This window comes from Pseudarthrobacter sp. SSS035 (assembly GCF_023273875.1).
Lineage (GTDB): Bacteria > Actinomycetota > Actinomycetes > Actinomycetales > Micrococcaceae > Arthrobacter.
Genome location: NZ_CP096882.1, coordinates 2171795 through 2227537, shown reverse-complemented (window position 1 = coordinate 2227537; position 55743 = coordinate 2171795). Strand labels below are relative to the sequence as shown.

At 66.5% G+C, this 55743-nt stretch carries 56 protein-coding genes, 1 tRNA gene, 1 pseudogene and 2 riboswitches (2 of these 60 only partly in view); of the genes and pseudogenes, 34 read left to right on the top strand and 24 right to left on the bottom strand.

The annotated features are described in order from the left end of the window. Positions 1-655, bottom strand: partial view of an efflux RND transporter permease subunit gene (locus MUN23_RS10220; RefSeq protein ID WP_248763690.1) — the beginning only. The gene continues 1589 nt to the left of window position 1, outside the view; only the first 655 of its 2244 coding nucleotides appear in the window; the start codon lies at positions 653-655; its stop codon lies off the left edge, out of view. A 187-nt stretch (positions 656-842) separates the two neighbouring features. Here MUN23_RS10220 and MUN23_RS10215 point away from each other — a divergent pair, with 187 nt between their 5' ends. From MUN23_RS10215 to MUN23_RS10190, 6 genes are all read left to right on the top strand, one after another. Continuing rightward, entirely contained in the window at positions 843-1358 is a 516-nt protein-coding gene (locus MUN23_RS10215; protein ID WP_058930885.1) for a MarR family winged helix-turn-helix transcriptional regulator, read from the top strand. 55 nt (positions 1359-1413) lie between these two features. Then, entirely contained in the window at positions 1414-2235 is an 822-nt protein-coding gene (locus MUN23_RS10210; protein ID WP_058930884.1) for a methyltransferase domain-containing protein, read from the top strand. Between the two features lie 133 nt (positions 2236-2368). Continuing rightward, complete coding sequence (locus tag MUN23_RS10205) at positions 2369-2992, top strand: LysE family transporter (RefSeq protein ID WP_248763686.1); 624 nt, start codon at positions 2369-2371, stop codon at positions 2990-2992. A gap of 99 nt (positions 2993-3091) precedes the next feature. Beyond that, the gene (locus tag MUN23_RS10200) at positions 3092-4102 is read left to right on the top strand and encodes a bile acid:sodium symporter family protein (protein ID WP_248763685.1); all 1011 of its coding nucleotides are present in this window, start codon (positions 3092-3094) and stop codon (positions 4100-4102) included. 123 nt (positions 4103-4225) lie between these two features. Beyond that, complete coding sequence (locus tag MUN23_RS10195; RefSeq protein WP_248763683.1) at positions 4226-4786, top strand: low molecular weight protein-tyrosine-phosphatase; 561 nt, start codon at positions 4226-4228, stop codon at positions 4784-4786. After that, a complete protein-coding gene (locus MUN23_RS10190; RefSeq protein ID WP_248763682.1) occupies positions 4783-6939 on the top strand; it encodes a chorismate-binding protein in 2157 nt (718 codons plus the stop codon). The genes MUN23_RS10195 and MUN23_RS10190 overlap by 4 nt, the downstream gene beginning before the upstream one ends. Positions 6940-6951: 12 nt before the next feature. Here MUN23_RS10190 and cls read toward each other — a convergent pair whose 3' ends face one another. Next, on the bottom strand, positions 6952-8391 hold the full coding sequence (gene cls / locus MUN23_RS10185) for a cardiolipin synthase (RefSeq protein ID WP_248764049.1): 1440 nt from the start codon (positions 8389-8391) through the stop codon (positions 6952-6954). A 128-nt stretch (positions 8392-8519) separates the two neighbouring features. Between cls and MUN23_RS10180 the strand changes: the two genes are divergently transcribed. The 5 genes from MUN23_RS10180 to MUN23_RS10160 all read left to right on the top strand — a co-directional run bounded on the left by MUN23_RS10180 (position 8520) and on the right by MUN23_RS10160 (position 12440). Then, complete coding sequence (locus tag MUN23_RS10180) at positions 8520-9461, top strand: aminodeoxychorismate lyase (protein ID WP_248763681.1); 942 nt, start codon at positions 8520-8522, stop codon at positions 9459-9461. An 85-nt stretch (positions 9462-9546) separates the two neighbouring features. Next, positions 9547-10014 (top strand): NUDIX domain-containing protein, encoded by a 468-nt coding sequence (locus MUN23_RS10175; protein ID WP_248763680.1) that lies wholly within the window; start codon positions 9547-9549, stop codon positions 10012-10014. Between the two features lie 84 nt (positions 10015-10098). Further along, entirely contained in the window at positions 10099-10563 is a 465-nt protein-coding gene (locus MUN23_RS10170; RefSeq protein ID WP_248763679.1) for a pyridoxamine 5'-phosphate oxidase family protein, read from the top strand. A gap of 13 nt (positions 10564-10576) precedes the next feature. Continuing rightward, on the top strand, positions 10577-11134 hold the full coding sequence (locus MUN23_RS10165) for a GNAT family N-acetyltransferase (protein ID WP_248763678.1): 558 nt from the start codon (positions 10577-10579) through the stop codon (positions 11132-11134). 106 nt (positions 11135-11240) lie between these two features. After that, positions 11241-12440 (top strand): acetyl-CoA C-acetyltransferase, encoded by a 1200-nt coding sequence (locus MUN23_RS10160; RefSeq protein WP_248763677.1) that lies wholly within the window; start codon positions 11241-11243, stop codon positions 12438-12440. 9 nt (positions 12441-12449) lie between these two features. On the opposite strand, the gene opgC is transcribed toward MUN23_RS10160, so the two are convergent. The 3 genes from opgC to MUN23_RS10150 form a co-directional block, all read right to left on the bottom strand. Further along, positions 12450-14396: an OpgC domain-containing protein gene (opgC, locus tag MUN23_RS10155; protein WP_371876014.1), complete on the bottom strand. Its 1947-nt coding sequence runs from the start codon at positions 14394-14396 to the stop codon at positions 12450-12452. A gap of 47 nt (positions 14397-14443) precedes the next feature. Beyond that, entirely contained in the window at positions 14444-14923 is a 480-nt protein-coding gene (locus MUN23_RS23635) for a hypothetical protein (RefSeq protein WP_371876013.1), read from the bottom strand. 92 nt (positions 14924-15015) lie between these two features. After that, positions 15016-15510, bottom strand: a complete 495-nt coding sequence (locus MUN23_RS10150; protein ID WP_248763676.1) for a hypothetical protein — start codon at positions 15508-15510, stop codon at positions 15016-15018. A 125-nt stretch (positions 15511-15635) separates the two neighbouring features. Next, a riboswitch (SAM riboswitch) is annotated at positions 15636-15751 on the top strand. A gap of 13 nt (positions 15752-15764) precedes the next feature. On the opposite strand from MUN23_RS10150, the gene MUN23_RS10145 reads away from it, so the two are divergent. The 4 genes from MUN23_RS10145 to MUN23_RS10130 all read left to right on the top strand — a co-directional run bounded on the left by MUN23_RS10145 (position 15765) and on the right by MUN23_RS10130 (position 18259). Further along, a complete protein-coding gene (locus tag MUN23_RS10145; RefSeq protein WP_056341324.1) occupies positions 15765-16022 on the top strand; it encodes a DUF1737 domain-containing protein in 258 nt (85 codons plus the stop codon). Then, entirely contained in the window at positions 16019-16432 is a 414-nt protein-coding gene (locus MUN23_RS10140; protein WP_248763674.1) for a rhodanese-like domain-containing protein, read from the top strand. The genes MUN23_RS10145 and MUN23_RS10140 overlap by 4 nt, the downstream gene beginning before the upstream one ends. Then, a complete protein-coding gene (locus MUN23_RS10135) occupies positions 16429-17637 on the top strand; it encodes an O-succinylhomoserine sulfhydrylase (RefSeq protein WP_248763673.1) in 1209 nt (402 codons plus the stop codon). Before MUN23_RS10140 ends, MUN23_RS10135 begins: the two co-directional genes overlap by 4 nt. A gap of 112 nt (positions 17638-17749) precedes the next feature. Then, the gene (locus tag MUN23_RS10130) at positions 17750-18259 is read left to right on the top strand and encodes an isoprenylcysteine carboxylmethyltransferase family protein (RefSeq protein WP_248763671.1); all 510 of its coding nucleotides are present in this window, start codon (positions 17750-17752) and stop codon (positions 18257-18259) included. Here MUN23_RS10130 and MUN23_RS10125 read toward each other — a convergent pair. After that, the gene (locus MUN23_RS10125) at positions 18171-18512 is read right to left on the bottom strand and encodes a DUF1905 domain-containing protein (RefSeq protein ID WP_248763669.1); all 342 of its coding nucleotides are present in this window, start codon (positions 18510-18512) and stop codon (positions 18171-18173) included. The genes MUN23_RS10130 and MUN23_RS10125 overlap by 89 nt on opposite strands. 84 nt (positions 18513-18596) lie before the next feature. Beyond that, on the bottom strand, positions 18597-19499 hold the full coding sequence (locus MUN23_RS10120) for a LysR family transcriptional regulator ArgP (RefSeq protein ID WP_248763668.1): 903 nt from the start codon (positions 19497-19499) through the stop codon (positions 18597-18599). Between the two features lie 69 nt (positions 19500-19568). On the opposite strand from MUN23_RS10120, the gene MUN23_RS10115 reads away from it, so the two are divergent. Beyond that, positions 19569-20192 carry a LysE/ArgO family amino acid transporter gene (locus tag MUN23_RS10115; protein ID WP_248763667.1) on the top strand — a complete coding sequence of 208 codons (624 nt, stop codon included), beginning with the start codon at positions 19569-19571 and terminating at the stop codon, positions 20190-20192. 170 nt (positions 20193-20362) lie between these two features. Then, positions 20363-21016: a hypothetical protein gene (locus tag MUN23_RS10110; RefSeq protein ID WP_248763666.1), complete on the top strand. Its 654-nt coding sequence runs from the start codon at positions 20363-20365 to the stop codon at positions 21014-21016. Between the two features lie 106 nt (positions 21017-21122). Here MUN23_RS10110 and MUN23_RS10105 read toward each other — a convergent pair whose 3' ends face one another. The 3 genes from MUN23_RS10105 to MUN23_RS10095 all read right to left on the bottom strand — a co-directional run bounded on the left by MUN23_RS10105 (position 21123) and on the right by MUN23_RS10095 (position 24796). Then, on the bottom strand, positions 21123-22349 hold the full coding sequence (locus MUN23_RS10105; RefSeq protein WP_248763665.1) for a glutamate--cysteine ligase: 1227 nt from the start codon (positions 22347-22349) through the stop codon (positions 21123-21125). Between the two features lie 64 nt (positions 22350-22413). Beyond that, positions 22414-23937, bottom strand: coding sequence for a UDP-N-acetylglucosamine 1-carboxyvinyltransferase (locus MUN23_RS10100; protein ID WP_248763664.1), 1524 nt, complete (start codon positions 23935-23937; stop codon positions 22414-22416). Between the two features lie 112 nt (positions 23938-24049). Next, entirely contained in the window at positions 24050-24796 is a 747-nt protein-coding gene (locus tag MUN23_RS10095) for a siderophore-interacting protein (protein ID WP_248763662.1), read from the bottom strand. A gap of 101 nt (positions 24797-24897) precedes the next feature. Between MUN23_RS10095 and MUN23_RS10090 the strand changes: the two genes are divergently transcribed. Then, on the top strand, positions 24898-27675 hold the full coding sequence (locus MUN23_RS10090) for a GNAT family N-acetyltransferase (RefSeq protein ID WP_248763660.1): 2778 nt from the start codon (positions 24898-24900) through the stop codon (positions 27673-27675). 74 nt (positions 27676-27749) lie between these two features. Here the strand turns inward: MUN23_RS10090 and MUN23_RS10085 are convergent, their stop codons facing one another. Genes MUN23_RS10085 through MUN23_RS10075 form a run of 3 tightly spaced genes read right to left on the bottom strand, consistent with a single transcriptional unit; the run spans position 27750 to position 30807 of the window. Beyond that, the gene (locus MUN23_RS10085; RefSeq protein WP_248763658.1) at positions 27750-28544 is read right to left on the bottom strand and encodes an energy-coupling factor transporter transmembrane protein EcfT; all 795 of its coding nucleotides are present in this window, start codon (positions 28542-28544) and stop codon (positions 27750-27752) included. Continuing rightward, positions 28541-30157, bottom strand: coding sequence for an ABC transporter ATP-binding protein (locus MUN23_RS10080; protein WP_248763657.1), 1617 nt, complete (start codon positions 30155-30157; stop codon positions 28541-28543). The genes MUN23_RS10085 and MUN23_RS10080 overlap by 4 nt, the downstream gene beginning before the upstream one ends. Beyond that, positions 30157-30807 (bottom strand): ECF transporter S component, encoded by a 651-nt coding sequence (locus MUN23_RS10075; protein WP_058930860.1) that lies wholly within the window; start codon positions 30805-30807, stop codon positions 30157-30159. The genes MUN23_RS10080 and MUN23_RS10075 overlap by 1 nt, the downstream gene beginning before the upstream one ends. 65 nt (positions 30808-30872) lie before the next feature. Next, positions 30873-31014: riboswitch (TPP riboswitch) on the bottom strand. A 56-nt stretch (positions 31015-31070) separates the two neighbouring features. Here MUN23_RS10075 and MUN23_RS10070 point away from each other — a divergent pair. Further along, positions 31071-31613: a heme-degrading domain-containing protein gene (locus tag MUN23_RS10070; RefSeq protein ID WP_248763656.1), complete on the top strand. Its 543-nt coding sequence runs from the start codon at positions 31071-31073 to the stop codon at positions 31611-31613. 41 nt (positions 31614-31654) lie between these two features. Continuing rightward, positions 31655-31918, top strand: coding sequence for a DUF4235 domain-containing protein (locus MUN23_RS10065; RefSeq protein WP_104063261.1), 264 nt, complete (start codon positions 31655-31657; stop codon positions 31916-31918). Between the two features lie 48 nt (positions 31919-31966). Here the strand turns inward: MUN23_RS10065 and mnhG are convergent, their stop codons facing one another. Genes mnhG through MUN23_RS10035 form a run of 6 tightly spaced genes read right to left on the bottom strand, consistent with a single transcriptional unit; the run spans position 31967 to position 38452 of the window. Beyond that, complete coding sequence (gene mnhG, locus MUN23_RS10060) at positions 31967-32389, bottom strand: monovalent cation/H(+) antiporter subunit G (protein ID WP_248763655.1); 423 nt, start codon at positions 32387-32389, stop codon at positions 31967-31969. Continuing rightward, positions 32379-32657 (bottom strand): monovalent cation/H+ antiporter complex subunit F, encoded by a 279-nt coding sequence (locus MUN23_RS10055; protein ID WP_058930856.1) that lies wholly within the window; start codon positions 32655-32657, stop codon positions 32379-32381. The genes mnhG and MUN23_RS10055 overlap by 11 nt, the downstream gene beginning before the upstream one ends. Next, complete coding sequence (locus MUN23_RS10050) at positions 32654-33199, bottom strand: Na+/H+ antiporter subunit E (protein WP_248763654.1); 546 nt, start codon at positions 33197-33199, stop codon at positions 32654-32656. The genes MUN23_RS10055 and MUN23_RS10050 overlap by 4 nt, the downstream gene beginning before the upstream one ends. After that, positions 33196-34803: a Na+/H+ antiporter subunit D gene (locus MUN23_RS10045; protein WP_248763653.1), complete on the bottom strand. Its 1608-nt coding sequence runs from the start codon at positions 34801-34803 to the stop codon at positions 33196-33198. The genes MUN23_RS10050 and MUN23_RS10045 overlap by 4 nt, the downstream gene beginning before the upstream one ends. Then, positions 34800-35393: a Na(+)/H(+) antiporter subunit C gene (locus tag MUN23_RS10040; protein ID WP_248763652.1), complete on the bottom strand. Its 594-nt coding sequence runs from the start codon at positions 35391-35393 to the stop codon at positions 34800-34802. Before MUN23_RS10040 ends, MUN23_RS10045 begins: the two co-directional genes overlap by 4 nt. Next, on the bottom strand, positions 35390-38452 hold the full coding sequence (locus tag MUN23_RS10035; protein ID WP_248763651.1) for a Na+/H+ antiporter subunit A: 3063 nt from the start codon (positions 38450-38452) through the stop codon (positions 35390-35392). Before MUN23_RS10035 ends, MUN23_RS10040 begins: the two co-directional genes overlap by 4 nt. Positions 38453-38645: 193 nt before the next feature. Here MUN23_RS10035 and MUN23_RS10030 point away from each other — a divergent pair, with 193 nt between their 5' ends. The 3 genes from MUN23_RS10030 (at position 38646) to MUN23_RS10020 (ending at position 41905) form a co-directional block, all read left to right on the top strand. After that, complete coding sequence (locus MUN23_RS10030) at positions 38646-40049, top strand: MFS transporter (RefSeq protein WP_248763650.1); 1404 nt, start codon at positions 38646-38648, stop codon at positions 40047-40049. 186 nt (positions 40050-40235) lie between these two features. Then, the gene (locus MUN23_RS10025; RefSeq protein ID WP_056341364.1) at positions 40236-40718 is read left to right on the top strand and encodes a cation:proton antiporter regulatory subunit; all 483 of its coding nucleotides are present in this window, start codon (positions 40236-40238) and stop codon (positions 40716-40718) included. Between the two features lie 5 nt (positions 40719-40723). Continuing rightward, on the top strand, positions 40724-41905 hold the full coding sequence (locus tag MUN23_RS10020) for a cation:proton antiporter (protein WP_248763648.1): 1182 nt from the start codon (positions 40724-40726) through the stop codon (positions 41903-41905). A 67-nt stretch (positions 41906-41972) separates the two neighbouring features. Here the strand turns inward: MUN23_RS10020 and MUN23_RS10015 are convergent, their stop codons facing one another. After that, positions 41973-42914 carry a hypothetical protein gene (locus MUN23_RS10015; protein WP_248763646.1) on the bottom strand — a complete coding sequence of 314 codons (942 nt, stop codon included), beginning with the start codon at positions 42912-42914 and terminating at the stop codon, positions 41973-41975. A 148-nt stretch (positions 42915-43062) separates the two neighbouring features. Continuing rightward, complete coding sequence (gene dcd / locus MUN23_RS10010) at positions 43063-43638, bottom strand: dCTP deaminase (RefSeq protein WP_058930848.1); 576 nt, start codon at positions 43636-43638, stop codon at positions 43063-43065. Between the two features lie 138 nt (positions 43639-43776). On the opposite strand from dcd, the gene MUN23_RS10005 reads away from it, so the two are divergent. Beyond that, positions 43777-45480 (top strand): CAP domain-containing protein, encoded by a 1704-nt coding sequence (locus tag MUN23_RS10005; RefSeq protein WP_371876012.1) that lies wholly within the window; start codon positions 43777-43779, stop codon positions 45478-45480. 34 nt (positions 45481-45514) lie between these two features. Here the strand turns inward: MUN23_RS10005 and MUN23_RS10000 are convergent, their stop codons facing one another. After that, on the bottom strand, positions 45515-45958 hold the full coding sequence (locus tag MUN23_RS10000) for an SRPBCC family protein (protein WP_248763644.1): 444 nt from the start codon (positions 45956-45958) through the stop codon (positions 45515-45517). Between the two features lie 252 nt (positions 45959-46210). On the opposite strand from MUN23_RS10000, the gene MUN23_RS09995 reads away from it, so the two are divergent. From MUN23_RS09995 to MUN23_RS09985, 3 genes are all read left to right on the top strand, one after another. Then, a tRNA-Gly gene (locus tag MUN23_RS09995) sits at positions 46211-46284 on the top strand. A 148-nt stretch (positions 46285-46432) separates the two neighbouring features. Then, entirely contained in the window at positions 46433-46570 is a 138-nt protein-coding gene (locus MUN23_RS09990; protein WP_167349828.1) for a hypothetical protein, read from the top strand. Continuing rightward, positions 46567-47721: a N(5)-(carboxyethyl)ornithine synthase gene (locus tag MUN23_RS09985; RefSeq protein WP_248763642.1), complete on the top strand. Its 1155-nt coding sequence runs from the start codon at positions 46567-46569 to the stop codon at positions 47719-47721. Before MUN23_RS09990 ends, MUN23_RS09985 begins: the two co-directional genes overlap by 4 nt. 69 nt (positions 47722-47790) lie before the next feature. Here the strand turns inward: MUN23_RS09985 and MUN23_RS09980 are convergent, their stop codons facing one another. Further along, the gene (locus tag MUN23_RS09980) at positions 47791-49179 is read right to left on the bottom strand and encodes an MFS transporter (protein WP_248763641.1); all 1389 of its coding nucleotides are present in this window, start codon (positions 49177-49179) and stop codon (positions 47791-47793) included. 161 nt (positions 49180-49340) lie between these two features. Here MUN23_RS09980 and MUN23_RS09975 point away from each other — a divergent pair, with 161 nt between their 5' ends. From MUN23_RS09975 to MUN23_RS09945, 7 genes and pseudogenes are all read left to right on the top strand, one after another. Beyond that, a complete protein-coding gene (locus tag MUN23_RS09975) occupies positions 49341-50195 on the top strand; it encodes a LysR substrate-binding domain-containing protein (protein WP_248763640.1) in 855 nt (284 codons plus the stop codon). Between the two features lie 156 nt (positions 50196-50351). Then, positions 50352-50666 (top strand): hypothetical protein, encoded by a 315-nt coding sequence (locus tag MUN23_RS09970; protein WP_248763639.1) that lies wholly within the window; start codon positions 50352-50354, stop codon positions 50664-50666. 170 nt (positions 50667-50836) lie between these two features. Next, positions 50837-51427, top strand: a complete 591-nt coding sequence (locus MUN23_RS09965) for an IS630 family transposase (RefSeq protein WP_248763638.1) — start codon at positions 50837-50839, stop codon at positions 51425-51427. A gap of 108 nt (positions 51428-51535) precedes the next feature. Beyond that, complete coding sequence (locus MUN23_RS09960; protein ID WP_248759916.1) at positions 51536-52732, top strand: tyrosine-type recombinase/integrase; 1197 nt, start codon at positions 51536-51538, stop codon at positions 52730-52732. Continuing rightward, the gene (locus MUN23_RS09955) at positions 52722-53699 is read left to right on the top strand and encodes a tyrosine-type recombinase/integrase (RefSeq protein ID WP_248759918.1); all 978 of its coding nucleotides are present in this window, start codon (positions 52722-52724) and stop codon (positions 53697-53699) included. Before MUN23_RS09960 ends, MUN23_RS09955 begins: the two co-directional genes overlap by 11 nt. A 1-nt stretch (position 53700) precedes the next feature. Further along, positions 53701-54699, top strand: coding sequence for a tyrosine-type recombinase/integrase (locus MUN23_RS09950; protein ID WP_248763637.1), 999 nt, complete (start codon positions 53701-53703; stop codon positions 54697-54699). A gap of 91 nt (positions 54700-54790) precedes the next feature. Further along, positions 54791-55348, top strand: a pseudogene (locus MUN23_RS09945) (IS630 family transposase); the annotation flags it as partial. Here MUN23_RS09945 and MUN23_RS09940 read toward each other — a convergent pair. After that, a protein-coding gene (locus MUN23_RS09940) for a bifunctional proline dehydrogenase/L-glutamate gamma-semialdehyde dehydrogenase (protein ID WP_248763636.1) crosses the window boundary here: on the bottom strand, positions 55345-55743 show its 3' portion. Its footprint extends 3099 nt past the window's final position; 399 of the gene's 3498 nt are visible here — the last part of the coding sequence; its start codon lies off the right edge, out of view; the stop codon is at positions 55345-55347. The pseudogene MUN23_RS09945 and the gene MUN23_RS09940 sit on opposite strands and share 4 nt — an antisense overlap.

Here is a 55743-nt window from a genome sequence, read left to right as displayed (position 1 = left end):
CCAGCAGGATGGCGGCGCAAAGCGCAAAAACCGAGGTGAGCAGGACGGCGATGGGGAGCAGGAGTGAACGGTAGACGATCAGCAGGATCAGGAAGACCGCGCCGAGCGCCACCAGCAGCAGGATGCCGTCAATGCCGGCGAAGGCGCTGACCAGGTCTGCCGTCAGTCCCGCGGGGCCGGTGACGAAGGCCTGCATGCCCGCGGGGACGGAATCCGCCAGGAAGTCCCGCAACTCCTGGACGGATTCCTTGAGCTGGTCGGAGGACCCGATCGGGGCAATGAACTGTACCGCTTTCCCGTCCTCGGACGGGATGGGGCCGATCACCGCGCTGCCCGGCTCCAGGCCCTCTAGCCCAGCCTTCAGGGATGCCAGATCGCCAAGCTCCGTGGGGCTGATGGCGGCGTCGTTTTCGATGACGATGACCGCCGGCACTTCGTCTGAATCGCGGAACTTTGCCTGCCAGTCCTGGGCCGCGGTGGCCTCGGCGCTCGCCGGCAAGAACGAGGCCTGGTCGTTCGAGGAGACCTCGTCGAGCCGGCCGAACGTGGGGCCGCCCACCCCGGCAATGGCCAGCCACGTGAGAACCAGCAGAACGGGAAGGAGCCAGCGCAGCCAGAACGGAACCCTCGCGCTGTGTAGGGGACTTGATTTCATGATTCCTGCTTCGCTCGGGTGGCCGCGGTACACTTGATTCCATCCTAGAGTATCTCCACCATGGAGATAAGTGCCCTGGGTTGGGTTTCCTGTTTGAAACTACCCAACGGGCGTCGCTGCAGTAATATCCGTCAGGGCACCAGACCAGATCTTGGGCACGCAGCAAGCGAACGGAGGCGGGACGACCATGACAGACGAAGCGTTCCAGCGCCCACCGGACTCCGCACCCTTCGCCCTGGTCCGCCTGCTTCAGGACTTCACGCTGGAGGCCAACCGCTACGTGGACACCGCCGGCGGCCGCAACGACATGCACCGCACGGACCTCAACGCGCTGGCGGTGATCATGCGGCACACTGCCAAGGGCCTGGTGGTCACGCCGGGCATCCTGCGCAAGGAACTCAACCTCAGCTCGCCGGCCACCACCGCCCTCATCGACCGGTTGGACAGTTCCGGGCACGTGGTCAGGGAGCGTCTCGGTCCGGACCGGCGGCAGGTCCAGCTCCGCATGACACCCAAGGCGTTCCGGGACGGCAGTGCCATGTTCATGCCGCTTTCGCGCCACATGGGCAACGCCATGGCGGACTTCTCCCCCGAAGAGCTGGAGCTTGTCAGCCGGTTTATGACCGCCATGGTGGATGCCACCGTCGCGGCCCGGCAGGAAGCGTCCGACGGCGGCCCCGCCTCCCCTACGCCGCCCAAGTAAGTAGCCGCGCGGAACGATCCGCTTGTTTTTCACTGCGGAGAGGTAGCGTTTCATTATGAGTACGCAGCAGCCTGACGACGACGATGTGTACACGCACGGCCACCACGAGTCGGTGGTCCGCGCCCACGCCTCCAGGACCGCGGAGAACTCCGCGGCTTTTGTCATTCCGCACCTCACGCCCGGGGTTTCAGTGCTCGACGTCGGCTGCGGCCCGGGGAGCATCACCTGCGATTTCGCCGGGCTGGTGTCGCCCGGAAAGGTCACCGGCCTGGACCGGTCGCCGGACATCATCGCCCAGGCGACGGCGCTTGCCGTCGAGCGCGGCGTGGCCAATGCGGAGTTCCTGGCCGGCAACATCTATGACCTCGACTTCGAGGACGAAACGTTCGACGTCGTCCATGCCCACCAAGTGCTCCAGCACCTGACGGACCCGGTGGAGGCGTTGCGCGAGATGCGCCGGGTGGCGAAGCCGGGCGGCATTGTGGCAGTGCGCGACGCCGACTTCCACGGCATGAGCTGGTACCCCGCCATCCCCGAACTGGACGAATGGATGGACCTGTACCAGCGGATCGCACGACGCAATGGGGCCGAGCCCGACGCCGGCCGCCGGCTCGTGTCCTGGGCCCAGTCCGCAGGCTTCAGCAACGTGGCACCCACCAGCAGCAACTGGCTGTATGCCACCGGGCAACAGCGGAGATGGCAGGCCCGGGTCTGGGGCGAACGCGTGCTGCATTCGGCCTTCGCGGAGCAGGCCCTTGAATACGGCTTCGCCAATCCAGCGGACCTGGCCCGGATTTCGGCAGGCTGGCACCGCTGGGGATCCACCGACGACGGCTGGTTCCTGATCCCGAACGGCGAGGTCATCGCCCGGGCGTGATGCGAGCCTGCCGTTGTCCACATATGGCAGCTGACCTGTTCCGGCGGCTGGAAGCGGCAAATAGCCTCGAACCAATCTTCACGCCTTTGAGCCCGTGACCACCCTGTGGTGAGGTCGGCACTAAACTTGCCAAGTGCAATTCTCCCTTTGGCTCGCCCTCGCGGGCGCCGGCGTCCTGATCAGTTTCACGCCCGGCGCCGGTGCCATCAACACCATGAGCAACTCACTCACGTCCGGATTCCGCCGCTCCATCTGGGGAATCCTGGGCCAGCAGGCAGCCCTGGTTGTCCACGTGGTGATCGTGGCGTTGGGGGTCGGCGTGCTGGTGGCGAGCTCCCCGGTGGCCTTCAATGTGATCCGTTACGCCGGAGCCGCCTACCTGGTCTACCTGGGCATCCGTCAGTTCCTGAGCAAACCGGAAGTGGACCAGGAACAGGCCGCCGCTCTCCGGAACGAGCCCGCCTGGTCGATGTTCCGGCGCGGCCTCTGGGTCAACCTGCTCAACCCGAAGGCCATCGTTTTCTTCCTCGCGTTTATGCCACAGTTCATCCGCCCGGAACAGCCGCTCCTGCCGCAGTATCTTGTGCTCACAGCCACCGTGGTGGTGATCGACATCGTGGTCATGTGGTTCTTCTTCGCCTTTGCCGCCAAATCCTTCCAGCGCTTCACGCACAACGCCCGCGGCCAGAAGATCCTGAGCCGGATCTTCGGGGTGCTCTTTGTGGCGGTAGGCATTCTCCTAGCGCTGATCCACTAGGCCGTCCACTAATCCGCCAACGCGCAGATGTCTGACATTTTTGCCCAGAGCATGGTCATGAAGTGGCCACCCCCCGGACATCAATGCCACGATCAATAAATGCTTGAGGCAACCAAATCCCCCAAAACGACAGAATCCGGCACTGATCACGCCCCGGTACCCACCAACGCGGCGCTGGCCGCCGAAGCGAAAATCGCGCGGCTTGCCGTCACGATCTTCCCGGCGCTGGTGGTCCTGGCAGGCGTCGCCGGCTTCCTTGTGCCGGCAACCTTCCAGCCCCTGGGACCCAGCGTCCCCTACCTGCTGGGCATCATCATGTTCTGCATGGGCCTGACCCTGACCCCGCCGGACTTTGCCTCCGTGGTGAAGCGCCCGTGGGCAGTGGTTCTGGGCATCGTGGCGCACTACGTGATCATGCCCGGTGCGGGCTGGCTGATTGCTGTGGGGCTCCAGCTTCCGCCGGAGCTGGCCGTAGGCCTGATCCTGGTGGGCTGCGCACCATCCGGCACAGCCTCGAACGTGATGGCTTTCCTGGCCAAGGGGGACGTGGCCCTGTCCGTAGCCGTCGCCTCGGTATCCACCCTGATCGCACCGGTGGTTACACCACTGCTCGTCCTGTTCCTGGCCGGATCCTTCCTGGAAATCGACGCCGGGAGCATGGTCCTGGACATCGTCAAGACGGTACTCCTGCCCGTCATCGCCGGGCTGCTGGCGCGGCTGTTCTTCAAGAACCTCATCGCCAAGCTGCTACCGGCGCTCCCCTGGGCATCCGCCGTCGTAATTTCCTTCATTGTCGCGATCGTTGTGGCGGGCAGCGCCTCCAAGATCGTGGCCGCGGGCGGCATTGTGTTCCTCGCAGTGGTCCTCCACAACGGCTTCGGCCTGGGCCTGGGCTACCTGGCCGGCAAACTGGGCCGGCTGGACGATAAAGCACGGAGGGCGCTCGCCTTCGAAGTGGGCATGCAGAACTCCGGCCTGGCCGCCACGCTGGCCACCGCGCATTTCACCCCGCTGGCCGCCCTGCCGTCCGCCGTTTTCTCACTCTGGCACAACATCTCCGGCGCGATCGTGGCAGCATGGCTGGCCCGGCGCCCGCTGCGGGACGCCTGACGAACATTGAAGGCGGCCGGACGGACACAATTTTGACTTATTCGGTCAGATTTCTTACGAATCTGTCACGCCACGTGAATGCCAGCTGGCCAAAAATGTCCCCGGTCCCGCATGCTTAGCCCCATGAACTCATCGTCGAGCCCATACCGCATCATCTCCGTCTGCACGGGAAATATCTGCCGGTCACCCATGGCCGAGATGATGCTGGGCGCGGCGTTCCAAGCCGAAGGCCTGGGCTCGGATGTGACAGTGGATTCGGCGGGAACCACCGGTTATGAGGCAGGGCGGCCCATCGATCCGCGCGCCGCCCGCCGGCTTGCCGCAACGCACCTGAGCTCAGATCACCATGTTGCCCGCGTCTGGCAGGACGCGTGGTTCCGCGAGCGCGATCTCATCCTGGCACTGGACATTGACCACTACGCCTGGCTGCGCGACGCCGCGCCGGACGCGGTCTCCGTGGACAAGGTCCGGATGCTCCGCAGCTTCGACCGCGCCGTTGCCGGCAGCGACCTGCTGGACCAAGGCATCGAGGATCCCTGGTACGGAGGCCATGCCGATTTTGACGCCGTCTGGGAGCAGATCCGCGGCGCTGTGCCCGGCATCGTCGCGCACGTCCGCACGGTCCGTGGCCAGGCGGCGCCGCTACAGCAGCTGATGCAGCAGCAGGTACGCTCTATTTCATGACCCCCGCACCTGTGATCATCGCCATTGACGGGCGATCCGGCGCAGGGAAAACCACTCTGGCCATCGAACTGGCCGCGCAGCTGCGGAACCATCACAAAGTCGCGCTCTTCCACCTGGAGGACATCTACCCGGGCTGGAACGGCCTCACCGCGGGCATCGAGCGCTACGTTTCCACCGTGCTCACGCCGTTGAGCCGCGCCGAGCCCGCCACCTGGACCAGCTGGGACTGGGACAGGCATTACGACGGCGACACCCGGGTCACGCTGCCCGCCGAGATCGTGATCATTGAGGGAGTGGGGGCGGCGGCTGCGGACGCCCGGCCCCTGCTCAGCGCTGTCATCTGGGCCGACTCGCCGGACGACATCCGCCGGAAGCGTGCCCTGGACCGCGACGGCGGCACGTATGAGCCGTTCTGGGACCAGTGGGCTGAGCAGGAGGAGGCCTGGCTCGCCGCCGACGACGTCCCTAACGAAGCCGATATCCGCGTCCTCAACAATGCCGACAGTTCCGCCACCGCCGACGTCCTGCAGGCCCTCGCGTACCTGCCCGCGCTCGGACCGGCCCTTGTTCCCGAGCTTGCCGCCCGCCGCGGCCTCAGGCTGCGCGCAGAACGGCTGGACGCCAGGCCGGACGCCGCCGTGCTCTTCGAGAACCTCTACGGCGGCTCGGCAAATGCCGTCTGGCTGGACTCCTCCAACGCAGGCTCCCCCAACCCAGGCTCCTCCGCCAGCGAATCCCCCGGCGCGCCCGCGACGCCGTCGGAACAGCAGCCCGCCACCGCGCGCAGCCGCTTCAGCATCCTGGCCGACGACGGCGGGACGTACGGCCAGGCGGTCACGCACCGGTCCGGCGAAAGCGTCATCACGGCAGGCTCCGCCACGGCGCGCGTGCCGGGACCGTTCTTCCGCTGGCTGGACACGGTCTGGGGACGCCGGGCGGTCCGCACGCCGGACGGTTACCCGGGCGACTTCACCCTGGGCTGGCTGGGCTGCCTGGGCTATGAGCTCAAGCGCGAAACCGGCGGAACGGACGTGGCGGCACCGACTCCTGATGCGGCCCTGATCTTCGCGGGCCGAGCCGTCGTTCTGGACCACGTGGACGGATCGGCGTGGCTCCTTGCCCTGGAGGCGCCCGACGCCGACCGCTGGCTGACCGACGCCCGCACCGCCGTCGCTGCCGCCGCCCCCGCCGCCCCCGCCGCCGCGAGCACACCGGGCCCAGGGGACCAGCGCACGCACGCCGGCGGCAGCAACGGCGTCGTACGTCCCGTGGGGCCCGCGTTCAGCAGCCGCGACACGGAGCCGTCCTACCTGGCCAAAATCGCGGCCGCCCAGCACGAAATCCATGAGGGCAACTCATACGAGGTGTGCCTGACCACCACCCTGACGGCCCGGTTGCCGGCCGCCGCGGCGGCCCCCTGGCCGACGTACCTCGCGCTGCGGCGGAAGAACCCCGCGCCGTTCGCCAGCTACCTGCGGTTCGGCCGGCTGACGGTGGCCAGCACGTCGCCAGAGCGGTTTCTGAAGATAACGTCCGACGGCGGCATGCGCGCCGAACCGATCAAGGGCACCCGCCGCCGGGGTGCTGATCCGGAGCGTGACAGGCAGCTGCGGGAGGACCTGGCGACCTCGCTGAAGGACCGCGCGGAAAACATCATGATTGTGGACCTGCTGCGGAACGACCTCAGCCACTTCGCAGAGCCCGGATCGGTCACGGTCAGCAGGCTGTGCGAGATCGAAAGCTACGCCACGGTGCACCAGATGGTCAGCACCATCGACGCGCGGCTCCTGCCCGGCTCGCCGCGGGCCGAGGCGGTTGCCGCCTGCTTCCCGGCCGGCTCCATGACCGGCGCCCCGAAAATCAGCACCATGGCCATCCTGGACCGGCTGGAGGAGGGCCCGCGCGGCCTGTATTCCGGCGCGATCGGCTACTTTTCCCTCAACGGGGCCACGGACCTGGCGGTGGCGATCCGCACCCTGGTGACCACGGCGGAGGCCGGGGACGGCAGCGAACAAGCGCCGACGGCGGAACTCACCCTCGGCGTCGGCGGCGCCATCACTGCCGACTCGGTACCTGACGAGGAGTACGACGAAATCCGCGTGAAGGCGCACGGGGTCCTTTCCGCGCTGGGCGCGGACTTTCCCACCGCCTGACCCCGCCCGGAGCTACTGGAGCGTGGCGGTCAGCCTGGCAACGTTGTCGACATAGCGGGCAGCGAGGGGGCGCTGCAGCCAGTCCTCGAGTATGAGCTCGTTGGAAATGTCGCGGTATGTGTCTTCGACCGCGCGCATGTTGTTCACGGTTTCCGCGCCGAGCAGCATCACCGAGACCTCCATGTTCAGCGAGAAGGAGCGCATGTCCATGTTGCTGGAGCCCAGGACGGCCACTTCGTCGTCGATGGTGAAGTGCTTGGCGTGGAGCACAAACGGCGCTTTGTAGAGGTAGATCCGGACCCCGGCCTCCAGCAGCGCCTCGTAATAGGAGCGCTGGGCGTGGTGGACCAGGAACTGATCGCCCTTTTCGGAGACGAACAGCTCCACGTCCACGCCCCGCTGGGCTGCGGTGGTGATGGCGTAGAGCAGGGAGTCATCGGGCACGAAATACGGGCTGCAGATGGAGATCCGGTGCTGGGCGGAGTAGATCAGGGTGTTGAAGAGGCGCAGGTTGTTTTCGGTGATGAACCCGGGTCCGCTGGGCACCACCTGGGCCGTGACGTTGCCCGGCTCGGGGTTGTCCGGGAGCTGCAGCTGGTGTTCCAGGGACTCGTCGGTTTCGCTCAGCCAGTCCGTGGCGAACACCACGTTAAGCGTGGTGACGATCGGTCCGCGCAGGCAGGCCATCAGCTCCACCCATTCGCGGCCGGCCTTACGGTGTTTGGGGTTGTTGTAGGAGGGCTCGATCAGGTTCTGCGAGCCCGTGAAAGCGAGTTCGCCGTCGACCACCATGATTTTGCGGTGGTTCCGAAGGTCCGGGCGGCGCCATTGGCCGTGGATGGGCAGCACCGGGAGCATGCGCTTCCACTGGATCTTTCCCGCCCGCAGCCGTTTGAGCAGGTCGCGGTAACCCTTGACGCGGAGCGTGCCGATGTGGTCAAACAGCACCCGCACTTCCACGCCCCGCTCCGCGGCCTCCTCCAGGGCGGTCAGCAGGTCATCGGTGACGTGGTCCGTGCTCATGATGTAGAACTCGGCGTTGACGAACGTCTTGGCTTTGCGCACGGCCTGGGTCATGGCCAGGATCGAGTCCGGGTAGCCGGGAAGGAGGTCCACGGAATTGCCGTCCACCATGGGGAGGGAGCCGAGCCGCCGGTTCAGTTCCCCGGCGGACGTCACCCATTCGGGCCCTTCGTATTCACTGACGACGTCGGCGAGCGCCGAGATGCCGGACCGCACCCGGCTGTTGATGATCTCCTGCTGCTGGCGGCGGCGGCTGGAGAGCTTGAAGTTTCCGAACAGCAGGAAAAGGACCAGGCCCAGGAACGGTATGAAGAAGATGCCCAGCAGCCAGGCCATGGCCGTGGTGGGGCGCCTGTTGCCGGGGATGATGCCGATAGCCAGAACCCGGATCACCAGGTCCGCAATGCTGAGCACCACTACCACCCACATCGGCGCGGTACCGACAAGCGAAACTGGCCACAGCACTGGACTACCCCCGGATTGCGCGCACCCGCGGACCGGTTCCGGCGGGGCAATGACCACAGCTTAGCCGCGCCGGGCCCTACTAAGCTGGAGCCATGACTTCTCCTGCGCCCGTGGTGCTCGTTTTCCTTGACCCCGCGTTCCCGGACGGCCGGCTGGCCGACGCTTCGCAGCCCCAGCTGATGGCCACGGACCAGGGCGCCACCCGCGGGGACGGCGTGTTCGAATCGATGCTTGCGGTGGGCGGCGCGGTCCGGAAGCTGCAGGCTCATCTGGACCGGCTCGCCGGGTCCGCCCAGGCCCTTGACCTGGTGATCCCGGCGCAGGATGCGTGGCGGGCGGCGATCGCCGCGGGCGTCGCCGAGCACCGCACACAGCACCCCGCGCCGTCGCCCGCCGAGGACGAGCTGGTGGTGAAACTCGTGGTCACCCGCGGCCCGGAAGGCGCAGAGTCCCCCACATGCTGGGTTCAGGTCTCCCCGGTAGGCGCCCTCGGACGCCGCCAGCGCGAAACCGGGATCGACGTCATCCTCCTGGACCGCGGCTACGACAGCGACGCGGCTGAGCGTGCCCCGTGGCTGCTGCTCGGCGCCAAGACCCTGTCCTATGCCACGAACATGGCCGCCCTGCGGTACGCCCACAAACAGGGCGCCGACGACGTCATCTTCACCTCCTCCGACGGCCGGGTCCTGGAAGGCCCCACGTCCACTGTGCTGCTGGCACATCTGGAAACCTCCGACGACGGCGCCGGCGCCACCCGGACGGTGCGCCGCCTCATCACCCCGCAACTGGACAGCGGGATCCTCCCCGGGACCTCCCAGGGTGCCCTGTTCGCGGCGGCCAAGGCAGCCGGCTGGGAACTCGGCTACGGGCCGCTGGAACCGCGGGACCTGCTGGACGCCGACGCCGTGTGGCTGATTTCCAGCATCAGGCTGCTCGCGCCGGTAAACCACATTGACGGCAAGGAAGTCGGGACGCCCGCGGTGCAGAAGCAGCTGACGGCCGAACTCAACGCATTGTTTGCCGGGATCCAGTAGCTTCCGGGATCCAGTAGTTTCGGGGGGGGTCAGCAGGTTCCCGGATCCCGTAGTTTTCCAAAGTTCAGCAGGGAGGCCTTAAGCCATGGTGGTTCGCAGTGCAGGGATCCTGCTGTACCGGCAGGGAGCAGACGGGCTGGAAGTGTGGATCGCGCACATGGGCGGACCGTTCTGGGCCCGCAAACAAACCCAGTCGTGGTCGGTTCCCAAGGGCGAGTACCTTCCCGACGAGGATCCCCAGGTGGCCGCGCTGCGCGAATTTGCCGAAGAAATCGGCACGCCGCCGCCAGCTGTTGCCTACTTCGAGCTGGGCGCGTTCAGGCAACCGTCGGGAAAGATCATCACAGTGTTCGCCGCGGAGTCTGACTTCCAGCCCGAACGGATTGTGAGCAACACGTTCCCGCTGGAGTGGCCCAAAGGATCCGGCGTCATCCAGGACTTTCCCGAGGTGGACGATGCCCGGTGGGTGACGGAATCCGAGGCCCGCAGCAAGCTGGTCAAGGGCCAGCTGCCCCTCCTCGACGCCCTGCTGGAGCATGTTGGATTGCCCTGAGTCGACCTGCCCAGGCCCGGGCCTGGGGGTTGAAGCGTGGCAATACCCTGTTGGTCCGTCCCGCAGGTCCGTATGGTTTGGTGCATGAACTCTCACACGCAGCCGACCAACAAATTGACGTTCGACGAATGCTGGGAATTCCTTGCCGGGGACACACTGGGGCGCTTGGCCCTTGTAGTGGACGGCCATCCGGAGATCTTTCCGGTCAACTACGTCCTGGACCGCAGGAGCATCGTCTTCCGCAGCGCCGGCGGCACCAAACTGTGGGGCGCCAAGGCAGACCGTCCCGCGGCGCTGGAGATCGATGGATACGATCCCCGCACGGAGGTGGCCTGGAGTGTGGTGGTGCGCGGAGACACCGAACTGATCGAGGCACAGGCTGACAAGGACGCCGTCGACGCCCTGCATCTGGAGCCCTGGCAGCCCGGACCCAAGGACTACTACATCCGGCTAAACCCGCTCGCACTTACTGGCCGCCGCTTCCAGGTTGCCAAACCGGACGTTTGGAACACCCGGTTGTCGGACCGCCGTCGTGCTTCCTTCGAGTAGCGCGGGAGAGCTTATGGACAGCGAAGCCCCCGCTCCGCTCGTCCCGGGGGTCCGGATCCGGCTGCTGCGGCGGAGCGACGCGGCCGGCCTGAGTAAGGCCTACCTCCGGAACCGCCAGCACCTCGCTGCGTGGGAACCGGAGCGGGACGAAGCCTTTTTCACTCCCAGGCATCAGCTGGACATCATCCGGGCCAAGCTCGCCCAGCATTCCGTGGGCCAGGAAGTTCCGTGGGTGCTGGTGAACCGCGACGATCCCGCGCACATCGTCGGCGCCGTCACCCTTACTGGCATCGTCCGTGGGCCGTTCCTCAACGCCAACCTCGGGTACTGGGTTGATTCCAGCCTCAGCCGGCGGGGCATCGGAGCTGCCGCCGTCCGCTTCGCCACGGACCATGCCCGGACAGAACTGGGCCTCCACCGGGTCCAGGCGGCAACACTGCTCCACAATGAGCCCTCACGCAAGATCCTCAGACGCGCCGGGTTCAGGGAAATCGGCGTGGCGCCGCAGTACCTGAAGATCGCCGGCCGCTGGCAGGACCACCTGCTCCACCAACTGCTCCTCCACGGCTGACGCGATCGCGGCCGAATCCACAGCGGCTGCGCCCACCTCACAGGCCCTCACGGTTCGCCTAAGCTGGCCCCAAGCACTCTTGAATCCGCAAATCGAAAGGCACACCATGAGCAACGACGCTCACATCCCCGTCATCCTTGGCGGCGCCCGCACGCCTTTCGGCAAGTTCCGCGGCAGCCTCTCCGGGCTCACCTCCAGCGAACTGGGTGCCCACGCCATCCGGAACGCACTGGAACGCTCCGGGGTGGCGCCGGAACAGATCCAGGCCGTGATCGTGGGCCAGGTTATCCAGGCGGGCGCTGGCCAGGGACCCGCTCGGCAGGCCAGCCTCGCCGCCGGCATCGGCTGGGACGTGCCCACTGTGACCATCAACAAACTCTGCCTGTCCGGCCTGACTGCCGTGATCGATGCCGCCCGGATGATCCGCGCCGGCGAGGCTGATTTCATTGTGGCGGCGGGCCAGGAATCCATGACCAACGCCCCGCACCTGCTGCCCCGGCTTCGCGGCGGCGTGGCCATCGGCGATGCGCCGCTGCTCGATTCGCTGAACTTTGACGGCCTGCAGGACCCCGTCTCAGGTGAACTGATGGGCTCCGCCACGGACGCCGGGAACGCCCGCCTGGGCATCAGCCGCGAGGACCAGGACGCCGTCGCCGCCCTTTCGCACCAGCGGGCGGAGGCCGCCCGGGCGGCCGGCATCCTGGCTGAGGAGATCGCTCCGGTGGAGGTCCCGCAGCGCCGGGGACCCGCCGTCGTGATTGATGCCGACGAAGGCATCCGCGCCGGCACCACCATCGAGACGCTGGCGGCACTGAAGCCCGCCTTCTCCACGGACCCGGCGGCCACCATCACCGCCGGTTCTGCCTCCCCGCTGTCAGACGGCGCCGCCGCCGTGGTGGTGGCCAGCAAGGCAGCGGCGGAAGCGGCCGGCCTCAGCTGGATCGCGGAAATCGGCAGCCACGGCCAGACCGCCGGACCGGACGGATCCCTGCATTCCCAGCCGTCCCGCGCCATTGAGCGAGCCCTGAAACTCGAAGGGCTGACCATTGACGACGTGGACCTCATTGAGATCAACGAAGCCTTCGCCTCGGTGGTGCTGCAGTCCGCCACGGACCTGGGGATCGACGCGGACAGGATCAACGCCGACGGCGGCGCCATCGCCCTGGGCCACCCGGTGGGCGCCTCGGGGGCCCGCCTGGTGCTGCATCAGGCACTCGCGCTGAACCGGCGCGGCGGCGGGACAGGCGTGGTTGCGTTGTGCGGCGGCGGCGGCCAGGGCGACGCGCTGATCCTCAAAGCCCGCTGATCCTGATAGTCAGGTGGGGATGATTCCGAAGAGGAAGCGCTTTTTCACCATCACCCACAGGAGGCCAAGGAGCACGGCGTAGGCGGCGGTGTTGAGGAGGATGTCGCCCTGCCGAAGGGCCGGAATGTTGGCGATCACGGCGATGAGGACCACGTGGAGGATAAACACATACAGCGTGGCCTGACCGAGCGGAATCAGGAACCAGCCCAGCGCCCGTTCCACCGGTTTCCAGTACGCCGTTAGGAACGCGTAGGAAGCTACCACCAGGACCAGGACGTTGAGCAGGCGGCCGGGGTCCAGGTACGTGCGCGCAAAGAAGGCGTCGTACATGGCCCGGTAAGCAGAGTCGGGAATGATGGCCAGGCGGACGTCGAACCCGTTCGCCAGGTAGGGGTTGCACCAGGAGAGGAAGGCAAAAGTCAGCGCCAATACCGTGCAGGCCGCCACCACCCAGGAGTGCGCGGAGAGCCAGGCGACAATTCGGTGCCGGTGGAACCCCGCCACCAGGCCGATCACAAAGAGGACCTGCCACACCAGCAGCGGAAACGAGTCCTCGAACTGGGACGGCAGGATTCGGAAGCGTGCGGCCGCACCCACGGCATAGACGCCCAGGGTCGCGGCGAGAACCCACAGCGCCTTCCCTCGGTTGAGCGCTGCAAGGATCAGCGGGCTGGCCAACAACAGGACTACGTACAGCCCCATGACGTTGAACTGCCACGGGCCGAACTGCAGCAGCAGGATGGCCGGAAGCACCTGCGCCGGAACCGGGAACTGCAGCAACGTTTCCATCCCGGCGTACAGGTCATAGGTCCGGCCGACGGCGTTGTGCCCGGCGCCGCCCGTCCCCTGATCCACGTAGGTGGTCAGGGCATCAGTCTGGAATAACGGCAGCAATGACAGCAGGAAAACGCCCACCATAACCACCAGGGCCGTCACGTAAAGCTTGCCCGCCCGCCGTGACGTCAGGTCCACTACTTTGCCAAAGTCGTCCTTCACCCGCGGGCCATAGACCATGCCTACCACCAGCCCCGAGAACAGGACAAACAGCTCCGCGCCGGAGACAAACCCCACGGCTTCCTGCGTGAGCAGCTGGAACAGCGAGGACATGCCCAGGTGGTTCACCACCACAAACACAATGGCGAGTCCGCGCAGGAAGTCGACGCGCGAGTCCCGTTTGGTCGGTTCGCCGTAGCCCCAGGAGGCAACCGCACCTACGCGCCGCGGCAATTGCCACAGCGCCGCCAGGAGGAGGGCCAGGGCTGCGGCCACCGTCCAGACAGCGGCACCGGACAGGGAGTTGGCCCGGGTGGCCTGCTGGCCGCCACTGCGGGCCGTCGCCGGCCCGGTTGCCAGGGCAGACTGCTTCAGGGCTTGGCCCGCGGCTGCAGCCGTCCCGGCGTCCCGGGTCAGCCGCCAGTCGATGATGGCCACGCCGGTGTCGCGGGTGCTGGTCCGTTCGTCCCATACGACGGCGGCGATGCGGCCGAAACGCGCAGAGGTGCCCGTCTCGAGTACTTGTTCCCACCAGGACACCTTGATGTCCCGGTTCGCGGCGCCGCCCGTGGCCGGGCTGTAGAAGGCCGAGGTTTCGAGGACCATGGGCTTGTTCCGCCCGTCCACGTAGGAGGAATAGAAGTCCTCGCTGCCGGACTGGGTGAGCATGGCCGAGAGCTCACCCTCCACCGGAAGCGTGTTGACCGCGGTTTTGCCGCGGGTGTCATCGTGGTAGGCCGTCAGCCCCACCCATTCCACGGCGTCGTCGCCGGGGTAATACGGCGCATAGGCGGCATCTGATCCGTTCCAGGTCCCGTCACCGTTGGTGTCCAGCGCGGCGAAACCCTCGGAACCCGTAGCAGGCGCATTCCGGTGGCGTTCAAACGGGTAGTCCCGCCCGAGGTACGGCTGCCACACCATCACCGTGCCGGCGTCGTCAGTGGCTTTGAAGGCGGCGGCCACGTTCCTGAACGCTGCCTTGTATCCGAGGGGCTGCTGCCCCCATTGCGTCAGCTCGCGTTCATGTCCGGGGCGAACCGGATCAGGAGCTGGCCCTGGAATCCGGCCGCGAGCTGCTGGACTTTATTGGCAAAGGCTTGGGCGGCTGCCGCGTCCACCTGATCCAGCGGGTCGGACGGGCCCACTGTGAGCATGGCGTGGGAGCCCAGGGCGGAGGCCTGCCCCAGGAACTGCCTGATGTCATTTTCCTCGTCGGACCGGAGGGGAAGGGCAATGTCGTGCCCCAGCAGCGCAGGTGAGGCACCCAACCGTTCGGCGAAGCCCTGCGCCGAATCCTCGCCCCACTCAAGGACAACGCCCAGCAGGGGCTTTCCCGGCTCCGGTGCGGTGCCAGCGGCACGGGCGGTACCGGCGGTTAGTCCCGCCGCCAGGACGGCCAGGACACCAGTGAGGATGAGTCCGACGGCGGCCCGCAGCCGTGTCCGCCCGGCAGGACTGGCATTGTTGGCCGGCGCTGTGGCTGTTGGCATGCTGGTGTATACCCCCAAGGACGGCTGTTTCAGAGACGGCGGCCGGTGCCCCAGTAAACTCTATCGGTCCCGTCCTCAGCTGCGGATCAGCCTCAGCCGCCCAGGACCACCAGCGGCACCAGGCGTTCCGCGCAGGAAACCCGGACCAGTGCCGGCGCCCCCGGAGCCGCCCGGTTGTTCACCCCTGTGTCGTCGCACCAGTCCAGGTTGTACGGGTAAGCGGTGACCCCGGCCTTCCCGGGAGCCACGCCAGCCGGGACGGTGAACACGAAAGTGAAGCCGCCGTCGTCGGACATGGGAGCGAGTTCTTCCAGCACCGCGGTACCGGTCGCGTCCTTGACCGTCACCTGGACCTGCGCGTCGGTGCCGTAGCGGGCATCGCAGGTGGTATCCGGGGCGCTGACGCTGACCTGGTCGCCGGGTTTCGCGGCGGCAGGCGAGACGGAAAACTCCGGCGGCATGCAGGGCGGCGGCGCGAAAATGTTCCGGCAGCCTGTCACCCCCACCAGCACCGGCACAGCGCACAACGTCACAGCCAAAACGCGTGCCCAGGCGCCCGTCAACGAACGCCCCTGAATGTTCCCCATGACCCGATTGTCCCGTCGGCGCCGGCGTTACGGAAGCACGGCGGGATCACGGAAAAACGCGTTGGTTACGGAACATGACGACGGCGGCGGTGCGGCCGGGCGGGCCGGATGTTACGTTTTTGGGGAGTAATGAGAACCGGCGCCAAGCCCTGACTGGCCGGTCGGCAACCCTCCCTTTCGCGGCGGGGTGCCTCAGGTGAATACTCGGCATATCGACCCATTCGAGCTGCAAGCGTGAAAGAAGGAGTTCCGTCGTGTCTGACGCACCCGCCCCTGAAGAGAAACTGTCGTACCGGCTTGTCACCGGGCCGGATGACAGGTCATTCTGTGAACGTATTTCCACTGCCCTGGCCGAAGGGTATGTCCTGCACGGCAGCCCGGCCGCGACGTCCAACGGCGGCGTTGTGATTGTTGCGCAGGCACTCATCCTCCCGTCGGCCATCGCCACCGCTGACGCCGCCGTCGCCTCCGCCGTGGATGACCTCGATTTCGACGGCGAGGGCCACGCGTGAGCTACGCCGGAGACCTCACCCCGCAGGAAGCCTGGGCCAAACTCGAACGGGGCGCCATCCTGGTGGATGTCCGGACCGAAGGCGAATGGGCCCACATCGGCATCCCGGACACGAAGGCCACGGACAACGATCCCCTGTTCATCCCGTGGACGTTCCCGGGCGGCATCCCCAACCCGGATTTCATCACCGACCTGACGCAGCAGGCGCCGGAGGACGACGGCGCGGAGCTGGTCTTCCTCTGCCGCTCGGGCCAGCGCTCCATCGCCGCCGCCATCGCCGCGACGCAGGCCGGCTTCACCTCCTACAACGTCCTGGAGGGTTTCGAAGGCGAGCCGGACCGCTACGGCGAGCGCACCGTCAACGGCTGGAAGAACCGCGGCCTGCCCACCAACCTGGGAATAGCCAAGTGACGTTCAACCCAGACGCCGCCGGCTGGAGCGCCGAGACGCAGGCGGTCCGCGGCGGGCTGGACCGTACCAACTTCCAGGAGACCACGGAGCCGGTCTTCCTGAACTCGGGCTTCGTCTACGAGTCCGCTGCCGCCGCCGAGCGCGCCTTCACCGGCGAGGACGAACGCTTCGTCTACTCCCGGTACGGCAACCCGTCCGTGGCCACTTTCCAGGAACGCCTCCGCCTGCTCGAAGGCACCGAAGCGTGCTTTGCGACGGCATCGGGCATGTCAGCGGTGTTCACGGCCCTGGGCGCCCTGTTGGCGGCCGGGGACCGGGTGGTTGCCGCGCGCTCACTGTTCGGCTCCTGCTTTGTGATCCTGAACGAGATCCTGCCGCGCTGGGGCGTGGAAACCGTGTTTGTGGACGGCCCGGACCTCCAGCAATGGGCGGCCGCACTGTCGGAGCCCACCACCGCAGTGTTCTTCGAATCCCCGTCCAACCCGATGCAGGAAATCGTGGACATCGCCGCGGTCAGCGAGCTGGCGCACGCCGCCGGGGCCACCGTCGTCGTCGACAATGTCTTTGCCACTCCCCTGCTGCAGCGCTGCGGCCAGCTGGGCGCGGACGTGATTGTGTACTCCGGCACGAAGCACATCGACGGCCAGGGACGCGTCCTGGGCGGCGCCATCCTGGGCACCAAGGAATTCATTGACGGCCCGGTCAAGCAGCTCATGCGGCACACCGGCCCGGCCCTCTCCGCGTTCAACGCCTGGGTGCTCACCAAGGGACTGGAGACCATGGCGCTGCGCGTGAACCACTCCTCCACGTCCGCGCTGCGGCTGGCCGAATGGCTCGAACAGCAGCCCGCCGTCAGCTGGGTCAGGTACCCGCTGCTGAAGTCCCACCCGCAGTACGAGCTCGCCGCCAAGCAGATGAAGGCCGGCGGCACCGTCCTCACGCTGGAACTTGCGACGACGGGTGGCCGCTCCGGCAAGGACGCCGCCTTTGCGCTGCTGGACGCCCTGCGGATCATCGACATCTCCAACAACCTGGGCGACGCGAAGTCCCTCATCACCCATCCGGCCACCACCACGCACCGCGCTATGGGTCCCGAGGGCCGCGCAGCCATCGGGCTCAGCGACGGTGTGGTGCGGCTGTCCGTGGGCCTGGAGGACGTGGACGACCTCATCGGAGACCTGGAGCAGGCCTTGAAGCACATCTAGCCCCACCTGGGTTCGACAGCCTCCGTTTGATTGGCGCGAACTGGCAGATAATGACCTATAACTCGCGTTTTGAGGGGATTATCTGCCAGTTCGTGCTGGAAGGCGGTGGAGCATGGTTAGTCCCCGGGACTGGCGCCGGCTGCTGTCCAACATCCCGCTGCCCGAGCAGAACCTGGTGGGAATCGCCGCCGGCGTGGCCCTTCAGCGCTTGCTGCCGCTCCGGCTCGGCGGGCCACGCATTCTGGGACGGACCATCGGCGCGGCATCGATGGCGGCCGGTGGCGCAATCGTCACCTGGGCGTGGCTGGCTGCCCGAAACACCCGGTTGGCCCGGCCCGATGCATTGGTGACCGCCGGGCCCTATTCGCTTTCGCGGAACCCGATGTACGTGGGCTGGGCCCTGGCGCACCTGGGAATTGGGCTGCTGCGCGATGATGTCTGGACGGTGGCGGCCCTCCCGGTGGCTTCCGGCGCAGTCCACCGCGGGGTGCTTCGAGAAGAAGCGATCCTGGCAGCGTCATTCCCGGCAGAGTTCAGCCAGTACCGCTTGTCCGTACCCCGGTACGTGCCTCGTCTTCGCCTTGGATCGCGAGCCGGACGGCCACTTCATCCCCGTCGCTGATGCCCGCCGCGTCCCGGACGGTCTTCTTGACGGGCAACAGGTAGGAGCCGCTTTTGCTGTCCGGGAAGACCGAGGTCTGCCAGGTGTGGCCGGATATTTCCGCCGTGACTCTGACCGAGCCGAAGCCCTTCCGGAACACCGCGGCCTCCTCCCGGAGGTCGTCGGCGACCTCCACCGGGAGGGTCAGGAAGTGCCAGCCGGATTCGTCGGGATAGCGCCACAGTTCGGCCCGGAATGAGTACGACGACGTCACGGCCTGAGTATGGCATGCCGCGTTGCCGGACGCATCCCCTGTCGGGGCCGGGCCAGGCGAATGGCGCGTGAGGTAAACGGCGGCTCAGGCGCCTGGCTGGCGCAGTTCCCGGGAGGCCGTCTCCCGGACGGCGGCGGTCAGCTGGTTGAGCACCGGGGAGTCGATCTTCCAGCGCTGCCAGTACAAGGACACATCAACGGGGTTCGCGGAGGCCAGCTCCACGAGGGCGCCGCTGCGGACGTCTGCCAGGCACTGTTGCTCCGGCAGCAGCCCCCATCCCAGTCCCAGCCGGATGGCCTGGGCGAACTCGGCCGACGACGGCACATAGTGCCGCGGCGCGGTCAGTTCCGCGCCGGTCATCGTGCGGAAGAACCCGTCCTGCAGGTCATCCTTGCGGTCAAAGTCCACCACCGGTGCCTGGCTCCCGGCAACAAGTTCCGGCACGTCGGGCCACCAGCGCCGGAGGTAGCCGGGACTTGCCACCGCACGGTACCGCAGGGAACCCAGCGGTTCCACGCTGCAGCCCTGGACCGGTTCCGGCGTTGCGGTTACCGCGGCCATCACCGATCCGGTCCGCAGAAGCTGGGTGGAGTGCTGTTCGTCCTCCCTGCGGAGTTCAAAGCACGCGCCGAGATCCGCCGGAAGACCCGCCAGGGCAGGCATGAACCAGGTGGAGAGTGAGTCCGCGTTCACCACCAAGGGGATGGGCGCCGTCGCCCGGTGCCGGCTCTGGCCGAGCTCCTGCTGGGCGTCCCATTCGAGCTGCCGGACCTGCCGGGCGAACCGCAGGACGGCTTCCCCGGCTGGTGTGGGCCGGGCAGGGTTTGTGCGCTGCAACAGGATCTGGCCGGCCGCGTCCTCCATCGCCTTGAGCCGCTGGGAAATGGCCGACGGCGTGACGTACAGGCTGCGGGCCGCCGCCTCGAGCGTCCCCTCATCCACGACGGCCGCGAAGGTACGGAGCTGCTCGAACTGGAACATCTTCATTAGCTTTCCTTAATAGAGCTAAGAATATTTAGCTGGAGTAATCATACGTCCGCCCGTACGTTGGAGGATATGGAACTGACTGCACTTATCGGCCCCACCGCGCTGGGCTTCGGCACGGGCCTCGCCCTCATCGTGGCCATCGGCAGCCAGAACGCCTTTGTCCTCCGGCAGGGAATCCGCGGTGAGCATGTGGCCGCCGTCGTCCTGGTCTGCAGCGTCTCGGATGCGCTGCTCATCGCGGCGGGCATCGCTGGAGTCGGGGCGCTGCTCCAGTCGAGTCCCGTGATCGTAGACGTGGTCCGGTTTGCCGGCGCCGCCTTCCTTGTGGGCTACGGCGTAATGGCGGCGCGCCGGGCGGTTCGCCCGGGAGCGCTAACGGCGTCGGGGCGGCAGCCCGCCGTCGGCCTCGGCGCCGCCCTCAGCACGGTGCTGGCCCTGACGTGGCTCAACCCGCACGTCTACTTGGACACTGTGCTGCTGCTCGGATCGGTGGCCAACCAGCAGGCGCAGGATTTGCAGTGGTGGTTCGGGGCCGGAGCCATCGCCGCCAGCATCGCCTGGTTCAGCGCGCTGGGTTTCGGGGCCAGGGTCCTTCGGCCGTTCTTCGCGCGGCCCGCCTCGTGGCGCATCCTGGACGGACTCGTCGCAGCGGTCATGCTCACGCTGGGTGTGCGCCTGGCTGTCGGTGCATGACGTCGTCGTCTCTTGGCGCGAACGGACACTTGGGGCCCCTCACAGCGAAGAACCGGGCCATATCTGCCCGTTCGAGCACTTCCGTTGACCTCGGCGGCAGGGCGGCGTAGCTTCATGGTCACCACCGCGATGTTGCTGGGCCAACGCATCCGCCGTACCGGGAGCCAGCCATGAACGGAACCCAGCCAGTGCAGGGCAGCAGGCCTTATCGAAAGGCCGGAGCAGTCATCGTCGCGGCCGGCGCTTGCTGGGGACTCGGAATCTCCTTCGTGGGGAATGTGCACGCCACCCGCGACCCGGCAGCCAGGCTGGCCATGCTGGAGCGCCACCGCAGCCTCTGGGTTGCCGGACAATTCCTGGCAGCCGCCGGGACAATGGCTGTTCCCGTCGGATTTGCCCGGTTCGCCCAATCCATCCGCTACGGCCCCGGCACCGACCCCGCCAAGACGCTGGCCGCCGGCGCAGCAGCCGCCCTGCTGGCAGGCGCGCCCTTGTTCGTTGTGGCCCTCGCGGACCGCGCCTCGGACCTGGAGAGGTTCGCGTATCGGCGGGGTTCCAACTGGCCGTTCCTTACATATTCAGGGCTGCATATCGGCGGGCTCGCGGCCCTGGGGGCGGGGCTGCTGCTCTTACCGCTGAAACCCTGGACTGGCATCACGGCGGCCGCCAGTGCTCCCGTCTTTGCTGCAATCCTGGCTGGCACGAAGGATATTCCGCCGTTCGCTTTCTACCTGGTGGAGACCGCGGTGGGTGTCCAGCTGATGCGCTACGAGGAACCCATGGCTCCCTCCGAAGACCACTCGGACGCACTCCCCAGGCGTTGACGCTGGGGCTGGCTCGAACGGGCAGATAATGACCCCAAAAACGGGCAAACAGGGCATTATCTGCCAGTTCGCGCAAAGGTTTTTCGCACAAAGCCTCAGGGAGAACTCAGGACAGGCGTACGCGCAGCAGCTCCGGGACCTCGTCCGCCTCACGCAACCCGGAGGTGCCGCGCATCGTGACACGCACGGCGTGGGCAACCACGGCCCCCAGCCCGCCGTCGTCGGGCGCCGATTCTTCCATCACCGCGTCCCGCACCCTGCGCTGTTCGGTGGAGCCGGTGCCGCGGGCAATGATATCCTCGACGCCCTGCCGGGCTAGGGAAAGTTCGTCCTGCTCGGCGAGGACCGGAGCCAGATAGTCCACCAAGGATCGCACCACGTCGACGGCCGGCGCCGGCCTGAACGTGCCAAAATCCAGCAACTCACCGCTCAGGCCACTGCTGCTCGCCTGCCATGCCGCCATCCGCAGCAGCACCGTGGGCACCGGGGCCGGCTCCACGCCGTCGCGCCATTCACGGCTGGCCGATTCGACCAAGGCCCGCACCAGCACCGCGATCAGGGCAGCGTCCTCGGCGCGGAGGCAGACGTCGGCCACGCGGACCTCAACCGTGGGGTGGTTCCGGGACAGTCGGGCGTCAAAGTAGATCATGCCTTCATCCAGCAGCACGCCACTGTCCAGCAGACGCGTGACCACCCTCCGATATGCGGAGTACGTGCTGAAAATGGCCGAAGGGCCGGACATAGGCCAGCGGTTCCAGGCCTGGGTTCGGTAGCTCTCGAATCCTGTGGGCATCCCGTTCCAGAACGGCGAATTTGCGCTCAGTGCCGTGAGCACTGCCAGCTTGTCCCGGATCCTGTCCAGCACGGCCACGCCCTCGTCCTTGGATTCGATGAACGTGTGGACGTGGAAGCCGCAGGTCAGCTGCTCCTGCGCCGTCAGGCCGAAGCGTTCCAGCATCCGGGCATAGCGGGCGTCCGGAGTGGTGTGGCTCGCAAGGCCAAACGGAGACGTGGCCAGCGCGGCAACCCTTGCACCGTTCTTGGTGGCCGCCTGGTCCGCCAGCAGCCGGCCAGCCCGGATCTGCTGCAGCAGTTCTGCGTACTCGAGGCAGGGACGGGTCTGGGTTTCGATCTGCTCAAGCTTCAGCTCGGCAGTCAGGCCAGTCCAGTCGTCGTGGGCGGTTTTTTCCTTGGCTGCCAGCGCATAGGGACGTTCCGGGGCGTCGTCGGCTGCCATCCGGCGGCCGGACAGCATCGCGTCCGCGAGGGCAAGCGGCTCCCCCGTGTCCGGATCAACGATCAGGAGCTCTTCCTCGACGCCGAATGTACGCATTCTTATATTGTGCTGCAACGGTCAAGGAGGCGGCAGCCCGCGGGGTCGTCGGATTCTGCGAGCGTTAGTCCTGGAAGTACTCCACCTTGGCGCCGATGGTGTTGAGCCGCTCGGCCAGGTCTTCGTAGCCGCGCTCGATCACGTAGATATTCCGCAGCTCCGAAACACCCCGCGCCGCAAGCATGGCCAGCAGCAGGCAGGCGGCGGGGCGGAGTGCCGGCGGGCAGCCCACCTCGGCGGCCCGCCACTTCGTGGGGCCGTTGACGTAGATCCGGTGCGGGTCCAGCAGCTGCACCTGGGCGCCGAGCCGGTTGAGTTCCGTGAGGTAGATGGCCCGGTTCTCATAGACCCAGTCGTGGATCATGGTCTGGCCGTGGGCGTTGGCGGCGATGACCGCGAAAAACGGCAGATTGTCGATGTTCAGGCCGGGGAACGGCATCGGGTGGATCTTGTCCTCGGGCGCCCGCAGCTCGGACGGTTTGGTGGTCACATCCACCAGCCGGGTGCGGCCGTTGCGCGCCACGTACTCGCCGGAAATCTCCAGCTGCTGGCCCATCTGCTCCAGCGTGGCCAGCTCGATCTCCATGAACTCGATGGGCACGCGGCGGATGGTCACCTCTGAGTTGGTGACGATCCCGGCGGTGATAAGGCTCATGGCCTCGATGGGGTCCTCGGACGGGAAATACTCAATGTCGACGTCGATCTGCGGCTGCCCGGTGATCTTCAGTGTGGTGGTGCCCACGCCGTCGATCTTCACGCCCAGCATCTCGAGGTAGAAGCAGAGGTCCTGGACCATGTAGTTGGGGCTGGCGTTGCGGATGACGGTGGTGCCGCGGCGGTGCGCCGCTGCCATGATCGCGTTCTCGGTGACAGTGTCCCCGCGCTCCGTCAGCACAAAGGACCGGTCGTGAGTGTCCGGCGGCGGAGCCTGCACGGCGTAGAAACCGGCAGTGGCCTCCACGGAGAGCCCGAACTGGCGCAACGCCTGCATGTGCGGCTCCACGGTGCGGGTGCCCAGATCGCAACCTCCGGCATACGGCAGGCGGTACTCCGCGGATTCGTCAAGAAGCGGGCCCAGGAGCATAATCACGCTGCGGGTGCGGCGCGCCGCGTCCACATCCATGGCCTCGAGGTCCAGGACCGCGGGGCGGCGGAGCTGGAGATCCGTGTCGTTTAGCCACGTGCACTCGACGCCGATGCTGGTCAGGACCTCCACGATCCGGTTGACCTCTTCGATCCGGGCAAGGCGGCGGAGGACGGTGGTGCCGCGGTTGATCAGGCTGGCGCACAGCAACGCCACACCGGCGTTTTTACTGCTGTTGACATCCACCGCCCCGGAAAGCGTGCGGCCGCCTTCGATCCGCAGGTGCGTCATCTGCGGTTTGCCCACCTTGACGATGCTGCGGTCGAGAATGGCTTCGAGCCGCTGGATCATTTTTAGGCTCAGGTTCTGCTTGCCCTGCTCCATCCGGGCGACGGCGCTCTGGCTGGTTCCCAGCGCTGACGCGAGCTGGCCTTGGGTCCAGCCCTTCTCGGTCCGGGCGTCCCTGAGTGTGGCGGCGACGTGCTCGGCAGTTTGCTGAATCATAGATAAAAAATATCACAGATGAGCTATTGGCTGGGCATTTTGCCCGCATGTCGCGGATTGCTGGATGGAATACCCACTCCATGCGATATTCGACACGACGCGCGGCGGGGGCCTACGTCACCCGCCAGTACCCCAGCGCATTGATCCGCTGCTTATCCACACCAAGGTCCTTGCGCAGGTGCTTGACGATGGCGCGCGTATTGGACGCCTCGCAGGCCACCCAGAAGTAGTCCTCGCCGACCGAAACGGAGTCCGCGGTCAGCGCGTCACACACCGCATCCACCAGCGCAGCGCCGTCGCGTTTGCGCGGAATCCAGCTGACGACGTCGGACTCCCCGGTTCGCAGCTCCAGCGAGGGGTCGGCGTCGTGCTGGTATTCAAGCCAGGCGGTCACTGGCGTGGGGCGGCCGGCGGCGGCGTCCACCGTCCGCAGCTCGTCCAGCAGCGAGTTGATGGCCGGCACGGATGCCGGATCGCCCACGATCCATGCACGGCGCGGAATTGGCTTCGGGAAGTCGAAGGCACTGCCCTGGACGGTGGCTTCGATGGTGTCGCCGGGCCGCGCGCCGCGTGCCCAGTTGGCGGCGATCCCGTCGTGCATGGCGAAGTCCAGGCTGAAGGTACCGGCCTTCGGGTCCGGATCAACCAGCGTGTAGGCGCGCTGGTACCCCTTGCCGGCGTCGTCGAACCACAGGCGGATCCACATGGTGGGGTGCAGGTCAGAACGGTCCAGCAGACCGCCGTCGCGCACGTGCACCCGAAGGAAGTCGGGCGTAATCTCCTCACGCCCGGTGACTTCCAGCCCGAAGTCCTTGGCGCCCATGACTTTGAGGACAACGCCTTCCCAACTGCGCTTCAAGCAACACTCCTTCACGTACCGGCCCGATTTTGCGATCAGGGCCGGCTCCACCTATCTTGACTAAAGTTAGCCTAACCTAAGCTCGAAAGCCGCTCCTGACTATGACGCCTGCCCCGACACAACATGCCGCCCCCGCAGGCGGCACCGGAACCTACCGCGGCCCGTGGGGAATCCCGCATTTGTGGGCGGACTCCGTTGAGGAGCTCGCGCATCTTCAGGGCATGAATGCGGCGACGGACCGATCCTGGCAGATCGAGCTTGAACGCTGGCGATCCGAGGGCCGGACCGCAGAGATGCTGGGCGCTGCCGGCCTGCACTGGGACCGCCTAGCCAGGCAGGCCAGGCTCGACGACACGGCACGCCGCTGCTTCGAAAGGCTCGACGCCGGCACCCGGCGTTGGTGCCAAAGTTACGTGGCGGGCATCAACCAGGCCCTGGCGGACGGATTGCGGGGCGGGCTGGAGTTCGAGGAATCCGGCACCGCGCCCGCGCCGTGGAATCCGTGGACGCCGCTGGGTGTGTTCCTGGTCCAGCACATCCTGTTCTCCACGTTTCCCAACAAACTTTTCCGCGCCCACGTCGCCCGGACGCTGGGGCCCGACGCCGTGGGCCTCTTCAGCATCGAGGCTCCCGTGTGGTCCGGCAGTAACGCCTGGGCAGTGCACGGCTCTGCGACCGCGAGCGGCCTGCCCCTCATCGCCGGCGACCCCCACCGCCTCTTGGAACTGCCCGGCGTGTACCAGCAGGTGCGGCTCGCCTGCCCGGAGTTCGACACCGTCGGATTCGCCTTCCCGGGCGTTCCGGGGCTGCCGCACTTCGGCCACACCGGACACACGGCGTGGGCCATCACCAACGCCATGGCCGACTACCAGGACCTCTTCGAGGAGGAACTGCGCCGCACGGTCTCCGGCTCAGGCGAGGCCGGCATCGAGGCGCGCGGCCCGCTCGGCTGGGAACCCGCCGTCGTCGAACGTGAGACGATCCTCGTCCGCGGCGGCGCCTCTGAGGAGGTGGAACTCTTCGAGACCGCCCGCGGCCCGGTGATCGCGGGCGGGCCCGACGGTGGCGCCCTGAGTCTGCGGTTCCCGGCGCGGGTTGAGGAGCGGCTGGGTTTCGAGGCCCTCCTGCCGCTGCTGCGGAGCCGCTCAGTCGCGGACGTGGAAGCAGCCCTGCAACGGTGGGTGGAGCCGGTGAACAGCGTGATGGCGGCGGACGCCGAGGGCAATGTCAGGCATTTTCTCGCGGGGCTGGTCCCGGCGCGAAACCACCACAACCGCCGGATTCCCGTACCGGCATACTCCTCGGAACATTCCTGGAACGGCATATACGTGCCGCTGCTGGGCACTCCGGTGACTCGTTTTGCGGTCAGCGCGAACGACCGGGAGGCCGGTGGCGGCGATGCTGTGGGCATGGAATTCGCCCCGGCCCACCGTGCCCGGCGGATCCGCGAGCTGCTGGAAGCTCCGCGCGCCGCGGCCTTCACCGTTGATGACATGCAGGCCATCCACTCGGACACGCAGCTGGGTCCCTGGCCGCAGTTTCGCAGGCTGCTTGAAGGCCTCGACGCCGGCTCGCTGACGGCGCGTGCCGCTGGCCTGCGTTCCCGGCTGCTGGCGTGGGACGGCCGCATGGACGCCCACAGCAAGGACGCGGGCGACTTTGCGGCATGGCGCGGCCTGTTTGTCCGGCGGATTGCCGGGCACGCGGCGCTGGCACCCCTGGCGGCGCCGACCGGACACTCGCCGCTGTTTGGTCCGTGGTTGTCGGTGGCTGCGCGGGTGGGATTCGCCCTCGAGACACTGCTGCATCGCGGAGCGGAACTTGGCATCAGCCCCGCCGTCGAATCCGCAGCAGCGCTGGAAGAGGCGGCAATCCTCGCGGGCAAAAAGCTCTGGGGCCAGCGCCACCAGCTCCTGGCCGTTCACGAACTCCCCGGCAGCCTGGCCAACTCCGTGCCCACGGCTCCGCTCTCCGGCGACACGGGCTGCGTGCTCAGCACCGAAAGCCTCCCGGGGATCGAGGATCGAAGCTTCCGCGGACCGGTTGCGCGGTATGTCTGGGATCTCTCGCACCGGCAGCAGAGCCGGTGGGTTGTCCCGTTCGGCGCCGGGGGGAGCCCTGCCAGCCCGCACTTTTCGGACCAGCTGCCGTTATGGGCCGCCGGCGAGCTGGTTCCCGTCATCACCGACTGGGCGCGGCTCACATTCGATACCGCGCACAATGCCGGCAGCCAGCCCGTGTCGGACACCACAGCACATCGCCAGCCCACAAAGGAAGCCATGAACACCACCATCCGGGACTACTCCCTGCGGACCACGATCTACACCGAAGAGCTCAAGGGCTGGGGCAGCCTACGGATCGTCCCGCTCACTCCCGCGGAAGATCTCGATCTGATCTACCAGTGGGTCAGCCAGCCGCGTGCCAGGTTCTGGGGCATGACCGAGCACACGCGCGAAGACGTGCTGGGGATCTATGAGTTCCTGGATTCGCTGGAGACGCACCATGCCTTCCTGGTGGTGCTCGACGGCGAGCCGATGGCGCTGTTCCAGACGTACGAGCCGCTCCACGATCCTGTCGGCGAGGCCTACGCTGCCCGCGAGGAGGACATCGGGATGCACCTGATGCTGGCTCCGGCCACCCGGCCTGTCCCGCACTTCACGCCGCGGCTCGCCACGTCCCTGATCCAATACATGTTCTCCGTGCCGGGTAAGGACAGGATCGTGGTGGAGCCGGATGCCCGCAACACCAAAGCCCTGCGCCGGCTCGACGCCACATGCTTCGAGCTGGGACCCGTCATCCAGCTGGCGGAAAAGGAAGCCCAGCTGGCGTTCCTGACGCGTGAGAGGTTCGACCGGGCGGCTCCGCTGCGCACGCGCTGACAAGCCCCGCCGCCGCAGAGCACGCCGACCAGTCTGCGCTGGCAGAACTGACCAGCGCCGCTGACAAGATCCAGCTAGCGCCAGACGAAGTTCCAGGTCCCCAATACAGCCGCGGAAACCACAGCAGCCGCCGCGATCAGTACGCCGCCCGCCAGGACCCAGGCATCCAGTGGCGAATACGTGGATTCCCGGGCCCATGTCCTACGCCCCGCGCCAAAACCGCGCGCTTCCATGGTGATGGCCAGCCGGGACGCCCGGCGGATGGCCTGGACCAGGAGCCCGAAGCTCTGCCCGAGGGTGGCCCGCAGCCGTTGCAGCGGGCTGCCCTGCGAACCGACGCCGCGGGCCCGCCGCGCCATGCCGATGGTCTGCCATTCCTCGGCCATGAGCCCCACCAGCCGCATCGCGGCCAGCGTGCCGAGGACAAACCGGTGCGGCAGCCGGGCCTTCTGGGCCAGGGCATCGGCGAGGTCGGTGGGGTCCGTGCAGGTCATAAGCAGGATCGCCGGAAGTGCAATCGCGAGTCCGCGCAGCATAAAACCGATGCCCAGCTGAAGGGAACCCTCGCTGATGGACCAGATCCCGACGTCGAGCAGGACAGCGCCGCTGTCCGCCGCGACGATCGCCGTGCTCCAGCCGCCCAGGGCTGCCGCGATGATCAGTGGCCAGCCGCGCTGCCACAACAGGCGCAGGGTGAGCCCAGCCAGCGGAAAGAGCGCCAGCTCGGCCGCGAGCGCCACCGAGGCGGACACCCAGTCGATGGAGAGCGCCAGCACCAGCGTGATGAGGAAGACGACGGCGAACTTGGCCAGCGGGTTGGCGCGCGTAAGCAGCGCGTCGTTGCCGCGGAGGGTCAGGGCATCCCTCATGCCGCATCTGCTTCCTGGCGGGCGCCGCCGCGGGAGGCCGGGCCAAGCCGCAGTTCGGCCCCGCCCAGGACGGCGCTGAATTCCTGGTCGTGGGTCACGGAAACCACGGAGGTCCCGGCGTCGAGCAGTTCTGAGAGGAACGATGCGAGCTCGGCCCAGGTGTTGGCGTCCTGGCCGAAGGTCGGCTCGTCGAGGACGAGCACACGCGGGTGGGCAGCGAGGACAGTGGCCACCGAGAGGCGCCGCTTTTCGCCTCCCGAGAGCGTGTACGGATTGGCGTCCACCAGGTGCGTCAGGCGCAGCCGTTCCAGCAGCTCATCAACCCGCTCCTCGCCATGCCCCAGGTGCCGCGGGCCGAACATCAGTTCGTCCAGCACGCGGCCGGTCACGAACTGGTGCTCGGGTTCCTGGAAGACGGTTCCGATGCGGGAAATCAGCTGGTTGGCTTTCCATGTGAAGGGATCGATCCCGGCCCCCTCGGAAAGCTCGACGGCGGCGGACACCTTCCCTGCCACCGGTGCCAGAAGTCCGGCGAGGGTCAGCGCAAACGTTGATTTGCCGGCGCCGTTGGGTCCCGTGACGGTGAGTGCCTGGCCGGAACGGACCTGTGCCGCGATGCCCTGCTGCACCGGCACGGGCGGGATGGTCCGGAAACCGCGGCGCCGCGGACGCTCGCGGGAGACGGCAAGGTCCTCGGCAGCCAGCAGCAGGTCACCGGAGCCTGCGGACACGCGGCGGCGGGTTGCCGGGACATACCCCGGTACCCAGACGCCCGCGCCGATCAGCATGTCCCGCGCCTCCGCCAGCACCTGGTCCGGCGGCCCGTCCAGCAGGACGGCGGACGTCCCGGCGGAACTTCCAGCGGAGCCCGCTGCGGAGCCCGGCTGGAGCACCACAATCCGGTCCACCAGGTCCTTCCAGACGGACACCCGGTGTTCCACCACAACAAGCGTGGCGCCGGTTTTGTCCAGGCAGCGGCCCACGGCGTCCCGGACTTCCAGCACACCGGCGGGATCGAGGTTCGCTGTGGGCTCGTCCAGCAGGATCAGCCCGGGCCGCATCGCGAGGATACCCGCCAGCGCGAGGCGCTGCTTCTGTCCCCCGGACAGGGCCGACGTCGGGTGGTCCAGCGCGAGCCCGGCGGCACCAGCGCCGCCGTCGGCGTCCAAACCAGTGCCGCCGGCACTTCGCAGCCCGACGTCGTCGAGCGCTTCATGGACGCGCCGCCAGATCTCGTCCCGCGGAACGGCGAGGTTCTCGGCGCCGAAGGCGACGTCGTCACCCACCCGGGAAAGCACCACCTGCGTTTCCGGATCCTGCTGCATCAGGCCCGAGCGGCCGCGCTGCCCGCGGGGCACCACACCGTTGATCAGCAGCGAACCGGTTTCGTCGGCGTCGTCCCCTTCATCCCCCAGCACCCCTGCGAGCGCGTGCAGCAGCGTTGACTTGCCCGCGCCCGACGGGCCCAGCAGCAGCACCCGCTCGCCGGGCGCGATGTCGAGGTCGAGGCCCTGGACGGCGGGGGCGGAACGTCCCGCATGCCGCCAGCCCCAGCCACGGGCGGACACCGCGGCGGGGCGCACTCCGGAAGCGCCGGCGTCGGAAGCGGTCATCAGTTGAAGACGGGCTCCGACGCTGCCTTCCGGGACGCGAACGAGCTCAGCACACCGGTCCGGGCCAGGCCGCGGGTGGCAATCCAGGACAAGGCACCCGCAATCACCGCGCCGGAGATGGTGCAGAACACGATGTACGCGAGCTTGTCGCCGGGCTCGTAGGCGATGTTCCAGCCCCACGGCAGGAACGAGTCATTGAGGCCACAGAACAGGCCCGCCCCGGCACCGGCCAGCAGTGCGGCGATGAGGTTGTACTTCTGGTGCAGGAAGGACTTGAACCGGAAGTTGCCGTACACCAGCAGGAAGAACACCAGCTCGGCGCCCAGGCCCTGGAGGAGTCCGGAGATCAGCACCGTGGCGCCGTACTGCGAGCCCATGATGAGTTCGCCGGTGGCGGCCACCGCTTCGCAGAAGAGTGCCGCGCCGGGTTTGCGGATGATGAGCATGCCCAGCACTGCCGGGATCATCCAGCCGCCGGCGATCAGGCCGGTCAGCGGGGGGTAAACGGCGTTCATGGGGGCGGAGACGATGCCGGCGCCCTGGGACCAGGCCCAGAAGATCACGCCGCCGGTGATGGCGATGAGTGCCGCCACTACGATGTCCACAACGCGCCAGGTATTGCCGGTCTTTTTGATTGCTGCAGTTGTCATTTTGGTCCTCCTGAGGAACAGGAGGGGAAAGTGCCCCGGCGTGCGGCGCTGCCGCCGTTTCCGGACACTTCGAGAACTCGACTCCCTTGCGCCGGTACTAACCGGATCAGGTTCGAGGGTCTGCGGCTGTCCGCACTCTCAGCGCCCACCTGCGGTTCCCTGGCAATGCCAGTGATGTCCGACGGCGGCGCTCCCCTGTCGTAATAAATCTGCCCTGATGGGCGTGCTCCAGTTTACACCGAGGGCGGGGTAGATTGTGGGCCATGACTGCCAACAACCCGACTGTGACTGCGTTCAATCCCGATTCGACGGTGCCCCAGCCGGCGGGGCTGCTGGAGGCCCTGATTGCCCGGGTCGAAGCCGAGATCAACGAGCTGCAGTTTCCGCATTTCAGCAAGGACGACTCCCTCAACCTCGGGCTGCTCCTGGTGGAGCTGGGCAAGAGCCGGAAGCTGCCCATCGCGATCGACATCACCAAGGGTGACCAGGTCCTGTTCCACGTGGCCCTGGACGGCGCCACCCCGGACAACGAGCGCTGGATCCAGGCGAAGCAGCGCACCGCCGCCAGGTATGAGATCCCTTCGTTGCTGGTGGGCCTCCGCGGCAGGCTGCACGGCGGCCGGATCGAGGACCACGGCTGGTTTGACGAGTCCACCTACGCCCCGCACGGCGGCTGCTTCCCGGTCTACGTCGCCGGCGTGGGTGCAGTGGCCACGGTGACGGTCTCGGGCCTGCCCCAGCAGCAGGACCACGATCTGGTGGTGGAAGCCCTGCGTGAGATTCTGGAGTCCATGCAGCCGGGTTAGGCTAAAGGAAGTCCCGGATCCGCTCACAAGGAGTTCAACGAATGAACCTGTTCATCAAGCTGCTCGGCACTGCAATCAGCATCGGCGCCGGGTTCGTCGGCACCAAGGTGGTCAATACCGTGTGGGAAAAGTCCACCGGCCGCAAGCCCCCCACCGGCAAGGATGAAGACACTCCCACCACCCTGCGCTCGGCCCTGACGTTTGCGCTCATTTCGGCCTCGGTCAGCACCATCATCCAGGTGCTCGCCAACCGCGGCACGCAGCGGGCCATCACCCGTTTCGCCAAGTCCCAGGACATCGTCTAAACCTGGCGAGGTTTAACCCTGGCAAGCAGTCCGGCGGTGGGTTGACGCTCAGTCCCGCCGGCCGCCGTCGGACGCTTCATCCCGGGATGACTCATCCCGGGCCGACTGGGCCGCCTTCTGAACCACGGCTTCGAGTTCATCGGAGCTGAGCAGCTCACGGTGCAGGTGTTTGGTCCGGTAACCGGCGCGGCCCACCATGTGGGCGGAAACCGGCACCGTCAGCAGCTGGAAAATCCAGGCCACCAGCAGCACCGGCCACACCCACCAGGTGCGCAGCTGCAGGCCGATGGCCGCCAGGAGTAGGAACAGCCCCAGCACCTGGGGCTTGGTGGCCGCGTGCATCCGGCTCAGCAGGTCCGGGAAACGGAGCAGGCCCACGGCGGCGGCGAGCGACATAAGGGCACCCACTACCAGGAACACCGCCGACACGGTATCGATGACGTTATCAACCACGCTGGCCTCAGGACTCATTGGCTTGCTCCCGCCGGTCGGCCACGTAGCGCGCAACGGTCACCGACCCGATGAAGCCGACCACGGACAGCGCCACCAGCAGCATCAGGTTGTTCAGGTGCCGGTTGACGGCCATGTCGATGCACAGGGCCGCACCGAGGATCGCGAGCAGGACGTCGGAGGCCAGCACCCTGTCCAGCAGCGACGGGCCGCGGGAGATCCTGATGATGGCTCCCGCCGCCGCCAGCGAGAGAATGACTGCGGTGACAGCCAGGACGGTCTGCATCATGCTGCGGCCTCCTGCCGGATTGCTTCGAGTTCTTCGCGGGTGCCCATGATCCTGATCAGGCCCGCTTCGATGGAGCGGACTTCCTTGCGCAGGCTTTCCACTTCTTCCGGGTTGCTGACATTGAGCGCGTGGAGGTACAGGGTGGACGTTGACCGGTCCACTTCCACCACCAGCGAGCCCGGGATCAGCGAAATCACGTGCCCGGTGGCGGTGACCATCAGGTCCTGGTGGCTCCGCAACGGCACCGCGACGACGGCGTTGATGACCCGCGGGCCGCGGACAGCCGCCAGATACATGACCTCAACGCTGGCTGCCGCCACCCTGCCCAGGAAACGCAGGGCGAATGGCACTGCATAAAGAATGTTGAACCGGCCGCTGAGTTCCACCGGCGGCAGGTAGAATATCCGGGCCACGAGGACGGCCAGCAACGCGCCGAAGAGCAGGTTGCCGGGGCTGAAGTCCTGCCACAGGGCGCCCCAGACAATCACCAGCCATACCAGCAGGGGCAGTTCCTGGCGGAGGGAAATCCGGCGGCGGCTCATTTGCCCCCACCGTCTTTCAGGGCCAGCGGGGGAACGTCCGTGTCCTCGCCCAGTACGGCCTGGATGTAGGCGGACCTGTCCAGCATTTCGTGGGCGGCCTGGTCCGAGACTGTGAACAGCGGGCCCGCGAAAACAGTGAGTGACACGCCCAGGACCACCAGGCCCAGGGTTGAGCCCACCATGGTGCGGGGCAGCAGCGTGACGTTTTTGCGGCCGGCCCGGCTGCCGGTATCCGAATCCTCGGGCTCAGCCAGCAGGACGGGGTCCGGGTGCTCGGCGTCCGAGGGCTTGCGCCAGAATGCGCGGTTCCAGACCCGCGCGACGGCCAGCAAGGTCAGGAGGCTGGTGACCACACCGCCGATCACCAGGGCGTAGGCCAGGGGCGTGCCCAGTTCGATGCCGGCCTGGATGAGCCCCACTTTCCCCAGGAAACCGGAGAACGGCGGGATCCCGGCAAGGTTCATGGCGGGGATAAAGAAGAGCAGGGCCAGGATGGGTGACAGCTTGGCGAGGCCGGCCAGCCGGTCCACGGAGGAGCTGCCGCCGCGGCGCTCGATCAGGCCCGTAACCAGGAAGAGGCTGGTCTGGATGGTGATGTGGTGGGCCACGTAGAACACGGCGGCGCCCAGCCCGGCCACCGAGGACATCGCCAGGCCGAACACCATATAGCCGATGTGGCTGACCAGGGTGAAGGACAACAGACGTTTGATGTCGCTCTGGGCCAGGGCGCCCAGGATTCCCACCACCATGGTCAGCAGCGCCGCCACCATCAGCGGAGTGTTCAGGCTGTCCCCGGGGAAGAGCAGGGTTTCCGTGCGCACCATCGCGTAGACACCGACTTTGGTCAGCAGGCCGGCGAACACGGCGGTGACCGGCGCGGGCGCCGTGGGGTAGGAGTCGGGCAGCCAGAACGACAGCGGGAACACGGCCGCCTTGATGCCGAAGGCCACCAGCAGCATCACGTGCAGCAGGGTCTGGGTTCCCTCGTCCAGGTCCGCGAGCTTGATGGCGAGGTCGGCCATGTTCACGGTTCCGGTGGCGCCGTAGACCATCGCGATGGAGATCAGGAACAGCACGGAGGACACCACGGAGACCACCACATAGGTGACGCCGGCGCGGATGCGGGGGCCGGTTCCGCCCAGTGTCATCAGCACATAGCTTGCCGTCAGCAGGATCTCGAAGCCGACGTACAGGTTGAACAGGTCCCCGGACAGGAACGCGTTGGACACCCCGGCCACCAGGATCAGGTAGGTGGGGTGGAAGATCGACACCGGCGCGTCCTGGTCGCCGTCGGCCATGCCCTGGCCGGTGGCGTAGACCAGCACAGCGAGGCTGATGGCCGACGACACCACGAGCATGAGGGACGAGAACTGGTCCACCACCATGGTGATGCCCCACGGCGGCAGCCAGCCGCCGATGGTCACGGCGGCCGTTCCGCCGTCCCACACGGAGGCCAGCAGCAGGCACTCCAGCAGAAGTGTCAGGGACAGCACGCCGATGCTCACCGCGCGCTGGGCGCGGGAGTGCCGGATCAGCAGGAAGGCCAGGGCGGCACCGAGGATGGGAAGTACGACGGCGAGCGGGGCAAAGCTTGCGATGTTCACTTCACACCTCCTTCGGGACCAGGGGTTACGTTCTGCGAGCCGGGTTGCTCTTCGGCGGCGGCGTCCCCGGCAGGAATCTCCTTAGCGCCGGCGGTGACGGAACCCCCGGCCTCATCCGGGCCGTCCGCAGCCGTGGGGTGGTCCGAGACGGCTGTCCCGTCACTGCCCAGCATGGTCAGGGGAAACTCCGAAGTTTCGGCCGGAATCGGGGCGTCATCCTCGGCGTCGAAGCGGGGCGTCTCGGCGACACGGAGGTCCTCGATGTCGTCCTGGATCTCATCCTGGCGGGCCAGGACCCACGTGCGGTAAATGATGCCGAGCATAAAGGCCGTCACTGCGAACGAGATCACGATCGACGTGAGGATCAGGGCTTGCGGAAGCGGGTCCGCGTACTCCTGGGCGCCGGTGTCCTTGTTGTACAGCGGCGCCAGGCCTGCGTAGCCGCCGGTGGCCAGGATCAGCAGGTTGGTGGCATTGGCCAGCAGCATCAGCCCCAGCAGCACGCGGGTGAGGCTGCGTTCCAGGATCAGGTAGATGCCGCACGCATACAGGGCACCCATCACGGTAAGCAGGGTCAGGTTGACGCTCATCCTTGGCCCCTCGCGGTGGTTTCGGCGGGGACGCCCGCGGGTTCCTTGGCGTGCACATCCGCCTGCACCGCGGCAGCGGCAGGAGCGTCGTCGCTTTGCGCGTCCTCGGCGGGCGCAGTTCTCTGCTCTTCAAAGTGTTCGTCGATCTCGGAGCCCAGGCTGCGCAGCACGTCCAGCACCAGTCCGATCACCACAATGTAGACGCCGATGTCGAAGATGGTGGACGTAACGAACTTGATGTCCCCGAACACCGGAAGCCAGAGTTCGATGATGGCGGTCTGGAATACCTGGCCGCCCAGCAGCAGCGGCACCACACCGGACGCCGCCGCAGTGGCGAGCCCGATCCCCAGCAGAGTTCCGGCGCCGACGGGCGTGGCCTCGCGCAGTTCGAACCGGCCGCCGGCCAGGTAGCGGATGGCCAGGGCAAGCCCGGCAGTCAGGCCGCCGGCGAAGCCGCCGCCGGGCAGGTTGTGGCCGGCCAGGAGGAGGTAAAGCGAGAAGATGATCAGGGAGTGGAAGATCAGCCGCGTGACCACTTCAAAGATGATGGAACGCCGTTCCGGTGCCAGCGTGCGCCCCGCCACGATCCAGGCATCCCGGGCGGAGGCGGCGAATTTGCGGCTGATGGCCAGGGCCGCGGCTTCCCGCGACCCGGGATCCACTGCGACCTGGCGGCCGACGCTGCCCTCGGCAATAGTTTCAGAGACCCTGGTCCGGTCGCCGCGGCCGCGGACGAAGATGAGGCTGGCAACACCTGTGGCGGCCAGGGCAAGGACGGATATTTCACCGAACGTGTCCCAGGCTCGGATGTCCACCAGGGTCACGTTGACGATGTTCAGCCCGCCGCCGCCTTCATAGGCAAGGCGCGGGAATTCCAGGGACACGGGGACGGCCACCCGGGCGCCCATGGCGTGGATGGCGGCGAAGACCATGGTGACGCCGAACGCTGCCCCGATGATCACGCGGATCACCCGGTACTTGCCGCCGGTGCGGTCACGGAGTTCCGCGGGCAGGCTGCGCATGGCCAGGACAAAGGCCACCAGGATGATGGTTTCCACAAGCATCTGCGTGAGGGCCAGGTCCGGTGCGCCCTGGAGCGCGAACATCAGGGCGATCCCGTATCCGGTCACGGACACCATCAGCACGGCGAGGAACCGTTTGTTGGCCTTGACCGCGGCCAGCGCACCGATCACAATTCCCGCCCCGACCACTGGCTGCAGCGGCGAGTAGGGATCGATGAAGTACAGGTTGTCCGGCAGCGGCTTGCCCGCCAGCACCATGGCGGTCAGCGGCAGCGCAAACGCCATCGTGAGGATTACCGCGAGGTAGAAGTACAGTGAACCACGCTGCGTGCGGCCCGTAATCCAGACCGCGGTGTCGTCCAGGGCGCCGATGGTCAGCTGGTACATGCGGTCGCCGTCGATCCAGCCGGGAACGCGGGACTGCGCGCGGGCCACCAGGTTCCGTCCGAAGTACATCGCCAGGCCCAGGGCGAACGTGAGGGCCGTCAGTCCCAGGGCGGGGGTGAAACCGTGCCACAGCGCAAGGTGGCCGGCCTGCTCGGCCGATGTGCCGGCGTCGGACGCGGTGGAGGCGAACAGCGCGGCGTAGGGCTGGACCCAGGCGTCCACCGACGCCGGCCAGAGGCCGTAGACGATGCTGAGGACGCTGAGGACGGCCGGGGCTGCCAGGAAGGAAGGCTTGACCGCCTTGAACGTTGTCCGCTCGATCCCGGGCTTCACCGCGAACGCTCCCCACATAAAGCGTGCGCTATAGGCGAACGTGAGAATGGAACCGAGGACGATGCCCACGAGCACCACCATGCTCCAGGCCTCGCCGCCGGAAGCGTGGTGGATAAAGGCTTCCAGGACTGCTTCCTTGGCCACAAATCCGGCGAGCAGCGGGACGCCGGCCATCGAGGCGGCACCGATGCCGGCCACTATTCCGAGCGCCCGCGACTGCCGGAACACGCCGGAAAGCTGGCGCACATAGCGGGTACCGGCCTGGTGGTCGATGATGCCCACCACCAGGAACAGGGTGGCCTTGAACAGTCCGTGGGCGAGGAGCATCGCGAGACCGGCGAGGGCCGCGTCCGGCGTGCCCAGCCCCACCACCATGGTCAGGAAACCCAGCTGGCTGACGGTGCCGTAGGCCAGGATGAGTTTGATGTCGGTCTGCCGGAGCGCCCGGTAGCCGCCAACGAGCATGGTGGCCAGGCCCAGGCCCAGCACAATGGACTGCCAGTAGGCGGTGTCGGAAAATCCCGGGGCAAGCCGTGCCACTAGGTAGATCCCGGCCTTCACCATAGCCGCGGCGTGGAGGTAGGCGCTCACCGGCGTGGGGGCCGCCATGGCTCCCGGGAGCCAGAAGTGGAAGGGAACCAGCGCGGACTTGCTGATGGCGCCCGCCAGGATAAGTACGACGGCGGCGGCAACGATTGCGCCGGTCGGTCCGCTTATCAGCGTGGGAGCCTGCGCCAGGATCGCCGAAATCCGGTACGTGCCGGCGCTGTGGCCAAGCATGACCAGGCCCACCAGCATGGCCAGCCCGCCCGCGGTGGTGACCATCAGGGCCTGCAGCGCCGAACGCCGAGCCGCCAGCCTGGTGCGGGCGAAGCCGATCAGCAGGTAGGACAGGATGGTGGTGAGTTCCCAGAAGATGAACATCAGCAGAAGATCGTCAGCGATCACCAGGCCGAACATCACTCCCGCGAAGGCGAGGAACTGGGCGCCGAAGCCGCCGAGATCCTGGTCCTTGAGGCTGAAGTACCGGGCGCAATAGACGAGCACCAAGGCGCCGACGCCCAGGATAAGGAGCGACATCACCCAGGCAAGGGGATCGAGCCGGAAGGCGAATTCAAGATCCAGCCCGGGAATCCACGGGAAGACCTCCGAGACCGCGCCGGCGTCCGAGTACACGGCGCCGTGCTGGAACAACAGCCAGACAAAGGAAGCAGAGGGCACAGCCGCCAGCGCATAGAACGCGTTGCGACCCCACGCCCTGAAGAGAAACGGCGCCACGGCAGCAACCGCAAAATGCACGGCAAGGACTGTGATCACTGGTATCTCCGCAACGTCAGGGATTCGATTGTCAAAAAGTTAGGGCAGGCGGTCATTCGTCAGGTTCGGTGGCCACAGTTTATCAAGGCACCACTGACACTTTTCCCGCCCCAGATCGCGGGTCCCTGGAATTTCCCGGGTGTCCGGCGTATCATCACCGCGATGTTCGCCAGGGGCGGATACGATTCAGCCTATGAACACCGCCAGCGCTCCTGAGGCCATGCAGCCGTCATCGGAACTCGCGGCCGGAACCCAGGCCGCCGGCAAGGGCCGAGTCCTCGCCTGGGCCGCCTGGGATTGGGGATCTGCGGCCTTCAACGCGGTCATGACCACCTTTGTGTTCACCGTCTACCTCACCTCCAATGCCTTCGGCGGCGAGGATCAGGCCTCTGCAGTTCTTGGCGGTGCACTGGCCATCGCGGGGATCGCCATCGCGCTGCTCGCTCCGGTGACCGGGCAGCGCTCGGACAACGGCGGGCGCCGCAAACTGTGGCTGGGGGTCAACACGGCCGCCGTCGCCGTCCTGACTGGCCTGTGCTTCTTTGTGTTCCCACGGCCGGAGTTCCTGCTCCTGGGCGTTTCCCTGATCGCGCTGGGGAATGTGTTCTTTGAGTTCGCCGGCGTCAACTACAACGCCATGCTGGCCCAGATCTCCACGCCGAAAAACATCGGCAAGGTCAGCGGGTTCGGCTGGGGCATGGGCTACCTGGGCGGCATTGTGGCCCTGCTGATTGTGCTGCAGCTGTTTGTGCAGCCGAGCTTCGACTGGTTCGGCGCCTCCACCGAGGACAGCCTGAACATCCGGCTCGTGGCTGTGTTCTCAGCCCTGTGGTTCTTCATCTTTGCCATGCCCGTGCTGTTCGCTGTCCCGGAGCTGCCGCGGCCGGAGCGGGCCCAACCGCTGGGTTTCCTGGCCTCCTACCGCCTGCTGATCCGGCGGATCAAGGCCATCTACGCCACCAGCCCGCACACCATTTACTTCCTCCTCGCCAGCGCCGTCTTCCGGGACGGCCTCGCGGCCGTGTTCACGTTCGGCGGGATCATCGCTGCCGGCACGTTCGGCTTTGAATTGTCACAGGTCATTTTCTTCGCCATCTTCGGGAACGTGGTGGCTGCCGTGGGGGCGGTCATCGGCGGGTTCCTGGACGACCGGGTGGGGCCCAAGGCCGTGATTGTGGGGTCCCTCGTGGGGCTGCTGATCGCCGGGACCATGATCCTGGTCCTCGGCAACGGGGACTACATCTTCTTTGGCACGGCGTGGGCAGGCAGCACCACCTTCTGGGTCTTCGGGCTGTTCCTGTGCTTGTTTGTGGGGCCCGCCCAGTCCTCGTCGCGGGCTTACCTGGCCCGGCTGGCACCCCACGGCGAGTCCGGCGAACTGTTTGGCCTCTACGCCACCACCGGCCGCGCCGTCAGTTTCCTGGCCCCGGCGCTGTTCACCCTGTGCATCACGCTGGCCACGCCCCTGGTTGCACCCGGCGGGGCACAGCGCTGGGGAATCCTGGGCATCATGGTGGTGCTGCTCGCCGGCCTGCTGGTCCTGCTGCCGGTGAAGTCGCCGGACAAGACCGCCATCGCCGTCGTTCCAGCCTCCTAGCGCGAACGGACACTTAAGCCCCACACCCTTGAAGCGCGAACAGGCAGCAGATGACCTCAAAACCGGGATTTGGCGTCATCTGCTGCCAGTTCGCGCCGCGTGTGTGCGCCGAGGGCCGCAAGTGTCCGCTCGCGCCGCCTTGCGCACCCCCGCCCGAAACCGGCCTGCAAAGACTAGGCTGGTGGTATGAACGTGGACGAGACTGACCTCCCCGGCCTGGGCCGGCGGAAGGACTTCATGACGACTTCCGGCCGCCGCATCGGCGTCGTGGAGCTGCGCGAGGGCACGATGGAACTCATCGTTTCCACTTGGGACGATCCCGACACCTGCCAGGCGTCGATTCCCCTGACCGGCGATGAGGCCGCCACCCTGGGTAACCTCCTGGGCGGGCAGCACCTAGCCATGAAGCTGACTGAAGAGCACCGGGAGATCCCGGGCATCGTGACCCGGCAGTTCTCCATCGCGCCGGAATCCCCGTTCCAGAACCAGCCCATGGGGAAGGCCTGCATCCGCACCCGGTGCGGAGTCTCGATCGTGGCGATCATGCGCGAAGGCGAAGTGCTCCCGTCGCCGGGACCCGACGTCGTACTTCACTCCGGTGACCTCCTCGTTGCAGTTGGAACGCAAGAAGGCCTTGATTCGGCGGCCGATATCCTGCGCAACGGCTGAGCGTCATGGACCCGCTGGCCCTGACCCTCATTGAACTGGGGGCCGTTGTGTTCTGCCTTGGCCTCCTGGCCAGGCTGGCCGGACGGATCGGAATGTCACCCATCCCGCTCTACCTCGTTGGCGGACTCGCCTTCGGCGCAGGCGGCGTGGTCAAGCTCGAAGGTATGCAGGAATTCGCACATCTCTCCGGCGAAATCGGCGTGATCCTGCTGCTGCTAATGCTCGGTTTGGAATATACGGCTGCCGAGCTTTTCACCGGTCTGCGCAGATCCTGGCAGGCCGGTGTTCTTGACCTGGTGCTGAATTTCATCCCCGGCGCGGCACTGGCGCTCCTGCTCGGCTGGGGAACGGTGGGCGCCATGGTTATGGGCGGCGTCACGTATATCTCCTCCTCAGGGATCGCCGCCAAGGTCATCACGGACCTGGGCCGGATCGGTAACCGCGAGACCCCCGTGGTGCTGTCCATCCTGGTGTTTGAAGACCTGGCCATGGCTGTGTACCTGCCCATCCTCACCGCCACCCTCGCGGGTGTGAGCTTCCTGGGCGGGCTCACCACGGTGGCAATCTCCCTGGCGGTGGTCACCGTCGTCTTAATGGTGGCACTGCGGCACGGCCACCGTGTATCAAAAGCGGTGCACAGCGAAAATTCCGAAGTCTTCCTGCTCAACCTGCTCGGCGCCGCACTGCTGGTGGCCGGCGTCGCATCAGCCCTGCAGGTTTCGGCCGCAGTGGGCGCGTTTATGTTGGGTATAGCGATCTCGGGGGCTACCGCCCACAGCGCCACCCGGATCCTGGAACCGCTGCGGGATCTCTTTGCGGCCATCTTCTTTGTGGCCTTCGGGCTCAACACAGACCCGTCGACGATCCCGCCGGTACTCGGCTGGGCTCTGATCCTCGCGGCCATCACTGCCACTACCAAGATGCTCACGGGCATCTGGGCTGCCAAGCGGGCCGGAATTGCACGCCCGGGCCGCTTCCGTGCAGGCGCCGCCCTGATAGCCCGCGGCGAGTTCTCCATCGTTATCGCCGGCCTGGCCGTGGCGTCGGGCGTGGTCCCGGACGACCTCGCCGCCCTGGCAACCGCCTACGTGCTGATCATGGCCGTCCTCGGGCCGCTGGCCGCGCGCTATGTGGAACCGGTGCTCAAGGCGTTCGGCGGGCCTGTCCGGTTGGCCGCGAAGGCGTAGGCCACCCCGCTCCCTTGCGCCGAGACGTGAGATCTCGGCGCTATAACGGACCGTTGGCGCCGAGACCTCACCCCTCGATCCGCCATCCCGCCCGAGCAAGGGAGTCCAGTACTCGGTGGGCGCACCCATCGAAGCCCCACTGGCGTACATGCCCAGCTGTGACGGTCACCGATGCCCAGCCGATGGCCACGATGGACTCGTCCCGCCGGATGTCTGACTCACGCTGGCGTTCTTCCAAGTGATGCCGGCCGTCGTAATTAACGGCCACCTTGAAGTCCGGAAACGCCACGTCTGGCCAGGCAAGTTCCCACCCTGTAGCGTCCTGCACCACGTACCTCAGCGCGGGTTCCGGCAGTCCGAGCCTTCCGATGGCCAGCCGTAGCCGGGTCTCCGGCGCGGAATCGGCACCGACCCGGCACAGTTCCAGAGCCTGCCTGGCTTTCCGGATGCCGCGGGCGCCCGGGGTGGAGTGGACCCGCTCGAGAAGGTCCCCGAGTGAACACAGCGCGTCCTTCTTAGGCCCGAAGCTCCTCGATTGGCTGCAGATGAAGTAGTCCGCCGCGGCCACCAAATCCTCCAAGTCCAGGACCGCGGCCAAGTCCAGCCACGTCCGCGCAGGGCAGGTGACCGGGACGCCGTCGAGTTCCCCCACGTCCTGGCTGCGAAGGGCCAACCGGTGACCGGATACCCCCTTGCGCACTGGCCGGGCGCCTCCGCCGATCTTCGCCAAGTGGATTTTCAGTTCGTTCTGAAGTGCCAATGGCAGCGGGCAGCCCCACAGCAGCGCCGCGGTGGCCAGACAGCAGACGAGCCCAGGAGAGAGTGTGGCCAGCAATGCGCAGGTGTGGGGAAGCGGCTGCGGCGCACCCCAGGGAACGCGTACTCCGCGGCTTGCCACGCGGAGATCGCTCCGCCATGCACGCGCAGCGGGGACGCCGGCGTGGACCTGCTCATGAAGGGTAAAGGAACGTCCAGCGAGGTGGTCCGGAAGAGGTGACGGCTGCCGCATGACCCATTGTTGGCACAGCCTGGCTGCCCCAACCCGGTTATCCACAGAGTGGAGGAGTAGTGGTTCCCAAACTGCCGCACCGAGAGGTTAGATCTCGGCGCCAAGACGGACGGTTAGAGCCGAGACCTCACCCCTCGAAGGAAAAGGCTCAGACCTCGGTGCGGTGGAAGTTCAGGTGGCTGCGGCTGGCTGTCGGCCCGCGCTGGCCCTGGTAGCGGTTGCCGTATTCGCCGGAACCGTACGGGAACTCCGCAGCAGAGGTCAGCCGGAAGAAGCACAGCTGTCCGATCTTCATGCCCGGCCAGAGCTTGATGGGCAGCGTGGCCATGTTGGACAGCTCCAGCGTGACGTGGCCGGAAAACCCCGGATCAATGAACCCGGCCGTGGAGTGCGTCAGCAGGCCCAGCCGGCCCAGGGACGACTTGCCTTCCAACCGCGCAGCAATGTCGTCCGGCAACGTGACGGCCTCGTAGGTGGAACCCAGGACAAACTCGCCGGGGTGCAGGATGAACGGCTCACCGCTCTCCACCTCCACCAGCCGGGTCAGCTCTGGCTGCTCTTCTGCGGGGTCGATGTGCGCGTACTTATGGTTGTCGAAAAGTCGGAAAAACCGGTCGATCCGCACGTCCACCGACGACGGCTGGACCATCACGGGATCGTAAGGTTCGAGGACAATCCGTTGGGAGTCTAGTTCGGCACGAATATCGCGGTCAGAGATCAGCACGCCTCCCAAAATACCGCATTATCCACAGCCCACAGTTTTTCGTTGTTGCTGTCGCTTAGTGGGGCTAATGTTGCCTCAGCATGTCAGCCGCCGGAGGGTCTCCCGGTTGGTACAACTGAAACTGATCTGGGGTTGGTTTTGAAAAAATTCGCGGCGCCCGCCGCTGTGGCTATGTTGTGCGCGCTCGCACTCGTATCCCCGGCCGCCGGCATGTATTCCGGCCCGCCGGAGAATGCGCCGTCCGTCCAGGCCGGTGCCTTGGGGCCGCGCACGGTGACGTTGGGACCGTCGGGAACAGCGGACGACGGCGGCGCACCCGACGTTGAGACCGGCACCGGTTCTCCACTCGCCCCAGCCGTGGAACCGGTGATCACACCGGCATCGCCCGCCGGGGAAGAAGGCACGCCAGGCACCGCAGGGGCGCCGCCGGCGGCGACGGTTGCTGCACCCGAGACCACCACGTCCGAACCAATTGCGCCCGAGCCGCCCTCCCTGCCACCTCTCTGGGCCCCCGAATCCGAACTGGCCCACAACAAAACCGCGGCCCCAGCCCCGCCAGCCTCGGCAACCGAATCCCTCACTACCGAATCCCTTGGCACCGAGGCCCTGGTGCCGGACAGCAACACGGCCGCCATCCTCACGGTTTTCAACGAAATCAACAAGTACCGGGTGTCCAAGGACCTGGCCCCGGTCAAGTACCACCCCACTGTGGCGAGCATGGCGCAGGAATGGTCCAACAGCATCGCGTCCCGGGACGTCATTGAGCACCGCGCCAGCTTCTGGACCGACCCCCGCGCCCTGAACCCCAACAGTGGCGGTGAGGTCATCGCCATCCGCACAGACCGCGACGCGGCGCAGCTGGTGGAGTGGTGGAAAAAGTCCGAGGGCCACAACGCCATGCTGCTTGACCCGCGCTTCAACGTCATGGGCGCCGGGATCTCCTACACGAACAATCTGTTCACCATCTGGGGCGTGGTGAACTTCTTCGGCTACACCACCCTGCCCGCCGGCACCGTCACGTCGCCCGGGGGCGGAGGCGCCTTCCCACCTCCGCCGCCGACCATGTGCGACCCGGCCGTCAAACACATGCCGCCCACCCTGGATTTGAGCAGCGCGGCGATCAACAGTGCCGCTGATCTGGTGACCATCAACGCCTCGGGCCAGCTCATCAACCGCCCCTCCACAGGGAACAGGACCTTTGGTGCTGCCAAGGTCATCGGCTCCGATTTCGGAACGGCCAAGGAAGTGTTCACCACGGACTGGGACCGCGACGGCGCCTATGACCTCCTGACCCAGTGGACAAACGGCGACCTGACCCTGCACCGAGGTATCGCCACCGGCGGGTTCCAGGCGTCGGTCACCCTGGGCAGTGGCGGCTGGGAAACCCTGACGCTGGCCGTCGGCGGCTGGTGCGCCAACAACCGGCTCCCCCAGCTGGTCGCCCTGGATACTGCCGGCAACCTCTACCTCTACCCAAACAAGGGTCTTGGGGATCTCTCCGCCCGCACCACCGTGGCCAGCGGCTTAGCGGCCAGGAAGCTGAGCATGGTGGATTATGACGCCGACGGTTTCCAGGATCTCCTGGCGATTAGGTTCGACGGTGGTGTGCAGCTTTACCGCGGAGCCGGCACTCCGGCGCCACGCGTCGAGGCCCGGCTCACCGTCGACTGGACTGATGTCACCGGGATCCGTCCACTCCGTGATGTCACGGCCCTGAACTCCACGGGAGTGGCACTCCGCCGGGCCAACGATGTGGTGCAGTACTGGGACCTGAGCAGCGGAAGCCTTGCGTCGCCGTCGAACATTACCGGCAGCTGGGCGGGCCAACGGCTTGCCCAGTAGCGGGCGTCCGCCAAGGGAGTCTTTGCCGCGAAACTTAGGCGGCCGTCCGCACTTCCAGGACGTCCTTGAGCCGCGCGAGCTGGGACACTTCGGCCTTGATGGTGCGCTGGATGCCGGTGTTCATCAGGCCCAGGAGGCCTTTGGGCTGGTACTCGAGTGCGAACCTGACGCGGGTGCCGGCCGGTTCGGTGCTGAGGTAGTACCCGCCGGTGGGCTGCGACGGTCCCGAGATCACACGGAACTGGATCTCGGCGCCCGGCCTGGCCTGCGTAATTTCAAAGTCGGCGGGGATGGTCCGTCCTGACCGGCCCGTGGTCGTCTGCCGGTACACGGCGCCCTTGGTTCCGGCGGCACCGGACATCAAGCCGATGCTGCGGATGCCCTTGCGCCATAGGGGAAGGTTCATTCCGTCCACCAGGAACGCGTACACGGTCATTGCGTCGCACCGGATAAGCACCTCGTGCTCTGCAAATACCATGGGAGTCCTTAGTTAGCGGCTGGTCAGGTGGTAGCCCGCCCCACCCCCATGACACTGCAGCTAACGGGTTCAGAGTAGCCACTCTGCCCGCCCCGGACCTAGCCACCGACGGCGCCGTTATTGAAGAGTTACTGGATGACGCGGCCGGTAGCGGCCATCCCGGCGGACACGGGTCCAGTGCTTGGTCACGGTTGCTGGCGCGTGAACGCATCTGCGCTAAGCTAAGTTCTGCCCCGCTCAAAACGGGGCGATGCGGCTGTAGCTCAATGGTAGAGCGCTAGCTTCCCAAGCTTGATACGCGGGTCCGATTCCCGTCAGCCGCTCCAATGTTTCCCACCACCGTTTTCGCTCCACAGCAGATGGCGCGCCGGCGCGGCGACTCCCACTCCATACGGCCATCACCCGGGGGCCGTTAGGCCCAGCCGTGTATCGTCAGAAGTCAGGAACCTCTTCGGTTCCGCTACAGGAGCAATCATGGCTGACAAGTCCCCGCGTCAAGCAGCATCCAAAAAAGCCGGCAAGTCCATCAAGGAAAAGCGCGCCGACAAGCGGGCCGCCGGAGCGCCTGCCACCTCCCTGGACATCACGTCCAAGGCCGCAAAAAAGAAGTGAGTGGCCAACAGAGCCACCTGACCCTCGGCGTCCTGGCGTCCACCCGGAAACCGGACGAACGCCGCCTCCCCATCCACCCCCTGCATTTCGAGCGGATCGCTCCGGAACTGCGCCAGCGCATCATCCTGGAGCAGGGCTATGGTGAGCGTTTCGGCGTCTCGGATGACCAACTCTCAACCCTCGTGGGCAAAATGGCCACCAAGGAAGCGCTGCTGGCGGAGGCCGACGTCGTACTCTTGCCCAAGCCACAGCCGGAGGACCTCGAGGAACTGCGCGACGGCCAGATCCTCTGGGGCTGGCCGCATTGTGTCCAGGACCGCGCCATCACCCAGCTGGCCATCGACAAGAAGCTCACGCTCATCGCCTTCGAAGCGATGAACCACTGGGCGAGCGACGGCGGTTTTGGGCTTCACGTGTTCCACAAGAACAACGAGCTGGCCGGCTACTGCTCGGTGCTTCATGCGCTCTCGCTCACCGGCTCCACGGGTGACTACGGCCGCCGGCTCAGTGCCGTGGTGATCGGCTTCGGCGCGACTGCCCGCGGCGCCGTGACCGCGCTGAACGCGCATGGGATCCACGACGTGCAGGTGCTGACCAACCGCGGAGTTGCGGCCGTTGGCGCCCCGATCCACTCGGTCAACATCGTCCAGTTTGATCACGACGACAAGGCCCCCTTCCTGAGCCAGGTCATCACCGAGCGGGGCCGGGTTCCGCTGGCGCCGTTCCTGGCCGAGAGCGACATCGTGGTCAACTGCACGCTGCAGGACCCGAACAATCCGCTGACGTATTTGCGGACTGAGGACCTCGCGGCGTTCAGCCCGGGCAGCCTGATCGTGGACGTTTCGTGCGACGAGGGAATGGGCTTCAGCTGGGCGCGGTCCACCACGTTCGCAGAACCGATGTTTACGATCGGCGACCACATCAACTATTACGCGGTGGACCACAGCCCGTCCTACCTCTGGAATTCCTCCAGCTGGGAGATCAGCCAGGCCCTGCTGCCCTTCCTTGAGACGGTCATCGGCGGCCCCGCGGAGTGGGACGGGAACGAAACCATTTCCCGCGCCATCGAAATCCGCGAAGGCGTGGTCCTCAACAAGGACGTGCTGGAGTTCCAGCGGCGCGAGGCCGAGTACCCGCACCTGCCGGCATAGGCTCTGCCGCTTTGGGCCGCGGCGTAGACGCCGCGGCCCAAAGCCTGCAGCCTTTCCCGCAGTGGTCCTTTACGCCGGGGCCACCCGGCGGACGATCCGCAGCGGGTGGCGGCGGTCCTTGAGGTCCACCCTGAGCGCCAGCGCGCCTTTTCGGGCCAGGACGACGGCGACAGTCACCGCGGCGAGCGCCGGCACCCCGCCGGACACCATCAGTGCCACGTGCGGGTCCACGTGCTCGGCGATCCACCCGAGCATGGGCCCGCCGATGGCCTGGCCGCCGATCAGCACCATGATGTACAGGCTCATGACCCGGCCCCGGATGCCCATGTTGGAGCTGATCTGGACCAGCTGGTTGGAGCCGGTGAGGAACATCAGGCACCAGAATCCGGACAGGACCATCACCACACTGAACCACACCAAGGACGGCGCCAGGGCGGCCAGGCACAGCATCAGGCCGTACATTCCGGCACAGAACACCACGGAGCGGAGCCGCAGCTGGCGGCGCCGCGTGGACGCGACAGCACCGGCCAACGCCCCCAGTGCCACCAGGGCGTTCAGCAGGCCATAGCCGCCGGCGCCGACGTCGAACACGTGGTCCGCGAACGCCGCGAGCAGGACGGGCAGGCTCATGGCGAAGACGGAGATGAAGCCGGCCATCAGCCACGGCCAGTAGATGGTGGGCTTGCTGAGCGCATACTGCAGTCCTTCCCGCAGCATGCCCTTCTTCTTGGGCGCGGGGGTGCTGACGAACAGCTGGTCCTTGCGCAGGAGCAGCAGCACGGCCACCGTGGAGCAGCACGCCAGCGCATTCGCGGCGAAGGCCCAGCCGGCGCCGACGGCGGTGAGCAACAGCCCCGCCAGTGCCGGACCGATCAGGCCACCCAGCTGGAACGTGGTGGAGTTGACGCTGATGGCGTTCCGGAGGTACTTGGGGCCCACCAGCTCGTTGACGAACACCTGGCGCGCGGGCTGATCCAGCACCGTGACCAGGCCCAGCAGGAGCGCGATGACGTACACGTGCCACACTTCGATGGCGCCGGTCAGGGCAAGCACGGCGAGCGCTGCGGCGAGGACCGCGGCCAGGCTCTGGCACAGGATGAGGATCCGGCGCTTGGCAAACCGGTCCGCCATCATGCCGCCCCACGGCCCCAACAGCAGCGACGGCATGAACTGCAGCGCTACGGTGATGCCCACGGCGGTGACGGAACCGGACAGTTCCAGCACCAGCCAGTCCTGGGCGATCCGCTGCATCCAGAGGGCGACGACGGCGACAAAGTGCCCGATCGCGAAGATGCGGAAATTGTGGACTTTCAGGGAGATAAACGTGTGCCGCCAGGGAAGGTGTTCACTGACGACGGCGATGGGTTGGGTCTGGGCGGAAGCGGCGGTAGCGGACGCGGAGGCGGAGTCGATGACGGGCTGGCTGACGGTTGCCGACGTTGGCGGTGGGGGTGCCACAGGGATGTCCTCAGGGAAGCGGGCGGACTGGGATGCTTCCCACGCTAGGCTGGTTCCTGGTGATTATGTAGCCCTATCTCGTCTATAACTACCATTACAAAGCGTAATAACGCCCACTCTGACGTGGGTGGACAGTCAGCCCGCAGCCAAAGGAGTCCACTGTGTACGAACCCACCCAGCTCCGTTCCTTCCTGGCCGTAGCCGAGACGCTCAGCTCCACCAAGGCCGCGGAGCGCCTGGGCCTGGCGCAGCCCACCGTCAGCCAGCATGTCCGCAAGCTGGAGACGGCGGCGAAGCGCATCCTCATCAGCAGGGACACCCGCGATGTCCGGCTCACGGACAACGGCGACGCGATGGCCGGCTTCGCCCGCACCATCCTTTCGGCCCACGATGCCGCCACACGTTACTTCTCCGGCTCGGCCATGCGGGGCCGGCTGCGGTTCGGCACGGCGGACGACCTGGCCATCACCGGCCTCCCCCGGATCCTTCGGGAGTTCCGCCAGGTCTATCCACAGATCAACCTGGAGCTCACCGTTGGCCAGAGCGACCAGCTGTATAAGAAACTCAATGCCGGCCAGCTGGACCTGGTGTTTGTGAAGTGGGTGGCTGGCGTCAAGGACGGCACCGTGGTCCAGCACGACACCTTTTCCTGGGTGGGGCTGGAACAGACGTCACTGGAGCCCGGGCATCCCGTACCGCTGATCTCCTACCCCTCCCCCAGCCTCAGCCGGAAGCTGGCCATCGATGCACTGGAATCAAGCGGCCGGACCTGGCGGATCACATGCACTACCCGGCAGATCAGTGGTGTCCTGGCGGCACTCCGGGCAGGCATCGGCGTGGCTGTGATGCCGACGTCGCTGGTTCCCGAAGACCTCAAGATCATCACCCGCCGGTTCGACCTGCCTCCAGTGGGCGATGTGGATTTCACCCTGATCCGGAACCCGCTGGCCAACGCCGAAGTGATCGATGCGCTGACCCAGACCATCGTCGGGCGGACGCTCAAGAAGTCGGTTTGACCGAATTTGCCGCAGGAATCAGGGCTGGAAACGAACCATTGAAGTAAAAGCCCGCCTCGCCTATGCTGGAATATCCATGGGTCAAGCAGTGGCCGGTTCAACACTACGAGTGCGCCATGCAGCCCATGATGCGGCCGCACTCGGGATAGGCAGCCAATGACGACAGCCGAGAACACCCATTTACACACTGTATATACCCAGCGACATAGCACCGCACGGCCGCTGGTCACGCATCATTCCAGCCACAACGCCGGTATTTCGCGGGCCGCCGAGTACGTCGGCAAGCCCACGTGCGACAAATGTGGCACGGATGAATTCATCTATCTCGAGTCCTACATTCCACCGGTTTACCGGCGTGACGGGGCGGTCAGGACACTGGGCGAAGTCGCCTACACCTGCACCCGTTGCGAAGATTTCTCCGCCCACAATGTTCCGGCATCGTGGACTCCCCCAGGCTGGTATCTGGGCTGATTACCTACGGTCTCCAGGCTCGCATCGCGCAGCCACCTGACTACTCAATTCAACAGCGAAGGCCCGGCAACCGCCCGAAGGCGGCCACCGGGCCTTTTTGTGTTTGCTGGGGGTTTCGGCCCGCCTAGTGTCGTGCGCCTGAAATTCGCTTCGTAATTATAGAATGGGGTATGGCGAACGTTGGACGGCCGAAGGCCCCTCTGGAACTGTCGGATGAAGAGCGGGAAACGCTGTCCCGGTGGGCCCGCAGAGCGAAATCGGCACAGGCGCTGGCCACGCGATCGAAGATCGTGCTGGGCAGCGCCGAGGGACTGAGCAACGTGGAGGTGGGCGCCCGGTGCGGAGTGGAACCTCATACCGTGGCGAAGTGGCGGCGCCGCTTCCTGGAGCGCCGGCTGGACGGGCTGGTTGATGATCCCAGGCCCGGCCGTCCTGCCAGCATCACCAGCGATCAGGTCGAGGATGTCGTGGTGGCGACGCTGGAATCGACGCCGAAGAACGCCACGCACTGGTCACGGGCGAAGATGGCAGAGCGGTCGGGGCTGTCGAAGTCAACGATTGGGCGGATCTGGAAGGCGTTCGAACTCAAACCCCACCGCGCCGACGGGTTCAAGCTCTCCAACGACCCCCTCTTCGTGGAGAAGGTCTATGACGTCGTGGGACTCTACCTCAACCCGCCCGAATCCGCGGTGGTGCTATCCGTGGATGAGTTATGCGAAGCTTCGCATAACTCGTCTGATGTGAAGTCATCGGTTATGTGAAGTTTGTCGGTGTTTGAGGTGGTGAGCGGCTTGACGGGCGCCGACTTCTTCGCATAACCGAGGTCTCCTTGATTGGTCATGGTATTCAATCAAGGAGGTTGATCGTTGATGTCTGACGTTAGCGAGTTGACGGCCCAAGCGGCCGCGTTCATGGTGCAGGCCGGCTACTCGCCTGGCTCTCGCGCCAGCTACCAGCGGGTGTGGAATCAGTTCGGGGAGTACTGCGCCGAAAGCGGGATTCGACATCCGGATCGGGAGGCCGCTGCTCGGTTCTGCGTGGCTGCCGGCGCGGATGGCGTTGAGCAGTGGCAGGTGTTCTGCCGCCGGGCGGTGGGCTGCTTGTTCGATGTGGCAGAGACGGGCCGGTTTGCGTTGCGGGCCGGGCGTGGGAAGATCCCGGTGCCCGAGGTGTTCACGGCGGAGTTCGAGGTGTATGCCGCGCAGTTGGCGGGATGCGGGCTGGCCGAGGCGACCATCCGCGGCAAGACCGGGATGCTGCGCCGGTTCTTGGCGTTCCTGGCGGATTTGGGGGTGCCGGAGGTGGCGGCGCTCAGCGTCCTGGACGTGTCCGCCTACGTCCGCTCGCTGGCGCCGATGGCCGCCTTCAGTCGCGCGGGCCAGCTGTATTTCCTGCGCGAGTATCTGCGGTTCGCGGTGCGACAGCACGGCGCCGATCCTGCCCTGGGCTCCATGTTCCCGGTGATCGTCACCGACAAGGACGCGGTCCTGCCTTCGGTCTACCGGCGGGGCGAGGTCGCCGGGGCCTTGGCGGAGGCCGGGAGCGCGTCCGAGTCACCGCTGCGGGACAGGGTGGTGATGCTGCTCGCCTCGCTGCTGGGGATGCGATCGGGAGACATCAAGGGACTGCGGTTCGACCAGATCGACTGGGCGAACCGGCGGCTGTCCTTGATCCAGCATAAGAGCGGCCAGCGGCTCGACCTGCCACTTCCGGAGGAATGCGCGCTGGCGATCATCGACTACTGGAAGAACGAGCGCCGGCAGGTCGAGGATCCGCACCTGCTGGTGCGCCAAAGAGCCCCGCACCAACCGCCCACGGCGGGCAACCACTTTCACCAGGTGGTTGCCGGGTGCTTCGACCGTGCTGGGGTCGAGACAGCTGGCAGGCACCGCGGCCTGCACTCATTGCGGCATTCTGTCGCGGTCGGGATGCTCGAGGCTGGGACACCTTATCCGGTGATCGGCGCTGTGCTGGGCCATGCCAATGCGAACACCACTCGCAGATATCTCAGGGTCAACGTCGCCGACCTTCGCCCGTTGGCGTTGGAGGTGCCCAATGGCCGTTGAGATCATTCCCGACGGGGCGTTCCCAGAGTTGTTCAGCGAGTTCGTCGAGTACAAGAGGAACCTGGGCTACGTCTATCCGAAAAGCCGCCTCTACCTCGTCAGGCGCCTGTCGAGATTCCTCGCCGGGCAAGACGGAGACGAGCGGGTGCTGACCAGGGACGCGGTCGAGGTCTTCGTCCGGCCGGGCGATGGAGAGTCCACTGGGTCGATCGCGGGCCGGCGCGGTATCGTCCGTCAGTTCGCCTTGTTCCTCCGGTGGAAGGGAATCGAGGCATGGGTGCTGCCGGACCGAGTGCGGCCGCGCCAATCCAGCGCGTTCATTCCCCGGATCATTACGGCTGACGAGATGGCCCGGATCATCGCCTGCGCCGACGCTCGTCCCGCATCGCGGTGCGGACCGCAAACCCAGCCGGTCTACGCGATGGTTGTCCGCTTGCTGTGGTGCTGCGGGCTGCGGATCGGCGAGACGCTGTCTCTGCGGATCGGCGACGTGGACCTGGCCGATGCCGTCATCACCGTCCACAAAGCGAAGCACAACCGGACCAGGTTGGTGCCGATGTCCGAGTCTTTGGCGGCATACGCCCGCCGCTACGTGGTTGCTGTCGGCCTTATCCCCGAAGATCGGGGGGCGTGGTTCTTCCCCTCCCCACGAGGCGGGCGCTACAACCCGGGCTCGGTCACCGCGCACATTCAGGGGTTGATGCTCCAAGCGGACGTCACTACCGCCTCGGGTCGTGCTCCGCGTTCTCATGACCTGAGGCATTCGTATGCGGTGGCCTGCCTGGGGAAGATGCAGGCCTCCGGGGTGGACGTTTACGCGGCACTGCCTTTGCTGGCGACCTATATGGGACACGCCGACATCGTCTCAGCGGAGTATTACCTGCGCCTCGACCCGTCAGCCTGGGGCAGCATCGATCAGGTCATGGAAGGCGCCTACGCGGGCGTATTCCCCAACGAGGAGGTGTGAGATGGCTGCCGCCCGCCCTTTCGCCGACATGCTGGCCCGGTTCCTCACCGTCCACCTGCCCGTCACCCGGGACTGTTCCAGGAACACCATCTCCGCCTATCGGGACGCGTTCACGCTGTTCCTGCGGTTCATGGAAGACCGGTTGGCGATCCCGCCGGACAGGGTCTCCTTCACAGACTTCACCACGCCGAACGTGGCGGCCTTCCTCGATTGGCTGCGCACCGACAGGGGCTGCTCCTCCGCCACCGCCAACCAGCGCCTGGCGGCGTTGAAATCGTTCTTCCGATACGTTCAAACCGAAGCCCCCGAGCAAATCGCACAGGCCCAACAAGTCTTCAGCCTCAAAGCCGCCCAAGCTCCCGAGCCCGCCATAGACTACCTGCCCCTGGAAGCGATCGGGCTGCTGCTGGAGCACGCCAAACGTCGCGGACCGCGCGACCTGGCGCTGCTGACGACCCTTTACGACACCGCGGCCAGAGTCCAGGAAGCCTGCGATCTGTCATATGCCGATCTTCATCTCGAGAAACCCGCCAGCGCGACTCTCACCGGAAAGGGCCGCAAAACCAGGGTCGTTCCACTGACACAACAGGCCGCCGTGATCCTTGCCCAGCACGTCGGCACACTGCCTCAAGACCCCTCCGGTCCGGTGTTTGCCAACAGAGCCAATCAACGGCTGGGACGCGCCGGCGCCGCTTACATACTCGCCAAAAGCGCCCAGGCCGCGCACGCCGACCGTCCCGAACTCGTCCCCACGACCGTTTCGCCCCATGTCCTGCGCCATTCGAAGGCCATGCATCTACTGGAAAACGGCGTCAATCTGATCTACATCCGCGACATACTCGGCCACGCCTCCGTCATCACCACCGAGATCTACGCCAAAGCCAGCCCGGAAATGAAACGCCAAGCCATCGAAGCAGCCGCCGCGAAGGTACTCGGAACAAGCAACTACGACCAGACCGCCCGGCGGGATCTGCTGGCCTGGCTCCGCCAAGCGATCTGAATCCACCTGTTATGCCAAGAAGTCGGCGCCCGTCAAGCCGCTCACCACCCCAAACACCGACAAACTTCACATAACCGATGACTTCACATCAGACGAGAAGTCCCAGGTCCAAGCGCTGGCCCGGTCCCAGCCGGCCTTCCCGATGATGCCCGGCATGCCGGAGAGGCGCACACACGACTACGTCCGACACGGAACGACAACCCTGTTCGCGGCACTGAACACCGCGGACGGGTCCGTGATCTCCAGCCTGCACCGCAAACACCGGGCCATCGAGTTCAGGAAGTTCCTGGCCAAGATCGACAGTCAGGTCCCCGAGGGTCTGGACGTGCATCTGATCTGCGACAACTACCAAACCCACAAGACACCCGTTGTGAAGACATGGCTGCAGAACCACCCGCGTTTCCACATGCATTTCACACCGACCTACTCATCCTGGCTGAACCAGGTCGAGCGGTTCTTTGGCTTCGTCACCGAGGACCTGCTGCGACGCAGCGATCACCGCAGCGTCCAGGCGCTCGAGTCCGACATCCGCAAGTGGGTCAGCGAATGGAACACCAACCCCACACCCTTCACCTGGACCAAAACAGCAGAACAGATCCTCGAATCCATCGGAAGACTTCTGAACCGAATTTCAGGCGCAGGACACTAGATCAGCCCATCGGAAAGGTGGTTCGGGGTGCCGAAGCGGTGGGCCGTGATGCTGATGGCCTGCTCGTGCAGGAACGGCAGCAGCTCTACCCGTCCGGCCTCCGTGACCGCGTGGGCGTAGATCGCCAGGTCCGGGCGCCCGTCCGTGGCCTCGGCGAGGGCGGTGGCGTCGCCGCCGATCAGGCGGATCCGCGCGCCGGACAGTTTGCCCGCCGCCGCGAGGCGTGCCGCCGAAGCCAGCCAGCCGGCGTCCGACTCCACAGTGACCGAAATGTCCAGCCCGGTGAGCACGGTGCGCAGCTGTGCGGGAAGGTCGACGGCGGTGGACACGGTCAGTGCTGAGCCGGCCAGGACACCGGCCGCGACGGTCCGCACGAGGTGGGCCAGCAGGGCACC

Bases quoted from the DNA above. Each gene is read 5' to 3' on its own strand.
- MUN23_RS10215 (WP_058930885.1), top strand. From the start codon at position 843: ATGACAGACGAAGCGTTCCAGCGCCCACCGGACTCCGCACCCTTCGCC.
- MUN23_RS10210 (WP_058930884.1), top strand. From the start codon at position 1,414: ATGAGTACGCAGCAGCCTGACGACGACGATGTGTACACGCACGGCCAC.
- MUN23_RS10200 (WP_248763685.1), top strand. From the start codon at position 3,092: ATGCTTGAGGCAACCAAATCCCCCAAAACGACAGAATCCGGCACTGAT.
- MUN23_RS10195 (WP_248763683.1), top strand. From the start codon at position 4,226: ATGAACTCATCGTCGAGCCCATACCGCATCATCTCCGTCTGCACGGGA.
- MUN23_RS10190 (WP_248763682.1), top strand. From the start codon at position 4,783: ATGACCCCCGCACCTGTGATCATCGCCATTGACGGGCGATCCGGCGCA.
- cls (WP_248764049.1), bottom strand. From the start codon at position 8,391: ATGTGGGTGGTAGTGGTGCTCAGCATTGCGGACCTGGTGATCCGGGTT.
- MUN23_RS10180 (WP_248763681.1), top strand. From the start codon at position 8,520: ATGACTTCTCCTGCGCCCGTGGTGCTCGTTTTCCTTGACCCCGCGTTC.
- MUN23_RS10175 (WP_248763680.1), top strand. From the start codon at position 9,547: ATGGTGGTTCGCAGTGCAGGGATCCTGCTGTACCGGCAGGGAGCAGAC.
- MUN23_RS10170 (WP_248763679.1), top strand. From the start codon at position 10,099: ATGAACTCTCACACGCAGCCGACCAACAAATTGACGTTCGACGAATGC.
- MUN23_RS10165 (WP_248763678.1), top strand. From the start codon at position 10,577: ATGGACAGCGAAGCCCCCGCTCCGCTCGTCCCGGGGGTCCGGATCCGG.
- MUN23_RS10160 (WP_248763677.1), top strand. From the start codon at position 11,241: ATGAGCAACGACGCTCACATCCCCGTCATCCTTGGCGGCGCCCGCACG.
- MUN23_RS23635 (WP_371876013.1), bottom strand. From the start codon at position 14,923: ATGCCAACAGCCACAGCGCCGGCCAACAATGCCAGTCCTGCCGGGCGG.
- MUN23_RS10150 (WP_248763676.1), bottom strand. From the start codon at position 15,510: ATGGGGAACATTCAGGGGCGTTCGTTGACGGGCGCCTGGGCACGCGTT.
- MUN23_RS10130 (WP_248763671.1), top strand. From the start codon at position 17,750: ATGGTTAGTCCCCGGGACTGGCGCCGGCTGCTGTCCAACATCCCGCTG.
- MUN23_RS10120 (WP_248763668.1), bottom strand. From the start codon at position 19,499: ATGAAGATGTTCCAGTTCGAGCAGCTCCGTACCTTCGCGGCCGTCGTG.
- MUN23_RS10115 (WP_248763667.1), top strand. From the start codon at position 19,569: ATGGAACTGACTGCACTTATCGGCCCCACCGCGCTGGGCTTCGGCACG.
- MUN23_RS10110 (WP_248763666.1), top strand. From the start codon at position 20,363: ATGAACGGAACCCAGCCAGTGCAGGGCAGCAGGCCTTATCGAAAGGCC.
- MUN23_RS10105 (WP_248763665.1), bottom strand. From the start codon at position 22,349: ATGCGTACATTCGGCGTCGAGGAAGAGCTCCTGATCGTTGATCCGGAC.
- MUN23_RS10100 (WP_248763664.1), bottom strand. From the start codon at position 23,937: ATGATTCAGCAAACTGCCGAGCACGTCGCCGCCACACTCAGGGACGCC.
- MUN23_RS10090 (WP_248763660.1), top strand. From the start codon at position 24,898: ATGACGCCTGCCCCGACACAACATGCCGCCCCCGCAGGCGGCACCGGA.
- MUN23_RS10085 (WP_248763658.1), bottom strand. From the start codon at position 28,544: ATGAGGGATGCCCTGACCCTCCGCGGCAACGACGCGCTGCTTACGCGC.
- MUN23_RS10080 (WP_248763657.1), bottom strand. From the start codon at position 30,157: ATGACCGCTTCCGACGCCGGCGCTTCCGGAGTGCGCCCCGCCGCGGTG.
- MUN23_RS10075 (WP_058930860.1), bottom strand. From the start codon at position 30,807: ATGACAACTGCAGCAATCAAAAAGACCGGCAATACCTGGCGCGTTGTG.
- MUN23_RS10070 (WP_248763656.1), top strand. From the start codon at position 31,071: ATGACTGCCAACAACCCGACTGTGACTGCGTTCAATCCCGATTCGACG.
- MUN23_RS10065 (WP_104063261.1), top strand. From the start codon at position 31,655: ATGAACCTGTTCATCAAGCTGCTCGGCACTGCAATCAGCATCGGCGCC.
- mnhG (WP_248763655.1), bottom strand. From the start codon at position 32,389: ATGAGTCCTGAGGCCAGCGTGGTTGATAACGTCATCGATACCGTGTCG.
- MUN23_RS10055 (WP_058930856.1), bottom strand. From the start codon at position 32,657: ATGATGCAGACCGTCCTGGCTGTCACCGCAGTCATTCTCTCGCTGGCG.
- MUN23_RS10050 (WP_248763654.1), bottom strand. From the start codon at position 33,199: ATGAGCCGCCGCCGGATTTCCCTCCGCCAGGAACTGCCCCTGCTGGTA.
- MUN23_RS10040 (WP_248763652.1), bottom strand. From the start codon at position 35,393: ATGAGCGTCAACCTGACCCTGCTTACCGTGATGGGTGCCCTGTATGCG.
- MUN23_RS10030 (WP_248763650.1), top strand. From the start codon at position 38,646: ATGAACACCGCCAGCGCTCCTGAGGCCATGCAGCCGTCATCGGAACTC.
- MUN23_RS10025 (WP_056341364.1), top strand. From the start codon at position 40,236: ATGAACGTGGACGAGACTGACCTCCCCGGCCTGGGCCGGCGGAAGGAC.
- MUN23_RS10020 (WP_248763648.1), top strand. From the start codon at position 40,724: ATGGACCCGCTGGCCCTGACCCTCATTGAACTGGGGGCCGTTGTGTTC.
- MUN23_RS10015 (WP_248763646.1), bottom strand. From the start codon at position 42,914: ATGCGGCAGCCGTCACCTCTTCCGGACCACCTCGCTGGACGTTCCTTT.
- MUN23_RS10000 (WP_248763644.1), bottom strand. From the start codon at position 45,958: ATGGTATTTGCAGAGCACGAGGTGCTTATCCGGTGCGACGCAATGACC.
- MUN23_RS09990 (WP_167349828.1), top strand. From the start codon at position 46,433: ATGGCTGACAAGTCCCCGCGTCAAGCAGCATCCAAAAAAGCCGGCAAG.
- MUN23_RS09970 (WP_248763639.1), top strand. From the start codon at position 50,352: ATGACGACAGCCGAGAACACCCATTTACACACTGTATATACCCAGCGA.
- MUN23_RS09965 (WP_248763638.1), top strand. From the start codon at position 50,837: ATGGCGAACGTTGGACGGCCGAAGGCCCCTCTGGAACTGTCGGATGAA.
- MUN23_RS09960 (WP_248759916.1), top strand. From the start codon at position 51,536: ATGTCTGACGTTAGCGAGTTGACGGCCCAAGCGGCCGCGTTCATGGTG.
- MUN23_RS09955 (WP_248759918.1), top strand. From the start codon at position 52,722: ATGGCCGTTGAGATCATTCCCGACGGGGCGTTCCCAGAGTTGTTCAGC.
- MUN23_RS09950 (WP_248763637.1), top strand. From the start codon at position 53,701: ATGGCTGCCGCCCGCCCTTTCGCCGACATGCTGGCCCGGTTCCTCACC.